At 65.2% G+C, this 54712-nt stretch carries 56 protein-coding genes (2 of these 56 cut by a window edge); 30 read left to right on the plus strand and 26 right to left on the minus strand.

Annotation, left to right across the window (positions count from 1 at the left end):
• Positions 1-462 carry the 3' portion of a translation initiation factor IF-3 gene (gene infC, locus BRA1417_RS0104320; RefSeq protein ID WP_085349942.1) on the plus strand. The gene continues 78 nt to the left of window position 1, outside the view, so the window shows 462 of its 540 coding nt (coding positions 79-540); the start codon falls outside the window, past its left edge; the stop codon is at positions 460-462.
• Between the two features lie 228 nt (positions 463-690).
• On the opposite strand, the gene BRA1417_RS0104325 is transcribed toward infC, so the two are convergent.
• Complete coding sequence (locus tag BRA1417_RS0104325; RefSeq protein ID WP_027514762.1) at positions 691-1095, minus strand: hypothetical protein; 405 nt, start codon at positions 1093-1095, stop codon at positions 691-693.
• A 270-nt stretch (positions 1096-1365) separates the two neighbouring features.
• Between BRA1417_RS0104325 and rpmI the strand changes: the two genes are divergently transcribed.
• Complete coding sequence (gene rpmI / locus BRA1417_RS0104330; RefSeq protein ID WP_007598540.1) at positions 1366-1566, plus strand: 50S ribosomal protein L35; 201 nt, start codon at positions 1366-1368, stop codon at positions 1564-1566.
• Between the two features lie 89 nt (positions 1567-1655).
• Entirely contained in the window at positions 1656-2015 is a 360-nt protein-coding gene (gene rplT, locus BRA1417_RS0104335) for a 50S ribosomal protein L20 (protein ID WP_027514763.1), read from the plus strand.
• A gap of 1 nt (position 2016) precedes the next feature.
• Here the strand turns inward: rplT and BRA1417_RS0104340 are convergent, their stop codons facing one another.
• Positions 2017-2337: a hypothetical protein gene (locus BRA1417_RS0104340; RefSeq protein WP_371259973.1), complete on the minus strand. Its 321-nt coding sequence runs from the start codon at positions 2335-2337 to the stop codon at positions 2017-2019.
• Positions 2338-2576: 239 nt separating this feature from the next.
• Between BRA1417_RS0104340 and pheS the strand changes: the two genes are divergently transcribed.
• The 4 genes from pheS (at position 2577) to BRA1417_RS0104360 (ending at position 7532) form a co-directional block, all read left to right on the plus strand.
• Entirely contained in the window at positions 2577-3659 is a 1083-nt protein-coding gene (gene pheS, locus BRA1417_RS0104345) for a phenylalanine--tRNA ligase subunit alpha (protein WP_027514765.1), read from the plus strand.
• A gap of 227 nt (positions 3660-3886) precedes the next feature.
• Complete coding sequence (locus BRA1417_RS0104350; protein ID WP_027514766.1) at positions 3887-4333, plus strand: endonuclease domain-containing protein; 447 nt, start codon at positions 3887-3889, stop codon at positions 4331-4333.
• On the plus strand, positions 4330-6738 hold the full coding sequence (gene pheT, locus BRA1417_RS0104355; protein ID WP_027514767.1) for a phenylalanine--tRNA ligase subunit beta: 2409 nt from the start codon (positions 4330-4332) through the stop codon (positions 6736-6738). Before BRA1417_RS0104350 ends, pheT begins: the two co-directional genes overlap by 4 nt.
• Positions 6739-6761: 23 nt before the next feature.
• Positions 6762-7532, plus strand: coding sequence for a sulfite exporter TauE/SafE family protein (locus BRA1417_RS0104360; protein ID WP_027514768.1), 771 nt, complete (start codon positions 6762-6764; stop codon positions 7530-7532).
• 156 nt (positions 7533-7688) lie between these two features.
• Here BRA1417_RS0104360 and BRA1417_RS0104365 read toward each other — a convergent pair whose 3' ends face one another.
• Positions 7689-9077 carry an FAD-dependent oxidoreductase gene (locus BRA1417_RS0104365; protein ID WP_027514769.1) on the minus strand — a complete coding sequence of 463 codons (1389 nt, stop codon included), beginning with the start codon at positions 9075-9077 and terminating at the stop codon, positions 7689-7691.
• 192 nt (positions 9078-9269) lie between these two features.
• On the opposite strand from BRA1417_RS0104365, the gene BRA1417_RS0104370 reads away from it, so the two are divergent.
• Positions 9270-10247 carry a YiiX/YebB-like N1pC/P60 family cysteine hydrolase gene (locus BRA1417_RS0104370; protein ID WP_027514770.1) on the plus strand — a complete coding sequence of 326 codons (978 nt, stop codon included), beginning with the start codon at positions 9270-9272 and terminating at the stop codon, positions 10245-10247.
• A 42-nt stretch (positions 10248-10289) separates the two neighbouring features.
• Here BRA1417_RS0104370 and BRA1417_RS0104375 read toward each other — a convergent pair whose 3' ends face one another.
• Positions 10290-10565 carry a metal-sensitive transcriptional regulator gene (locus BRA1417_RS0104375; protein ID WP_007598521.1) on the minus strand — a complete coding sequence of 92 codons (276 nt, stop codon included), beginning with the start codon at positions 10563-10565 and terminating at the stop codon, positions 10290-10292.
• 50 nt (positions 10566-10615) lie between these two features.
• Here BRA1417_RS0104375 and BRA1417_RS0104380 point away from each other — a divergent pair, with 50 nt between their 5' ends.
• The gene (locus BRA1417_RS0104380; RefSeq protein WP_027514771.1) at positions 10616-13051 is read left to right on the plus strand and encodes a heavy metal translocating P-type ATPase; all 2436 of its coding nucleotides are present in this window, start codon (positions 10616-10618) and stop codon (positions 13049-13051) included.
• A gap of 51 nt (positions 13052-13102) precedes the next feature.
• Entirely contained in the window at positions 13103-13549 is a 447-nt protein-coding gene (nikR, locus tag BRA1417_RS0104385; protein WP_027514772.1) for a nickel-responsive transcriptional regulator NikR, read from the plus strand.
• Between the two features lie 194 nt (positions 13550-13743).
• Here nikR and BRA1417_RS0104390 read toward each other — a convergent pair whose 3' ends face one another.
• Together BRA1417_RS0104390 and BRA1417_RS0104395 are read right to left on the minus strand one after the other, a co-directional pair.
• Positions 13744-14688: a hydroxymethylglutaryl-CoA lyase gene (locus BRA1417_RS0104390; RefSeq protein ID WP_027514773.1), complete on the minus strand. Its 945-nt coding sequence runs from the start codon at positions 14686-14688 to the stop codon at positions 13744-13746.
• Positions 14685-15878: a CaiB/BaiF CoA-transferase family protein gene (locus BRA1417_RS0104395; RefSeq protein ID WP_027514774.1), complete on the minus strand. Its 1194-nt coding sequence runs from the start codon at positions 15876-15878 to the stop codon at positions 14685-14687. The genes BRA1417_RS0104390 and BRA1417_RS0104395 overlap by 4 nt, the downstream gene beginning before the upstream one ends.
• Positions 15879-16070: 192 nt before the next feature.
• On the opposite strand from BRA1417_RS0104395, the gene BRA1417_RS0104400 reads away from it, so the two are divergent.
• A complete protein-coding gene (locus BRA1417_RS0104400; RefSeq protein WP_027514775.1) occupies positions 16071-16811 on the plus strand; it encodes a sulfate transporter family protein in 741 nt (246 codons plus the stop codon).
• A 6-nt stretch (positions 16812-16817) separates the two neighbouring features.
• Here the strand turns inward: BRA1417_RS0104400 and BRA1417_RS0104405 are convergent, their stop codons facing one another.
• From BRA1417_RS0104405 to nth, 3 genes are read right to left on the minus strand one after another with little or no spacing between them, the layout of a single operon-like run.
• Positions 16818-18446 (minus strand): MFS transporter, encoded by a 1629-nt coding sequence (locus BRA1417_RS0104405; RefSeq protein ID WP_027514776.1) that lies wholly within the window; start codon positions 18444-18446, stop codon positions 16818-16820.
• Positions 18433-19569: an HlyD family secretion protein gene (locus tag BRA1417_RS0104410; RefSeq protein ID WP_027514777.1), complete on the minus strand. Its 1137-nt coding sequence runs from the start codon at positions 19567-19569 to the stop codon at positions 18433-18435. The genes BRA1417_RS0104405 and BRA1417_RS0104410 overlap by 14 nt, the downstream gene beginning before the upstream one ends.
• A 36-nt stretch (positions 19570-19605) precedes the next feature.
• Positions 19606-20358, minus strand: coding sequence for an endonuclease III (gene nth / locus BRA1417_RS0104415; protein WP_027514778.1), 753 nt, complete (start codon positions 20356-20358; stop codon positions 19606-19608).
• Between the two features lie 22 nt (positions 20359-20380).
• Here nth and BRA1417_RS0104420 point away from each other — a divergent pair, with 22 nt between their 5' ends.
• Both BRA1417_RS0104420 and BRA1417_RS0104425 read left to right on the plus strand, forming a co-directional pair.
• Positions 20381-20914, plus strand: coding sequence for a DUF2244 domain-containing protein (locus BRA1417_RS0104420; RefSeq protein ID WP_027514779.1), 534 nt, complete (start codon positions 20381-20383; stop codon positions 20912-20914).
• A gap of 56 nt (positions 20915-20970) precedes the next feature.
• Complete coding sequence (locus tag BRA1417_RS0104425; RefSeq protein WP_027514780.1) at positions 20971-21867, plus strand: bifunctional helix-turn-helix domain-containing protein/methylated-DNA--[protein]-cysteine S-methyltransferase; 897 nt, start codon at positions 20971-20973, stop codon at positions 21865-21867.
• Between the two features lie 188 nt (positions 21868-22055).
• Here the strand turns inward: BRA1417_RS0104425 and BRA1417_RS0104430 are convergent, their stop codons facing one another.
• The 8 genes from BRA1417_RS0104430 to dnaK all read right to left on the minus strand — a co-directional run bounded on the left by BRA1417_RS0104430 (position 22056) and on the right by dnaK (position 29516).
• Positions 22056-22679 carry a 2,3-bisphosphoglycerate-dependent phosphoglycerate mutase gene (locus tag BRA1417_RS0104430; RefSeq protein ID WP_027514781.1) on the minus strand — a complete coding sequence of 208 codons (624 nt, stop codon included), beginning with the start codon at positions 22677-22679 and terminating at the stop codon, positions 22056-22058.
• A 19-nt stretch (positions 22680-22698) separates the two neighbouring features.
• Complete coding sequence (gene dapB / locus BRA1417_RS0104435; RefSeq protein ID WP_027514782.1) at positions 22699-23514, minus strand: 4-hydroxy-tetrahydrodipicolinate reductase; 816 nt, start codon at positions 23512-23514, stop codon at positions 22699-22701.
• Positions 23515-23775: 261 nt separating this feature from the next.
• Positions 23776-24087, minus strand: coding sequence for a DUF1330 domain-containing protein (locus BRA1417_RS0104440; protein WP_027514783.1), 312 nt, complete (start codon positions 24085-24087; stop codon positions 23776-23778).
• Positions 24088-24161: 74 nt separating this feature from the next.
• Complete coding sequence (gene pyrF / locus BRA1417_RS0104445) at positions 24162-24875, minus strand: orotidine-5'-phosphate decarboxylase (RefSeq protein ID WP_027514784.1); 714 nt, start codon at positions 24873-24875, stop codon at positions 24162-24164.
• A 6-nt stretch (positions 24876-24881) separates the two neighbouring features.
• The gene (locus tag BRA1417_RS0104450; protein ID WP_007604013.1) at positions 24882-25460 is read right to left on the minus strand and encodes an NADPH-dependent FMN reductase; all 579 of its coding nucleotides are present in this window, start codon (positions 25458-25460) and stop codon (positions 24882-24884) included.
• Between the two features lie 57 nt (positions 25461-25517).
• The gene (locus BRA1417_RS0104455; protein WP_007598495.1) at positions 25518-26117 is read right to left on the minus strand and encodes a class I SAM-dependent methyltransferase; all 600 of its coding nucleotides are present in this window, start codon (positions 26115-26117) and stop codon (positions 25518-25520) included.
• Positions 26118-26205: 88 nt separating this feature from the next.
• Entirely contained in the window at positions 26206-27339 is a 1134-nt protein-coding gene (dnaJ, locus tag BRA1417_RS0104460) for a molecular chaperone DnaJ (protein WP_027514785.1), read from the minus strand.
• A gap of 275 nt (positions 27340-27614) precedes the next feature.
• Entirely contained in the window at positions 27615-29516 is a 1902-nt protein-coding gene (dnaK, locus tag BRA1417_RS0104465; protein WP_027514786.1) for a molecular chaperone DnaK, read from the minus strand.
• Between the two features lie 396 nt (positions 29517-29912).
• Between dnaK and BRA1417_RS0104470 the strand changes: the two genes are divergently transcribed.
• Both BRA1417_RS0104470 and pncA read left to right on the plus strand, forming a co-directional pair.
• Positions 29913-30854 carry a hypothetical protein gene (locus tag BRA1417_RS0104470; RefSeq protein WP_027514787.1) on the plus strand — a complete coding sequence of 314 codons (942 nt, stop codon included), beginning with the start codon at positions 29913-29915 and terminating at the stop codon, positions 30852-30854.
• A gap of 145 nt (positions 30855-30999) precedes the next feature.
• Positions 31000-31722 (plus strand): bifunctional nicotinamidase/pyrazinamidase, encoded by a 723-nt coding sequence (gene pncA / locus BRA1417_RS0104475; RefSeq protein WP_027514788.1) that lies wholly within the window; start codon positions 31000-31002, stop codon positions 31720-31722.
• Between the two features lie 141 nt (positions 31723-31863).
• On the opposite strand, the gene grpE is transcribed toward pncA, so the two are convergent.
• Together grpE and hrcA are read right to left on the minus strand one after the other, a co-directional pair.
• Positions 31864-32478, minus strand: coding sequence for a nucleotide exchange factor GrpE (gene grpE, locus BRA1417_RS0104480; protein ID WP_007598484.1), 615 nt, complete (start codon positions 32476-32478; stop codon positions 31864-31866).
• Positions 32479-32574: 96 nt separating this feature from the next.
• On the minus strand, positions 32575-33663 hold the full coding sequence (gene hrcA, locus BRA1417_RS0104485) for a heat-inducible transcriptional repressor HrcA (RefSeq protein ID WP_007598483.1): 1089 nt from the start codon (positions 33661-33663) through the stop codon (positions 32575-32577).
• Positions 33664-33844: 181 nt separating this feature from the next.
• Between hrcA and rph the strand changes: the two genes are divergently transcribed.
• Genes rph through hemW form a run of 3 tightly spaced genes read left to right on the plus strand, consistent with a single transcriptional unit; the run spans position 33845 to position 36406 of the window.
• Positions 33845-34558, plus strand: a complete 714-nt coding sequence (gene rph, locus BRA1417_RS0104490; RefSeq protein ID WP_027514789.1) for a ribonuclease PH — start codon at positions 33845-33847, stop codon at positions 34556-34558.
• Between the two features lie 11 nt (positions 34559-34569).
• Positions 34570-35205 carry an RdgB/HAM1 family non-canonical purine NTP pyrophosphatase gene (rdgB, locus tag BRA1417_RS0104495; protein WP_027514790.1) on the plus strand — a complete coding sequence of 212 codons (636 nt, stop codon included), beginning with the start codon at positions 34570-34572 and terminating at the stop codon, positions 35203-35205.
• Between the two features lie 16 nt (positions 35206-35221).
• Positions 35222-36406 (plus strand): radical SAM family heme chaperone HemW, encoded by a 1185-nt coding sequence (hemW, locus tag BRA1417_RS0104500; protein WP_051448269.1) that lies wholly within the window; start codon positions 35222-35224, stop codon positions 36404-36406.
• 15 nt (positions 36407-36421) lie between these two features.
• On the opposite strand, the gene BRA1417_RS0104505 is transcribed toward hemW, so the two are convergent.
• Positions 36422-37675: a penicillin-binding protein activator gene (locus tag BRA1417_RS0104505; RefSeq protein ID WP_027514792.1), complete on the minus strand. Its 1254-nt coding sequence runs from the start codon at positions 37673-37675 to the stop codon at positions 36422-36424.
• A gap of 345 nt (positions 37676-38020) precedes the next feature.
• Here BRA1417_RS0104505 and rsmI point away from each other — a divergent pair, with 345 nt between their 5' ends.
• The 7 genes from rsmI (at position 38021) to BRA1417_RS0104540 (ending at position 45185) form a co-directional block, all read left to right on the plus strand.
• Positions 38021-38971, plus strand: coding sequence for a 16S rRNA (cytidine(1402)-2'-O)-methyltransferase (gene rsmI, locus BRA1417_RS0104510; RefSeq protein ID WP_027514793.1), 951 nt, complete (start codon positions 38021-38023; stop codon positions 38969-38971).
• Entirely contained in the window at positions 38958-39359 is a 402-nt protein-coding gene (locus BRA1417_RS0104515; RefSeq protein ID WP_027514794.1) for a YraN family protein, read from the plus strand. The genes rsmI and BRA1417_RS0104515 overlap by 14 nt, the downstream gene beginning before the upstream one ends.
• A 10-nt stretch (positions 39360-39369) precedes the next feature.
• A complete protein-coding gene (gene gshB / locus BRA1417_RS0104520) occupies positions 39370-40314 on the plus strand; it encodes a glutathione synthase (RefSeq protein WP_027514795.1) in 945 nt (314 codons plus the stop codon).
• A 450-nt stretch (positions 40315-40764) separates the two neighbouring features.
• Complete coding sequence (cpaB, locus tag BRA1417_RS0104525) at positions 40765-41568, plus strand: Flp pilus assembly protein CpaB (RefSeq protein ID WP_027514796.1); 804 nt, start codon at positions 40765-40767, stop codon at positions 41566-41568.
• A gap of 10 nt (positions 41569-41578) precedes the next feature.
• The gene (locus BRA1417_RS0104530; protein WP_027514797.1) at positions 41579-43096 is read left to right on the plus strand and encodes a type II and III secretion system protein family protein; all 1518 of its coding nucleotides are present in this window, start codon (positions 41579-41581) and stop codon (positions 43094-43096) included.
• A 68-nt stretch (positions 43097-43164) separates the two neighbouring features.
• Positions 43165-43899 carry a CpaD family pilus assembly protein gene (locus BRA1417_RS0104535; protein WP_027514798.1) on the plus strand — a complete coding sequence of 245 codons (735 nt, stop codon included), beginning with the start codon at positions 43165-43167 and terminating at the stop codon, positions 43897-43899.
• Positions 43896-45185 carry an AAA family ATPase gene (locus BRA1417_RS0104540; RefSeq protein ID WP_027514799.1) on the plus strand — a complete coding sequence of 430 codons (1290 nt, stop codon included), beginning with the start codon at positions 43896-43898 and terminating at the stop codon, positions 45183-45185. The genes BRA1417_RS0104535 and BRA1417_RS0104540 overlap by 4 nt, the downstream gene beginning before the upstream one ends.
• 23 nt (positions 45186-45208) lie before the next feature.
• Here BRA1417_RS0104540 and BRA1417_RS0104545 read toward each other — a convergent pair whose 3' ends face one another.
• Positions 45209-46006 (minus strand): tetratricopeptide repeat protein, encoded by a 798-nt coding sequence (locus BRA1417_RS0104545; protein ID WP_027514800.1) that lies wholly within the window; start codon positions 46004-46006, stop codon positions 45209-45211.
• Positions 46007-46085: 79 nt separating this feature from the next.
• On the minus strand, positions 46086-46331 hold the full coding sequence (locus BRA1417_RS0104550; protein WP_007598461.1) for a PilZ domain-containing protein: 246 nt from the start codon (positions 46329-46331) through the stop codon (positions 46086-46088).
• 225 nt (positions 46332-46556) lie between these two features.
• Between BRA1417_RS0104550 and BRA1417_RS0104555 the strand changes: the two genes are divergently transcribed.
• The 5 genes from BRA1417_RS0104555 (at position 46557) to BRA1417_RS0104575 (ending at position 52878) form a co-directional block, all read left to right on the plus strand.
• Positions 46557-48095, plus strand: a complete 1539-nt coding sequence (locus BRA1417_RS0104555) for a YifB family Mg chelatase-like AAA ATPase (RefSeq protein WP_027514801.1) — start codon at positions 46557-46559, stop codon at positions 48093-48095.
• 98 nt (positions 48096-48193) lie between these two features.
• Entirely contained in the window at positions 48194-48661 is a 468-nt protein-coding gene (locus BRA1417_RS0104560) for a hypothetical protein (protein ID WP_027514802.1), read from the plus strand.
• Positions 48662-48801: 140 nt separating this feature from the next.
• Positions 48802-51027, plus strand: a complete 2226-nt coding sequence (locus BRA1417_RS0104565; RefSeq protein WP_027514803.1) for an ATP-binding protein — start codon at positions 48802-48804, stop codon at positions 51025-51027.
• 101 nt (positions 51028-51128) lie between these two features.
• Entirely contained in the window at positions 51129-51764 is a 636-nt protein-coding gene (locus BRA1417_RS0104570; protein WP_027514804.1) for a histidine phosphatase family protein, read from the plus strand.
• A gap of 55 nt (positions 51765-51819) precedes the next feature.
• Complete coding sequence (locus BRA1417_RS0104575) at positions 51820-52878, plus strand: AI-2E family transporter (RefSeq protein ID WP_027514805.1); 1059 nt, start codon at positions 51820-51822, stop codon at positions 52876-52878.
• A gap of 61 nt (positions 52879-52939) precedes the next feature.
• On the opposite strand, the gene BRA1417_RS0104580 is transcribed toward BRA1417_RS0104575, so the two are convergent.
• The 4 genes from BRA1417_RS0104580 to hisF all read right to left on the minus strand — a co-directional run.
• Positions 52940-53179: a hypothetical protein gene (locus tag BRA1417_RS0104580; RefSeq protein WP_027514806.1), complete on the minus strand. Its 240-nt coding sequence runs from the start codon at positions 53177-53179 to the stop codon at positions 52940-52942.
• A gap of 105 nt (positions 53180-53284) precedes the next feature.
• On the minus strand, positions 53285-54241 hold the full coding sequence (gene coaA / locus BRA1417_RS0104585) for a type I pantothenate kinase (RefSeq protein ID WP_027514807.1): 957 nt from the start codon (positions 54239-54241) through the stop codon (positions 53285-53287).
• Positions 54242-54261: 20 nt separating this feature from the next.
• On the minus strand, positions 54262-54588 hold the full coding sequence (locus BRA1417_RS0104590) for a phosphoribosyl-ATP diphosphatase (protein ID WP_007598445.1): 327 nt from the start codon (positions 54586-54588) through the stop codon (positions 54262-54264).
• A 100-nt stretch (positions 54589-54688) separates the two neighbouring features.
• Positions 54689-54712 carry the final stretch of an imidazole glycerol phosphate synthase subunit HisF gene (gene hisF / locus BRA1417_RS0104595; protein WP_007604055.1) on the minus strand. The gene runs 753 nt beyond the window's last position, so the window shows 24 of its 777 coding nt (coding positions 754-777); its start codon lies beyond the right edge, outside the window — the gene reads right to left on this strand; the stop codon is at positions 54689-54691.

Below are 54712 nucleotides of genomic sequence, written 5' to 3' on the forward strand. Positions count from 1 at the left end.
ATCCAGTTGATCGATCAGACCGGTGACAACAAGGGCACCATCGAGACCGTCGCGGCTATCCGCCTGGCCCAGGAAGCCGGCATGGATTTGGTCGAGATCTCGCCGAACGTCAGCCCTCCCGTCTGCAAGATCATGGACTACGGGAAGTATAAGTATTCCGCGCAGAAAAAAGCCGCCGAAGCCCGCAAGCGGCAGAAGATCGTCGAGATCAAGGAGATCAAGCTCCGCCCGATGATCGACGACCACGATTACGAAGTGAAGATGCGCGCCATGCAGCGGTTCTTCGAAGAAGGCGACAAGGTCAAGATCACCCTGCGCTATCGCGGCCGCGAAATGGCGCACCAGGAGATCGGCACCAAGCTGCTCGACAAGATCAAGACCGACGTCGCCGAGCTCGCCAAGGTGGAGCAGGACGCGCGGTTCGAGGGCCGTCAGGTCGTCATGGTGTTGGCGCCGCGCTGACGCCGATCCTTTGAATTCGCAAATTCAACGGCCCGTCCGGATGTCCGGCGGGCCGTTTTGTTTTGGCCGAGGTGCAAGCTGCGAGCTCGGTTGTAACCTCTCCCGCTTGCGGAGAGGTCGGCGCGTCGGGTGAGGGCTCTCTCCTCTTGGGGGTCCTCGCCTGCGGAGATACCCTCTCCCCAACCCCCCCCCGCAGGCGGGGGAGGGAGCGCATCGCGTGCTTGGCGACTAGCTCCTCGTCGCTTGCCAGGTGCCGCTGCACTGATCGCCGGAGATGATACCCTTCCACGAACCGGCGCCGTTCACGCCAGCGAGCCGGCCGCCGCCGCGGGCATGGGACGCCCCGACCGAGACCTGGACCGCGACGGTACCGCTGCGCTTGACCGTGCCGGAGACCCGGCCACCGCCCGCGGACGACACCCGACTGCCCGCGACGGTGAAGGGAACGCTGTAGCCGGAGCTGCAATTGCCGCGGGTGGTGGCGAAGGTGACGTTCCAGACGCCGTCATAGCCGCGGATGCGGGCATCGGCAGTCGACGGAAATGCAGCGATGGCGAGCACGGCTAACAGCGCCAGGCGGCGCGGACGGGCGACATCGGTCAAAGACGACAGCAACTGAGAAAAATGGGGCATTTTAATCCTGCTCCGGGCGCCACGGCCCGGACATGAGGTTAGCAATTCCGGATAGTCGGCGGCTAGGTTCCACCGGTTCATCGTTGCCAATTCGCCCGTCCTCTGTCATAAGCCCAGCCTTCATTGCCCGGCTGATTAAGGGCTGCCGTGGCGGTGTCCGTGCGGGTTTCGCGCTTGTTCGTAAAACCTGAGCACAATCAACGCTCTAACGAGCATTTTGACGGCCAGCCGCCTTCGCGGGCGGATTTCTATGGCCATTAGGAGAGCCAAATGCCCAAGCTGAAGACCAAATCGGGCGCTAAAAAGCGCTTCAAGGTGACTGCCACCGGCAAAGTGATGTTCGCTCATCGCAGCAAGCGTCACGGCATGATCAAGCGGACGAAGAAGCAGATCCGGCAGCTGCGCGGCACCGCCGTGCTGTTCAAGACCGACGGCGACAACGTCAAGAAGTACTTCTTGCCGAACGCCTGATCGCGTCCAAGATCGTTCAAGATCATTGCCACCCGCGCCGCAGCTTCGCGGCGATCCGAACATCAAGTCGCTTCTGAAGGATATTTGTCATGGCTCGCGTCAAACGCGGTGTGACCGCCCACGCCAAGCACAAGAAAGTCTACAAGGCCGCCAAGGGTTTCCGTGGCCGCCGCAAGAACACGATCCGCACCGCCAAGCCGGCGGTCGAGAAGGCTCTCGTGTATGCCTTCCGTGATCGCAAGCGCAAGAAGCGGACGTTCCGCGCGCTCTGGATCCAGCGCATCAACGCTGCTGTGCGTCCGTTCGGCCTGACCTACAGCCGCTTTATCGACGGCATGGCCAAGTCCGGGATCACCGTGGACCGCAAGGTGCTGTCGGATCTCGCGATCAACGAGCCCGCGTCGTTCCAGGTGATCGCCGAGAAGGCCAAGGCCGCTCTGGCGGCTTGAGCTAACGGCCGGCTCCGCCGGCCTTCAGCGCGCGTTGCGAGTAGCGCTGGGCGATCTCCGCCCGGCAGAATGCCGTGAATGACAGGTACATGGTGCCGGATTTATTCCGGTACTTCCGGTCGCACACGCGCATCTCGCGTTGGTAAGCCTGTTTCCGCGCAATGTTGAGGCCGGGCATGAAGTCCGCCTCGCATTTCTTCTCGACGGCGGCGCCGAGCTGGACATCACCGCTCGCGGTCAATTGGCAATCCTGAAACATTTTCATCGCGCTTTCGCAGCCCTTCTGGGCAGCGATGGTGTCAACCACCTCGTCCAGCGTCATGGATTTCTCCATGCAGACCATGGCGCGCGCCGGGGTGCTCGCGACCAAGAGAACGACGGCGAGAGCAGCCAGACCGGATCTTGAGAGCATCGCGAAAGCCTCCTTGCATCCCCTTGGTGCCAGGCCCCCGCGCGAGGTTCAACCCAGCCGCTCGTCAGCCCGAATGACCGGCTTTTCGCTTGACGTTACGGCCTTCGGGCGGCGACAACCCAGCCGAATTTGGCAGCAGGGATTTGACCGTGTCCGACCTCGCAATGCTCGAAACATCCATCCTCGACCAGATCGCCGCCGCCGGCGACGAGGCCGCCCTCGAAGCGGTGCGCGTCGCTGCCCTCGGCAAGAAAGGCTCGATCTCGGCGCTGCTTGCCACGCTCGGAAAGATGTCGCCGGACGAGCGCAAGACGCAAGGTGCTGCGATCAACCAGGCCAAGGACAAGGTCACCGAGGCGCTCGCCGCGCGGCGCGACGTCTTGAAATCGGCGGCGCTCGACGCGCGGCTTGCGTCGGAAACCATCGACGTCACCCTGCCGCTGCGCGATGCGCCGGCTGAGGCCGGCCGCATCCATCCGCTGAGCCAGGTCTGGGACGAGCTGACCACGATCTTTGCCGACATGGGATTCTCGGTCGCCGAAGGCCCCGATATCGAAACCGACGACTACAACTTCACCAAGCTGAATTTTCCGGAAGGCCATCCCGCGCGCGAGATGCACGACACCTTCTTCTTCCATCCGAAGGAGGACGGCTCCCGCATGCTGTTGCGAACCCACACCTCACCTGTGCAGGTGCGCACCATGCTGAGCCAAAAGCCGCCGATCCGCGTGATCTGCCCGGGCCGCACCTATCGCATCGATTCGGATGCGACCCACACGCCGCAATTCCATCAGGTCGAAGGCCTCGTCATCGACAAGCACTCCCACCTCGGGCACCTCAAATGGATCCTGCACGAGTTCTGCAAGGCGTTCTTCGAGGTCGATCACATCAACATGCGCTTCCGGCCCTCGTTCTTCCCGTTCACCGAACCGTCGCTGGAAGTCGACATCCAGTGCCGCCGCGACAAGGGCGAGATCCGCTTCGGCGAGGGCGAGGACTGGCTCGAGATTCTCGGCTGCGGCATGGTGCATCCGAACGTGCTGCGCGCCTGCGGCATCGATCCCGACGAGTACCAGGGCTTCGCCTGGGGCATGGGCATCGACCGCATCGCCATGCTGAAATACGGCATCGCCGATCTGCGCCAGCTGTTCGACAGTGACGTCCGCTGGCTCTCCCATTACGGCTTCAAGCCGCTGGAAGTACCGACCCTCGCGGGAGGGCTGAGCTCGTGATGGCGATGCTCGGACATGAGCTTGCGAAGACTCTCTCCGTTCCCTTCGCTGAGAGAAGCCTCTCCCTCTCCCTACCCGTCCCCCGCAAGCGGGGGAGGGAATGGATGGAGCGCGTGCGGGGCGTCCGCCTCATGGAAACGTATTCTCGCTCCCCGCGAGTGGTCGGACTCCCTCCCCCGCGTGCGGGGGAGGGTTGGGGTGAGGGTTTCTCCGCAATGGGGCTGCCGATGGTCGATCCCAAGCATCCGGACTGGAAAGTACCGGCCAAGCTACGAGCCAATGCGCGCGCGCTCAGACGCAATTCGACCGACGCGGAGCGCATTCTTTGGTCGGAGCTACGCGGCGGCCGGCTAAACGGTGCGAGTTTCCGGCGTCAGGTACCAATTGAGAATTACGTCGCCGATTTCATCTGCCACGCGGCTAAGCTCGTCATCGAGCTCGATGGCGGCCAACACTTCTCGGATGAAGGCGAGCGCGCCGACGCGCGGCGATCTGCTGTGATCGAAGCGAAGGGCTTCAAGGTGCTCCGCTTCAGCAATCTCGACGTCATGATCAATCGTGCCGGCGTTCTCGAAACAATTGCCACCACCATTGCGGAGAGAGCCCCCACCCCAACCCTCCCCCGCAAGCGGGAGAGGGAGCAGACCGTTCCCGTGGAGAAAAAGCAGCCATGAAATTCACTCTCTCCTGGCTGAAGGAACATCTCGAGACCGACGAGCCGCTGGACAAGCTCGCCGAGAAGCTCACCATGATCGGGCTCGAGGTCGAGAACATCGAGGACAAGGCGAAGGCGCTGAAGCCGTTCACCATCGCGAAGGTGATATCCGCCGAGCAGCATCCGAATGCGGATCGGCTGCGCGTCTGCATGGTCGACACCGGCGACGGTGGCGCACCGGTGCAGGTGGTGTGCGGCGCGCCGAATGCGCGCACGGGTCTCGTCAGCGTGTTTTCGCCGCCCGGCACCTACATTCCCGGCAAGGACATCACGCTCGGTGTCGGCACCATCCGTGGCGTCGAGAGCCGCGGCATGCTGTGCTCGGCGGCTGAATTGCAGATTTCCAACGACCATGACGGCATCATGGAATTGCCCGCGGATGCGCCGATCGGCGCTGCTTACGCCGCATGGGCCGGCCTCGGCGATCCCGTGGTCGAGATCAATCTGACCCCGAACCGGCAGGACTGCACCGGCGTGCACGGCATCGCGCGCGACCTTGCCGCCGCCGACATGGGCAAGTTCAAAGACCCGGCCATCAAGCCGATCAAGGGCGAATTCCCGTGCCCGGTGAAGGTCACGGTCGAAGACGCCGCGCTGTGCCCCGGCTTCGCGCTGCGCCTCGTGCGCGGCGTGAAGAACGGGCCATCGCCGGAATGGCTGCAGAAGCGGCTGACCGCGATCGGGCTGCGCCCGATCAACGCGCTGGTCGACATCACCAACTTCATGACTTACGACCGCGCACGGCCGCTGCACGTGTTCGACGCGAAGAAAGTGAAGGGCAATCTCGTGGTGCGCCGCGCGCGTGACGGCGAGACGCTGCTCGCGCTCGACGGCCGCAGCTACAATCTCGATCCCGCGATTTGCGTGATCGCGGACGAGCACGGCGTCGAATCGCTCGCCGGCATCATGGGCGGCGAGGCCTCGGGCTGCGACGAGACCACCACGGACGTGCTGATCGAATCGGCGCTGTGGAACGAGATCAACATCGCCCAGACCGGCCGCAAGCTCGGCATCAATTCGGACGCGCGTTACCGATTCGAGCGCGGCATCGATCCGGCCTTCATGGTGCCGGGGCTGGAGCTTGCGACGAAACTCGTGATGGAGATGTGCGGCGGCACGCCGTCCGAGAACGTCGTGGTCGGCAAGACCTTCGGCGACGACCGCGTGATCGATTTTCCGGTCACCGAGGTCAAGCGGCTCTCGGGCATCGAAGTGCCGATGCCGGAGATGAAACGCATCCTGACCCATCTCGGTTTCATGATGGCGGGCCCGGGCCCCGTCGTGAAGGTCGCGGTGCCGTCGTGGCGGACCGACGTGCACGGCAAGGCCGACATCGTCGAGGAAGTCGTCCGCATCCACGGCGTCGACAAGGTGCCGATGACGCCGTTCGAGCGCGGCGAGGACGCACGCAAACCCGTGCTGACCCCGCTCCAGCTCCGCACCCGCCGCGCCAGACGCGCGCTGGCGAGCCGCGGCATCATCGAAGCGGTGACTTGGTCCTTCATCACGAAATCCGCGGCCGAGTTGTTCGGCGGCGGCCAGCGCGAACTCGAGGTCGCCAACCCGATCGCGTCGGATCTCTCCGACATGCGCCCGACCCTGTTGGCGGGCCTGATCGCGGCGGCGCAGGCCAATGCCGATCGCGGCTTTGGCGATGTCGCGCTGTTCGAGGTCGGGCAGGTGTTCAAGGGCGACCGACCGCAGGATCAGTTCATGGCGGCAAGCGGCGTCCGCCGCGGCTTTGCGTCGTCGCAAGGCCTCGGACGGCACTGGTCGGGTTCGGCGCAGGCTGACTTGTTCGACGCCAAGGCCGATGCGCTCGCGGTGCTCGCTGCCGCCGGCGCACCGATGCAAGCGCTTCAGATCGTCGCGGGCGGCCCGTCCTGGCTGCATCCCGGGCGCTCCGGCACGATCCAGATCGGGCCGCAGAACGTGCTCGGCTATTTCGGCGAGGTGCATCCGCGCGCGCTCGAGGCGCTCGGTGCCGGCGGCCCGCTGATGGTATTCGAGGTGATCCTCGACCGCATCCCCGAGGCGAAGAAGAAGCCGACCCGTGCCAAGCCCGTGATCGAGCTGTCGGCATTCCAGCCGGTCTCACGCGATTTCGCCTTCATTGTCGACCGCACCGTGAAGGGCGGCGATATCGTGCGCGCGGCCCAGAGCGTCGACAAAAAGCTGATCACCGCCGTGAACGTGTTCGACGTCTACGAAGGCAAGGGCATCGACGACGGCAAGAAATCGATCGCAATCGCGGTGACGATCCAGCCGCGCGAAAAAACCCTGACCGACCAGGAGATCGAGGCCGTCGCCGCGAAGATCGTGGCGGAGGTGACGAAGAAGACCGGCGGCACTTTGAGAGCATGATCATGCTCGAGAAATCATAGAGCATGAGTCTCACTGACTTTCTTCCAAAGGACGTCAGCCTCACTGTTGCGATGGCGCTCTGCGCCGTCGCTTTCGTTTCGGGCACCGCGCGCGGCTTCTCCGGCTTCGGCTCGGCGCTGATCTTCATGCCGCTGGCGAGCAGCATCGCGGCGCCGCGTCTGGTTGCCGCGCTGCTCCTCGTGATCGACTTCGTCGCGGCCGCGCCGCTGCTGCCCGACGCCTGGCGCAAGGCCGACCGCAAAGCCACCGCCGTGATCGTGCTGGGCGCGCTGGTCGGCGTCCCCGTCGGCACCTATTTCCTCAGCGTGCTCGAACCCGTCACGACGCGATGGATCATCTCCTGCTTCGTTGCCGCGCTGTTGCTTCTGTTGCTTTCGGGCTGGCGCTATCGCGGCAAGGACCACGCCTGGCTCTCGGTCGGCATCGGCAGCCTCTCCGGCTTCTGCAGCGGCCTCGCCCAGACCGGCGGCCCGCCGATCGTCGGCTATTGGCTCGGCCGCCCCATCGCCCCGATCATTGCGCGCGCCAACATCCTGCTGTTCTTCGGCGCGTCGGACTTGTTCTCGATGATCAGTTACGCGACCACTGGCCTGATCTCGCGCGAATCACTGGCGCTCTCGCTGATCGTCGGACCGGTCTACGCAATCGGCGTCGCCTTCGGTGCGTCGCTGTTCGGCCGTGCCAGCGAGCAAGTGTTTCGCGCCATTTGCTACGGGCTGATCGCGGTGGCCGTGATTGCCGGACTGCCGGCGCTCGATGGAATTTTGCGCTGAATTGTCCTTAGTCGTCCTGGCGAAAGCCAGGACCCATTACCCGGTCAGCGCTATAGCGCGAAGCTGATAACCCCAAATCTTCGCCAAACCACTTCCTGGAGTCATGGGTCCTGGATCTGCGCTGCGCTTGTCCAGGACGACGATGACTCAATTGCCCTATTGCCGCGGCGCCCTGCGCTTCTTCGTCGATTGCGTCGGGACATCGGCCGGCTCGTCCTTGAGCGCGCCGATCTTGCGCAAGGCCGCGTCCGCGGCGCGCTCGCCGCTTTCCCAGGCGCCGTCGACGGTGCCCCACAGCGTCTCGTGCGTGGCTTCGCCGGCGAGGAACATGTTGCCGATCGGCTCGGCGAGGATCCTTCGCGAGAGCTGACCGCCGGGCGAGGCTGCCGACATCGCACCCATCACGAACGGCGAGGCGTTCCAGCGCGTCACGCTGGCTTTCTGCACGGCGACGGCAACCTCGCTGCCGAACAGCTTCGTGATCCATTCTCTGGCGAAGGCCGTCATCGCCTTCTCGCCTTGCTGGGTGAGATCACGGCCGAACGAGCCGCCGACATCGATCGAACACAGCGAGGATCCGCCGATATTGGCGAACATCAGCGCCGTGCGCGTCGAGTTGCTCTGCTCGATCAGGATGTCGTCGCGCGACAGGCCGAGCGGATTGCCCGGCAGCTGCAGCACAATGTGATCGTAGCTTCCGAGCGTGAGCTTCGAGGCGGCATCGAGCGTGCGCTTGGGAATGTCAGGCCCAAACTTGATCGCGCCCGAAATCAGCACATTGGTCGAGACCGTGATGATGGCGGCGCGCGCGGCGATCCTGCCTGCCTGTGTCTCCACGCTGACGTCACGATTGCTCCAGACGATCCGGCTCGCCGGTGTCGACAGCGCGACCGGCGCCTGCTCACCGAGTTTGGTGATCAGGGTCCCCAGGCCCTGACGGCAGGCGATTGCAGCGTTGCGATCCTGTGCCCGCGCCTTGTCGATCGCAGACAACTCCTTCAGGTCCTTCCCGGCGAAGCCCGCGCCCAGCATGAACTCGGCCGCGCCGGCCCAGTCGCCGAGATCCTTCGGCAGCACCGAGGCGCAGGCGGTATCGAGCTTGCCGCGCGCGGCCTCGTCGATGGCGCGGTTGGCGCGCACCAGCGCCGCCAGGAACTCCTCGGTCTCGCCGGCGCGTGCGTTGCGGCGACCTATGCGCATCTTCTGGCCTGACGGCGCCGGCAGAACGTCGAGCCCGGCGCTGCGCGCCAGCCGGATCATCGGATTGGTGTCGGGATTGTGCATCCAGCGCGCGCCGCGATCGAACGGCGTGTCGAAGGTGGTCGTATCCGTGATGCAGCGGCCGCCGATCTGCGACGCAGCTTCCACCACCACGACCTTGCGATTGGCCGCCATGATGCGCCGCGCCGCGGCAATTCCGGCCGCGCCCGCACCGATCACGACGATGTCAGCCTCCCGCGGCAGGGTCGCGGCGGTTGCGCGCAGGACCGGCATCGCGGCAAGGCCCGCCGATGCCGATAGGAAGCTGCGGCGCGTGATTGTCATGGCATGGTTTCCGGAGACTTGCAGCAAACGGGAACAGCTAGCGAACCTTGCCGTATCTGATCTTGCGCGGCAACCATCATGGTGAATCAATCGTGCTTGATCTCACAGAGCGATGAACCGAATTGCAACACGTTCAGACCATGGTAGAGAAGAGAAAAAGACGGCCGGAAAAGGCCGTGGGGGAGTTTTGAAATGGGGACGGTCCTGGACTCAGTCGGCAAGCTGATTGCCGCGTACCTCTCGAAGGAGGTGCCGGGCTATGAGCCGTTCACACCGAGCGACCCCGAGCACCTGCGCGGCGTCATCGAGCCGGGCGACGTGCTGCTGGTCGAGGGCAACAACCGCATCTCGGGCATCATCAAATATCTGACGCAGTCGACCTGGTCCCACGGCGCACTCTATGTCGGCCCGATCGAGGGCGCGGAAGAGCCCGACGGCGAGCCGCACGTGCTGATCGAAGCCAATATCGGCGAAGGCGTCACCTCCGCGCCGCTGTCGAAATATTTCCCCTATCACACCCGCGTCTGCCGCCCGGTCGGGCTGTCCTATGAGGACCGCACCACGGTCTGCCGCTATGCGATCAACCGCATCGGCTTCGGCTACGATACCAAGAACATCGTCGACCTCATGCGCTTTCTGTTTCCGCTGCCGATCCCGCAGCGCTGGCGGCGACGCATGATCTCGATCGGCTCGGGCGATCCCACCAAGATCATCTGCTCGGCCCTGATCGCGCAGGCGTTCGACGCCGTGCGTTACCCGATCCTGCCCAAGATCACCAAGGCCGGCAGCCGTGCTGCCCGCCGCGAGATCCTGCACATCCGCGATTCCTCGCTTTACATGCCCCGCGACTTCGACATCTCGCCCTATTTCGAAGTCGTCAAACCCACCATCGTGCACGGCTTCGACTACACCGCCTTGCACTGGGCCGACAAGCAGAAGCCGCTCGAGGAGGTAGCCGGCACCTTCGGTGTGTTTCCAGAAACGTTCCGTGCGCCGCCGCTCGTTCCTGAAGCGATTGACGAAGAGGCGCCGCTTCCGGCTGAAGAAGTGAGCGCGCGGCCAGCGGAGACGGTCGAGCGCGTGATCGCCTCGGAGCACTTCCGGCTGCTGAAGAAGATCGCGATGTACCGCCCGAGGCGGCGCGGTCGAGTGCGCGAGAGGGCGGCGTAGCCGTCCCTCCACCATCGTCATTGCGAAGCAATGACGACGACCCTACCGCTCCGCCCGCCCGATCACCGCCATCAGCTCCGCGATCTTCTCGCGCTGGTCGGCCTTGTCGCCGCTCGCGATCGCATGCTCGACGCAATGGGCGACGTGATCTTTCAGAACCTCTTCCTCGACCCGGCGCAGCGCGGCGCGCACCGCCGAGATCTGCGTGACGATGTCGATGCAATAGCGGTCTTCCTCGACCATTTTCGAGAGGCCGCGAACCTGCCCCTCGATCCGGCCGAGACGTTTTCCGACGGATGCCTTGATGTCCTTGCGCATGCGGACTATATACCCCCCTAGGGTATAACTTGCAAGGCCGGAGCGTGGCAATGAACGACGCCGAACACGAGCACCATCACAAGCCGGAAACACATTCCGGATGCGGCTGTTCCAGTAAAGCTGCCCCGGTCGACAAGCCCGCCGCTGCCTCCTGCTGCGGCGCGCACGGCGATCACGCGCATGACCACGGCGCCGCGGCAAAAGTCCGCGATCCCGTCTGCGGCATGACGGTCGATCCCGCGACCTCAAAGCACCGGTTCGACCATCACGGCGAGACCTTCCATTTCTGCTCGGCTGGCTGCCGCACCAAATTCGCCGCCGATCCCGCAAAGTACCTCGCCAAGGACAAGGCACCCGAGCCCGAGATGCCGGCAGGCACGATCTACACCTGCCCGATGCATCCGCAGATCCGCCAAGTCGGGCCCGGAAGCTGTCCGATCTGCGGCATGGCGCTGGAGCCGGAGGTCGCAAGCCTGGAGACCGGCCCCAATCCCGAGCTTGCTGACATGACGCGGCGGTTCTGGATTGGCGGCGTGCTGGCTTTGCCGGCCGTGGTGCTGGAGATGGGCGGCCATCTCGCGGGCCCGCACAACTGGATCGATGCGACGCTGTCGAACTGGATCCAGCTCGTCTTCGCCACGCCTGTGGTGCTGTGGGCCGGCTGGCCGTTCTTCGTCCGCGGCTGGCAGTCGCTGCTGACGCGCAACCTCAACATGTTCACGTTGATCGCGATGGGCACCGGCGTTGCCTATGTCTACAGCCTGATCGGCACCATCGCGCCGCAGATTTTCCCGGCCACCTTCCGCAGCCATGAAGGCGCGGTCGCGGTCTATTTCGAGGCAGCGGCGGTCATCACCGTGCTGGTGCTGCTCGGTCAGGTGCTGGAGCTGCGCGCCCGCGACGCGACGTCGGGAGCGATCAAGGCGCTGCTGCAGCTCGCCCCCAAGACCGCACGCCGCATCGATGGCGATGGCGGCGAGCACGAGGTCGAGATCGAAGCACTTCATGCCGGTGACAGCTTGCGCGTGCGTCCGGGCGAGAAAGTGCCGGTCGACGGCGTCATTCTGGAAGGCCGTTCCTCGCTCGACGAGTCGCTCGTCACAGGCGAATCCATGCCGGTCACCAAGGAGACCGGCGCGAAGGTGATCGCCGGCACGCTCAATCAGTCCGGCAGCTTCATCATGCGCGCCGACAAGGTCGGGCGCGAGACGCTGCTGTCGCAGATCGTGCAGATGGTCGCGGACGCGCAGCGCTCGCGGGCGCCGATCCAGCGCCTCGCCGACCAGGTCGCGGGCTGGTTCGTGCCGATGGTGATCGCCGTCGCGCTCGCTGCCTTCGCGGCCTGGGCCTGGTTCGGGCCGGAGCCGCGGCTGGCCTTCGGTCTCGTCGCCGCCGTCAGCGTGCTGATCATCGCTTGCCCCTGCGCGCTTGGCCTGGCGACTCCGATGTCGATCATGGTCGGCGTCGGCCGCGGCGCGCAGGCAGGCGTGCTGATCAAGAACGCCGAAGCGCTGGAGCGGATGGAGAAGATCGACACGCTGGTCGTCGACAAGACCGGCACGCTGACCGAGGGCAAGCCGAAGGTGGTCGCGATCGTGCCGGCCGCCGGTTTTGCGGAAGACGACATCCTCCGCATGGCCGCCAGCGTCGAGCGCGCCAGCGAGCATCCTCTGGCCGACGCAATCATGCGCGCCGCAAAGGAGAAGCAGCTCGCGCTCGGCCAGGTCGAGCAATTCGATTCGCCGACCGGCAAGGGCGCGACCGGCAAGGTCGACGGCAAAACCATCGTGCTCGGCAATGCCAGATATCTGACGTCGATCGGCATCGACACCAAAGCGCTCGATGGCGAGGCCGAACGGCTGCGCGGCGATGGCGCGACCGTGATCAACATGGCTGTCGACAGTCGGCTTGCCGGCCTGTTCGCGATCGCCGATCCGGTCAAGGCCTCAACCCCGGCGGCCCTGAAGGCACTCGCGGCCGAAGGCATCAAGGTCATCATGCTGACCGGCGACAACCGCACCACGGCGGAGGCCGTGGCGCGCAGGCTCGGCATCGCCGACGTCGAGGCCGAGGTGCTGCCGGATCAGAAGAGCGCGGTGGTGACAAAGCTGCAGAAGGCCGGCCGCAGCGTCGCAATGGCCGGTGACGGCGTCAACGACGCGCCGGCGCTGGCCGCAGCCGAAGTCGGCATCGCCATGGGCACCGGCACCGACGTGGCAATGGAGAGCGCAGGCGTCACGCTGCTGAAGGGCGATCTCACCGGCATCGTGCGGGCGCGAAAGCTGTCGCAGGCGACCATGAGCAACATCCGGCAAAACCTGTTCTTCGCCTTCATCTACAACGCCGCAGGCATTCCAATCGCGGCCGGCATCCTCTATCCGACCTTCGGCGTGCTGCTGTCGCCGATCATCGCCGCGGCCGCGATGGCGCTGTCCTCGGTGAGCGTGGTCGGGAATGCGCTGCGGCTGCGGGCAACGCGGCTGTGAGCGCCGCGGAATCCGTGTAAAACGGCATCGAGCGGGCGAGGGAGCACTCCGATGCAGCGGATTACGATTACGATCGAGGACGATCTCCTGGCGGAGATCGACGCTGCGGCGGAAGCGCGCGGCTACCAGAACCGCTCCGAGATCATCCGCGACCTCGCGCGCGCCGGGTTGCAACAGAGCAGCGAGGACACCGCACAGACGGGTTCTTGCGTCGCCGGCCTCGTCTATGTCTACGACCACGCCGCCCGCGATCTCTCAAAACGCCTGGTGCAGGAATTCCATGGTCACCACGACCTCGCGCTGGCGACGCTGCATGTCCATCTCGACGACAATAATTGCATGGAGATGACGGCACTGCGCGGCGACGCCTCCGAGGTCAGACATTTCGCCGACCACATCATCGCCGAACGCGGCGTGCGTTATGGACGTGTGGTGATGATCCCGACGGGGGACAGCAAGCAGGCGAAGGCGCGGAAGCACGGGCACCGGCATGAGTAGATTGGACTAGCACCGCGGCACTTTTCCCCTCTCCCCCTGTGGGAGAGGGTGGCTCGCCGCGAAGCGGCGAGACGGGTGAGGGGTATGTCTCCGCGACCACTCCTCTTCGAGCTCGCGGAGAGAAACCCCTCATCCGGCGCTTCGCGCCACCTTCTCCCACAAGGGGAGAAGGGAAGAGCATTCCGCTTGCGGATTTAAGCCGCCTTCGCATTCCCGCCCGGCAACCCGGCCCGCGCGACACCGCCGTAGAGCTGCTCGTTCGGCATCTCCTCGCGCAGGATCCTGCGCACCGTGATCAGCTTCTTCAAATCGATGCCGGTCGCGAAGCCCTTGCTCTCGCACAGGAAGACGAGATCCTCGAACACGACATTGCCGGTCGCGCCGGGGGCGAAGGGGCAGCCACCGAGGCCGCCGAGCGAGCCGTCGAGGATACGCGCGCCTTCGTCGAGCGCGGCGGCCGCGTTCGCGATGCCCATGCCGCGGGTGTCGTGGAGATGGATGCAGATCGGCTTTGATCCTGCGAGCTTCACCGCGGCGCGCGTCAGCTCCGCCACCTGCTTCGGCCCGGCATAGCCGACGGTATCGGCGATGCCGACGAAATCGACACCAGCCTCCAGGCATTTGTCGACCAGCCGCAGCACTTCTGCAGGATCAACCGCCCCGGTGATCGAGCAGCCCAGCGCCATCGAGATCGCCGCGTTGACGAGCGGCTTGTGGCTGGTGGCGTCGCGCAGCTCGCACAGGCGTTTCAGATTGGCGATGGCGGACTCGCGCGAGCGGTGCGCATTGGCCTGGCTGTGCTCTTCCGTTGCCGAGACCACCGAGGCGATCTCGCCAACGCCGGATTCAAGCGCCTCGTTGACGCCGCGCTCGTTGAGCGCAAGCGCGATGCCATGCGCGCCGGGCAATGAAGCGACGGTCGCGACAACGTCACGGACATCGACGAATTGCGGAAACGTCTTTGCCGGCAGGAACGAGCCGACCTCGAAATGCCGCACGCCGGCGGCATATTCCTCGCGCACCCAGCGCTGCTTGGCGTCGGTTGACGGAATTTTCTTCACGAGCTGGAGCCCGTCGCGCAGGCCGACTTCGCGCAGGCTGACGCGCTCTGCAGGGTAAATCTCCTGAATCCGGCTCATCCGCGCCTCCCTGTCGTTTTTGACGTGACGTCTTCATTTTCATTGTCGATCTCGGCGCGAACGGCCGCCGTGTCGGCGCCGAGCGGGGCGACCTTCAGGCCTTCGCCGATATGGCTGCCGTTCCATTCGATCGGCAGCGCCGGCACCCGGAACGGCTTGCCGTCGGCGGTGACATTGTTGACGAGGCCGCCCGGCCGCAGCACATGCGGATCGGTGAAGAGATCCTCGGGCCGGTTGATCGGCGAGAAGCAGATGTTGAGCGCATCGAGCCTCTGCGACAGTCTTGCCACGTCCCATTGCCTGATGATCCCGGCGGCGCGCGGAATGATCCGCCCGCGCGCCAGGATGCGATCGGTCGTGGTGCGCAAGGCGGGATCATCGAGGAATTCAGTCAGGCCGAACTCGCGGCAAAAGCTCTGCCAATGGCCTTCGGTGACGACGCCGATGAAGATGGGCTCGCCGCCAGCGGTCTCGAAGATGTCGTAGATCGGCCACGCATGCTCGCGCTCCGGCATCGAGCGCGGCTTGTTGCCGGTCATCTCGTATTCGACCATGTGCTGGGCAACCAGAAACAGGCAGTTCTCGAACAGGCCGATGCGGATGTCGGCGCCGCCGCGTTTTCCTCCGCGCTTCTGATAGAGCGCCGCGAGGATCGCGATCACGCCGAACATGCCGCCCATGATGTCGTTGGCGGACGAGCCGACGCGCTGGGGCTTTTCGCTGGTGCCGGTCATGGCGGCAAGGCCCGCCATCATCTGCACCACCTCGTCCAGCGCGGGGCGGTGCTCGTAGGGACCGGAGAGGAATCCCTTGTGGCCGGCAATGATCAGACCCGGATGCCGGCGGCGCAGTTCGTCCGCGCCAAGCCCCTGCTTACCGAGCTGGCCGTCGCGAAAATTCTCAAGGAACACGTCGGCGGTCGCCAGCAGCCGGTGCATGGTGTCGCGATCCTCAGTCTTCTCGAAATCCAGTACCACGCTGCGCTTGCCGCGGTTGAACAATGGGAAAAAGGCGGTCCCCATGCCTCCCAGGCTCCGGGTCTTGTCGCCCGCAGGCGGCTCGACCTTGATCACGTCGGCTCCGAGCTGCGCCAGGATCATGCCGCAGGTCGGGCCCATGACCATGTGGGTCATCTCGACCACGCGCACGCCTGCGAGCGGCAATCCGTCCGCCGATTCTTCCATCGCCATATGCGCCTGTTCCTTTGCCGCGCTGGTTCCGCTTGTTGTCAAGCGGGTTGGTGGAGCAACGGTCCTGCCGAATTCATCGTGGCTTCGTTGATGCGAGCGGTCAATCCGGCCATAAGCGGCGCCGCCGATCTCCCTTGCCGAAGTGGCCCGGGGTGTCTACCTCTCGCGGGTGATTTCGTGAGAGGAACTCCCATGCTGGATGCCGCCGTCAAGGCGCTGTCGCAAATGATCTCGCCGCCGATGCGCTCGATCCTGTGGCGGTCGATCGGCGTTGCACTGGTGCTGATCATCGTGCTGGCGATCGGCTTGCAGCGGCTCCTGAGCTGGTTTGCGACCTATGGCGAGGCCTGGCTGGAAGGCCTACTCGGTCCGGGCTGGCACTCATCGCTCGAGGTGTTGTCCTGGATCATCTCGATCGCCGCGGGCCTCGGCGTCGTGTTCGGGGCTGTGTTCCTGATGCCCGCGATCACGTCGCTGGTGGCGAGCCTGTTCGTGGACGACGTCGCCGACATCGTCGAGCGCGAGCACTATCCGGCCGAGCGGCCGGGCGTCGCGCTGCCGGTCAGCCAGGCGATCTACGAGGGCGTCAAGACCGCGCTGCTGACGATCCTGGTCTATCTGATCGCGCTGCCGCTGGTGCTTTTCGCCGGCGCCGGATTCCTGGTCTTCTTTCTCGCCACGGCATGGCTGCTCGGCCGCGAATATTTCGAGCTCGCGGCGATGCGGTTTCGCTCGCCGGAGGACGCCAAGGCGATGCGGCGCGACAATGCCGCGACCATCTTCACCGCGGGCCTGTTCATCGCAGCCTTCGTCTCGATCCCGATCGTGAACCTAGCGACGCCGATCTTCGCCATGGCCTTCATGGTGCACATGCACAAGCGGCTCTCAGGCCGGCGCCCCGAGCTGATCGAGCCGGCGCGGCAAATGCGGTGAGGGTGTCTACGTCACCGACATCCCGCATTTGCGCAACAGCATCCTGGCGAAGCCGAACGGCGCCGGCGTGAACGGGCCGGGCGGCGCCCGGGTGACCAGCGCGACGACGCCGAGCGCGGCCATCGCCACCCAGAAGCACAGCCAGAAGCCGTCGATATAGGCGAGCACATTGGCCTCGCGCTGGACCAAGCCCGCGAGCGTACCGACCGCGCGGGCCTGGGCCGAGCCCGCACCATGGGCCGCAAAATGGTCGGCGAGCTGTTTCAGCATGCGGACCACGTCGATGTCGCCGACGCCGAGATTCTGGCCGAGATAGAAGGAATGGATCTGCTCACGGACGCGCAGCCATGTCCCCATCAACGCCACGCCGATCTCGGCGCCGCCGAGCCGCATGATCTGGATATAGGCGGCAAACGAGGTGGCACGGCTCGGATCGGAATTGGACAGCAGCGTGATGATCAGCGGCAGCAAGGTCAGCGACTGCCCGATGGCCTGGAGCAGCACGATGCCGGCGAAATCCTCGCGCGCCCAATCATGACTGAGCTGCGTGCCCCAGAGATTGGCGGCGGCGAAGCAGGCAAATCCCACGACCATCACCGTCCGCGTATCAAAATGCCGCAGCAGCCAGATCGAAAGCGGCACCAGCGCGAACATCGGCAACGCGCCATAGGTGAGCAGCAGCAAGCCACTCTGCTCCGGCCTGAGCAGAGCGATGGTGGCGAGGAAATTCGGCACCAGCGACGCGTTAGAGAGGCTGGTCAGCGTATAGAGCAGGATCAGGACTAGCCCGAGACCGATATTGCGCGAGAACAGCACGTTGATATGCGCCCATGGCTGTCGCACCAGGGCCTCGTTGACGAGGAAGCCCGCGACCAGCACCGCGCCGGCAATGATCAACGCCATCACCGTCCCCGACCCCAGCCAGTCCAGCCGGTTGCCCTGGTCGAGCCCGGCATAGATCATGGAGACACCGGCGCCGAGCAGCAGCATGCCGCCCCAATCGGCCTCGCGCAGCAAAGCGCGATTCACCGGCTCGTTCGGCGTGCCCCAATAAACCATCAGGCCCATCAGGGGCGCGATCACGACGCTCTGCCAGTACAGCCATTGCCAGCCGAGATGGTCGACATAGAAGCCGACCAGCGAGCTCGAGGTATCAAGCGCGAAGCCGACGCGAATCGAATAGATCGAGATCGCCGGGAGCCACCAGCGGATCGGCAAATTGCGGAACACGATCATCAGCGTCGCCGGCACGAAGGTGCCCAGCAAGAGGCCATGCACGACGCTGAGCGCGAGCAATGTCGGATAATCGTGCACGAACGGGATGATCAGCGAGACCGCGGCATAGACGAGGCTGGGGATACCCAGCACGCGGCGCAGGCCGAACACGGTGGCAAGCCAGGCCACCGCAGGCGCGATGAAGATCTGCGAGCCGATGCCTGCGGTGGAGAGCCAAGCGCCCTCGTCGAACGAGAGCGAGAACGCGCCGCGCAGGTCCGGCAGGCCAATCGTGGTCAGGCGGCTGTCGAAATTGGCGAGGAACGAGCCGAGCAGCACCGCTGCCACCGCAAACAGCGGCTGCGGCGCGACGCCGCCGCGCGAGAGCGGCCCACGACTGGAATCGTCATTTTCCGCCATTGCCGGCCTTGGTGTCGATGCTGGTGACGACCGACATGCCCGGCACCAGCCGCGTCAGCAGCGGCTGGTTGTCGTCGAACTGGATGCGCACGGGAATGCGCTGCACGACCTTGGTGAAGTTGCCGGTTGCGTTATCCGGCGGCAGCAGCGCGACCTGCGCGCCGGTCGCGGGCGCAATGCGCTCGACCCGGCCGCGCAGCTTCTCACGCGGGAAACTGTCGACGGTGATCTCGACCGGCTGACCCGGTGCGACGTGGGTAAGCTGGGTCTCCTTGTAGTTCGCGATCACATAGACCTTCGGCAACGGCACGACATTGACGAGGTTGGTGCCGATGTTGACGTAGTCGCCGGGCTGGACCTGCCGCTCGCCGACGACGCCGTCGAACGGCGCCGATATCTTGGTGTAGCCGAGCTTGAGCTTCGCACTCGCCAGCGTCGCCTTGGTCGCTTCGAGATCGGCGGCGCGCTGCTTCCTGGTGCCTTGCAGCACCTCGAGCTGGTGCTGCTGGGCCGCGATCACGGCGCGGCTCGCGCGAACATCGGCCTGCGCCTTGGCATAGCCTGCGACCGCCTGCTCGAACCGCTGCCGCGTACCGGATTCGGTCTGCGACAGCGATTGCTGACGCTCCTGCTCCTGCCGTGCCTCGACCTCCACGGCTTCGGCCGAGAGCCGCGCGGCTTGCGCCTGCGCGATCGTCGCATATTGCAGCTCGATCTGATTGGCCAGATTGTCGAGCACGGCCTGCGCGGCGGCGACCGCCGCTTCGGACTGCGCGACTTGCGCCTGATAGTCGGCAGGATCGATCTGGATCAGGAGATCGCCGGCCTTGACGCGCTGGAAGTCGGTGACCCCGACGGTCAGCACTTCGCCGGAGACGCGACTGGCAAGCCGCGTCAGCTCGGCGCGCACATAGGCGTCGTTGGTGGTCTGGACCACGGCGTTTCCGACCCATTCGTCGAAGCGCTGCGTTGCCAGCGCGACGAAGCCGAGCGCGACGATCACCGCGAACAGCGGAATCGCGAGCCGGCTCCACAGCGAACTCGCCGGTCGCTGCGTTGGCTTCGGTGGCGGCGCCGGCGTGGCAACAGGTGGCGGCGACGGGATTTGTTCCGGCTGACTCACGCTAGACTCCAAAAACCAGTTTCCCGAACGCTATTTTCAGACCGTCTTTTCCGGCCACCTGCAGAGATCGTTGATCAGGCAAACCTCGCAGCGCGGCTTGCGCGCGAGACAAGTATAGCGGCCATGCAGGATCAACCAATGATGGGCATGCAGCATGAACTCGGCCGGGATCACCTTTTCGAGACCGAGCTCGACCTCCAGCGGCGTCTTGCCGGGCGCAAGTCCGGTCCGGTTGCCGACGCGGAAGACATGGGTGTCCACCGCCATGGTGTGCTCGCCGAAGGCCATGTTGAGCACGACATTGGCGGTCTTGCGCCCGGCACCCGGCAACGACTCGATGCCGGCGCGCGTGCGCGGCACCTCGCCGCCGAACTCGCTGAGCAGCTTCGCCGACAGCCCGATCACGTTCTTCGCCTTGGTGCGATAGAGGCCGATGGTTTTGATGTATTCGCGCAGGCGTTCCTCGCCGAGGTCCAGCATCTTCTGCGGCGTGTCGGCGATCGCAAACAACGCACGCGTCGCTTTGTTGACCCCAGCATCGGTCGCCTGCGCCGACAGCACCACCGCAACCAGCAGCGTGAACGGATTGACGTGCTCGAGCTCGCCCTTCGGCTCCGGGTTGGCCTTGCGGAAACGGCTGAAGGCCTCGTGGACCTCGGGCGGCGTCCAGGGCTTCATGGCCTTGAGGGATTTCTTCGCGGGCGCCTTTGGTTTTGCCGCGACCGGCTTTGCCTGTTTCTTCGGCACGGAGGTTTTGCGCGGGGCCGGCTTGCGGGTGATTTTCGCCATGATCGGGATATACTGAGGGACGATGAGCACAGGCAACGAAATTGAGCGCGAACGATCGGGAAGCGAGGCTGAGCCTCAGATCTTTTCCGCGCGCCTGACGCCGCACCGCTCGCTGAACCGCACCGGCTTCCTCGCCGTGATGCTGTTCCTGAGCGCCGTCAGCTTCGTCACCGGCCTCGTCTTCCTGATGATGGGCGCCTGGCCAGTGTTCGGCTTCTTCGGCCTCGATGTGCTGGTGATCTGGTGGGCCTTCAAAGCCAATTTCCGCGCGGCGCGGGCCAGCGAGGAGATCGTGGTCACACCATCTGAATTGCGCGTGCGGCGCGTCAGCCAGCACGGCCAAATCGTCGAATGGACCTTCAATCCGCTCTGGGTTCGACTCGACATGGAAATCGACGAGGATTTTGGCATCGAGCATCTGTATCTGATCTCGCGAGGTCACCAGATCCAGATCGCCCGCTTCCTGGGACCGGACGAAAAGGCAAGTTTTTACAAAGGTTTGGTTGAGGCATTAAATGCCGCCCGGCGCGGCCCGACCTACAATCCGGTCACCTGATTTGCGGATCGGAAATCGGGTGGTTTCGCACCCCGCCCTCTCCTACATTTGTGGTCATGATGACACTCGCGATACATGACCAGCGCCTGGCCGGGCCAGGCTCCCAGAACGCCGCGTTGCGCGACTATGATTCCGTGCGCCGGGCGATCGCCTTCATTTCGGAAAACTGGCGCGCACAGCCGACCATCGAGGCGATGGCGGATGCGGCCGGCGTCACCCCGGACGAGCTGCACCATCTGTTCCGCCGCTGGGCCTCGATCACGCCGAAGGCTTTTATGCAGGCGCTCACGCTCGATCACGCCAAGGGCTTGCTCAGGGACTCCGCGAGCATCCTCGACGCGGCGCTCGACTCGGGCCTGTCGGGTCCGGGGCGCTTGCACGATCTCTTCGTCACGCATGAGGCGATGTCACCGGGCGAATGGAAGAACGGCGGCGCGGGGCTCATCCTGCGCTACGGCTTCCATCACTCGCCGTTCGGCACCGCGATCGTGATCGCGACCGATCGCGGATTGTCGGGCCTCGCCTTCGCCGATCCCGGTGAGGAACAGGTGGCACTTGCCGACATGACGCGGCGATGGCGGAACGCAACTTACGTCGAGGATCACGAAGGTACCGCACCATTGGCGCAGCGCATCTTCGACACAAAACTCTGGCGGCCGGACCAGCCGCTGCGCGTGGTGATGATCGGCACCGATTTCGAGGTGCGAGTGTGGGAGACCTTGCTGAAGATCCCCATGGGCCGCGCGGTGTCCTATTCGGACATCGCCTGCAACATCAACAGCCCGAAAGCCTCACGCGCAGTCGGCGCCGCGGTCGGCAAGAACCCGGTGTCCTTCGTCGTGCCCTGCCACCGCGCGCTCGGCAAAAGCGGTACGCTCACCGGCTATCACTGGGGCATCACCCGCAAGCAGGCGATGCTGGGCTGGGAGGCCGGGCAGCTGGGGATGCAGTAAGAGTTGCTACGCGTAAACTGCCCCACATCGTCGTCCTGGCGAAGGCCAGGACCCATTATCCCAGGGAGATGTTTTGGCGCCGACTGCCAACCACCAGTCATGGCAAAACCAACGACGGTGGTTATGGGTCCTGGCTTTCGCCAGGACGACACCGAGTGCTTGGCCGGCTCAGTCCCGCGCGAACGTCTTTAGCCCGCCAGATCCAGCTTCGAGGCCACCGTCGAATCCGCATTGAGGCGGTAGATGATCGGCACGCCGGTGGCGAGCTCGCGCTTCAAGATGCCTTCCGGCGAGAGCTTTTCCAGCACCATGATCAGCGCGCGCAGCGAGTTGCCGTGGGCGGCAACCAAAGTGCGCTTGCCGTTGAGCACGCCGGGCAGGATCTCCTGCACGTAATACGGCAATGCACGCGCCAGCGTGTCCTTCAGGCTTTCACCGCCGGGCGGCGGCACGTCGTAGGAGCGGCGCCAGATCAACACCTGGTCCTCGCCCCATTTCTTGCGGGCGTCGTCCTTGTTGAGGCCGGAGAGATCGCCATAGTCGCGCTCGTTCAGCGCGAGGTTCTTCGTTGTCGGCAGGCCCTTCTGGTCGAGCTCGCCGAGAATGAGGTCGAGCGTGTGCTGGGCGCGCGTCAACACCGAGGTGTAGGCGACGTCGAACACGAGGCCCTGCGCCTTCAGCTTGCGGCCGGCTTCGGTTGCTTCCTTCACGCCGAGTTCGGTGAGGTCAGGATCCTTCCAGCCCGTGAACAGGTTCTTCAGATTCCATTCGCTCTGGCCGTGCCGCACCAGCACGAGAAGACGTTCGCTCATTGACTGCTTTCCGTTTCGTTTAAATGTCAGACAGGCCGAGCACGTCGGCCATGGAGTAGTGCCCCGGCTTCTTGCCATGCGCCCAGAGCGCGGCCTTCAGCGCGCCGTGGGCGAACAGCATGCGATCCTCCGCGTGATGCGACAGCGTCAGCCGCTCGAACGCGCCGAGGAAGCTCACGCTGTGATCGCCGGCCGCGGTGCCGCCGCGCAGCGACGCAAAGCCGATGTCGCCGGGCTTGCGCGCGCCGGTGATGCCGTCGCGGCCACGATCTGCATGCTCGTCGAGCGCGATGCCGCGGCCGGCCGCGGCGGCCTGACCCAGCATCAGCGCCGTGCCCGAGGGCGCGTCGATCTTCATGCGGTGATGGGTTTCGACGATCTCGATGTCGAAGCTCTCGTCGAGCGCCTTGGCGACACGCTTGACCAACGCGGCGAGCAGATTGACACCCAGGCTCATATTGCCGGACTGCACCACGACGGCGCGGTTGGTGACGCTCTTGATCACGGCGTTGTCGGAGCCCGACAGGCCGGTCGTTCCGACCACGTGCACGAGGCCGCGTTCGGCGGCGATCGCGACATTGGCGAGGGTCGCCGCGGGCACGGTGAAATCCAGAATGCCGTCGGCGTCCTTCGACAACGCCCAGAGATCGCCGGAGAGCTTGATGCCATTGGCCGGCAGGCCCGCGAGCACGCCGGCATCCTTGCCGAGCAGCTCCGAGCCCGGCGCCTCCAGCGCGCCGGCCAGCACCGCGCCTTTGCTCTCGGCAATCGCTCGCGTCAGCGCCCGGCCCATCCGGCCGCCGGCTCCAGCAACAATCAAGCGCATGTCGGACATGGTGCGATCCCTCTCACGGTCGTTGTAGCGGGGGGAGGCAGTTCCGGCAACCGAGGGGGATCGGGCAGGCGGGCTTCCACCTTCCCCTGGAGCGCCGGTCGCTTGTGACCATCCTTCGAGACGCCCGCCTACGGCGGGCCCTCAGGATGAGGTCAGAATCCGTGGCAACAAATTCGACGGGCGCCGATACTGCTTAACCTCATCCTGAGGAGACCGCGGAGCGGTCGTCTCGAAGGACGAGGCGTGCGCGCAGACCCAGCCTCAGCCGTCTGATGGTTGTGGGCCGTCATAGCCCTCGATGATGATGAGGTCGGCGACGGAGTGCGGCTGGCGCACCTTGATGTTGACTTGGTATTCCGGCGAGTTGTAGCAGGCGATCGCGGTCTCGTAGTCCGGGAATTCGATCACGACGTTGCGGGTGCGGCTGGCACCTTCGACGGTGGTGAACTTGCCGGCGCGGACGACGAAGCGGCCGCCCCATTTCTTGAAGATCGGACCATTGGCGACGGCATAGGGCTTGTAGCCCTCGTCGCTGCTCACGTCGACGCGTCCGATCCAGTAGCCTTTTGCCATTGTTCTTCTCCCTGTGTTGTTGGGTTTCTATTTGAGCATGATCTGATCGGAAAACCGCTGCACACTTTTCCGGATCATGCTCCGAGCGCTTGCGCGATCTCGGCCTGGATGGCCTCGGCAATCGCCTTGGGGTCCGTGGCTTCCACCACCGGCCGACCGACGACGAGGTGGTCCGCGCCGGCCGCAATCGCGCGGCCCGGCGTCATGATGCGCTTCTGGTCGCCGCTCGCCGCACCGGCCGGCCGGATGCCGGGGGTGACGAGGCTCATCTGATGGCCGACGATCTTGCGCAAGGCTCCGACTTCCTCGGGCGACGATACCAGCCCGTCGATGCCGAGCACCTGCGCCTGCTGCGCGCGCGCTTCGACGAGCTCGGAGACGCCAAGCCGGAAGCCTGCCGCGTGCAGATCGTCCTCGTTGTAGGACGTCAGAACAGTGACGGCGAGGATCTTCAGGTTCGAGCTGCCGCGGCCTTCGACGGCACCCTTCATGGTCTGCGGATAAGCGTGGACCGTGAGGAAGGTCGCGCCGAGCCTGGTGATGCTGTCGACGCCCTGCGCCACGGTGTTGCCGATGTCGTGCAGCTTGAGATCGAGAAAGACCTTCTTGCCCTTGTCGGCAAGCTTGCCGACCAGCGGCAAGCCGCCGGCATAAGCCAGCCGATAGCCGATCTTGTAGAAGGTGACGCTGTCGCCGAGCCGGTTGACCATCGCTTCCGCGGCATCAACGCTGGGAAGATCGAGCGCGACGATCAGGCGGTCTTTCGGGGCAATCTCGGCTGGCGTCATGTCACCTCACATCATGCGTTGGGAAATGTCGATCAACTGCCGCACCAGTTCCTTCAACGCGGCGATATCGCCCTCGTGCTTCAGCCTGTCCATATCGTCATAGGCCTGGTCGGCAAAGGCGAGCGTGAGCTGGCTGGCAATCACATTGGCGTGGCAGGAGGTCAGGATCAGGCGAAGCGCCTGCAGCGCGCGAGCTGCGCCCAGCCGGCTCTGCGAGGCGCCGGCAAGCGCGAAGACGCGGTTGCGGAACACCTCGCCGCGCGGCTCGTGCAGCTCATGCACGCGACTGACCCAGTCGATCGCGTTCTTCAGCAGCGGCGGCACCGAAGCGTTGTATTCGGGCGAGACGATCAGCACGCCATGATGCGCGCCGATCATGCGCTTGAGATTGATCGCGTGCTTGGGCACACCGGATTTGGCCTGCAGGTCACCGTCATAGATCGGCAGCGGAAAATCGGCGAGCGAGATGCGGGTGACGTCGACACCGGCCTGGTCGAATGCATAGGCGGCGACCGCTGCCAGCTTCGCATTATGCGAGCCGGTGCGAAGAGAGCCGGGAATGATCAGGATTTTCGGTGCGGACATCCGCTTCCATGCGTTCGGCGAAACGAGCCCGCCACGCAAACAGGAATGCCGGCGGAATTAGTCCTTGCGATACACCCAGACGCGGGCCGGCGGAAGGTTCATCCAGATCCGTTCCGAGGCCTCTGTGGACACGCCGGGCAGCGATTTCGGAATCGGCGGCACCACCGCATAGGTGAACTGGACGAAGGGCGCACCGGGCGCCAGCGCCGTGAAGGCGTCGCGGATGAGCCGCAGCCGCGTCAGCATCGGTTTTGTGACCAGCGGCAGGCCGGAGACGACCGCGGAGGCCGGCGCGCTCAGCACGTTCCAGAGCGTGTCGCGCAGGCGATACGCATCGCCCTGCACCACCTTGGCCTGCGGATAGCGGTCGCGCAGCAGCGCGCAGAAGCCTGGATTGTATTCGACGAGGACGAGACGCTTCTGGTCGACGCCGCGCTCGACCAGGGCCGAGGTGATGGCGCCGGTGCCGGGCCCGAGCTCGACCACCGGTGCGTCCGAATTGACGTCGACGTAATGGGCCATGGTCCGGGCCAGCAGCTTGCCCGACGGCATCACCGCGCCCATGTGGAGGGGCTTTTCGATCCATGACCGGAGAAAACGCACCTCGTCATCGAGACGGGGCTTCTTCAACGCACGCGCGGACGATGGCAATGGCATATCGGGACCGGCCGGGACCGCGTGACCGCGGCGTGTCAGAAAATGGTCATAAAGACGTATAGGCCGAAGGCGGTACGGTCAAGACGCGTCAACTCGCGCGATTACCGAAGAAATCCTTGACCTTGGTGAAGAAACCCTCGGATTCCGGCTGGGTGTTGCCGGAGGAGAGTTTTTCGAACTCGGCCAGCAATTCCTGCTGCTTCTTGGTGAGGTTTTGCGGGGTTTCGACCACGACCTGAACATACATGTCGCCCATCTGGCGCGAGCGCAGCACCGGCATGCCTTTTGATGCGATGCGGAATCGGCGGCTGGACTGGGTTCCTGCGGGGACCTTCACCTTGGTCTTGCCCTTCTCAATGGTCGGCACCTCGAATTCGCCGCCAAGCGCCGCCGTCACCATCGAGATCGGCACACGACAATGCAGATCGGCGCCGTCGCGCTGGAAGAACTGGTGCTGGGCCAGCGACAGGAAGATGTAGAGGTCGCCGGGCGGGCCGCCGCGGACCCCGGCCTCGCCCTCACCGGCGAGCCTGATCCTGGTGCCGTCCTCGACTCCAGGGGGAATGTTGACCGACAGATTCCGCTCGCGGGTGACACGGCCCTGACCCGAGCAGGACGGGCAGGCGTCCTCGATCATCTGGCCGCGCCCCTGGCAGCCCGGGCAGGTGCGCTCCAGCGTGAAGAAGCCCTGCGACTGCCGTACGCGTCCGGCGCCGCCGCAGGTCGAGCAGGTCTTCGGCTTGGTGCCGGCCTTGGCCCCAATGCCCGAACAGGCTTCGCAGGTGACCGAGACCGGGATCTCGATCTGCGCAGTCTTGCCGCCAAAAGCTTCCTCGAGCGTGATTTCCATGTTGTAGCGCAGGTCGGCGCCGCGCTCGCGGCCGCCACGGCCGCCGCGCTGTCCGGCCATGCCGAACAAATCTTCGAAAATGTCGGAAAAGGAGGAGGCGAAGCCCGCGCCAAAACCGGCGCCGCCACCGCCGCCCTGCTCGAAGGCGGCATGGCCGTAACGGTCATAGGCGGCGCGCTTGTCCTTGTCTTTCAGGACCTCGTAGGCCTCGTTGATTTCCTTGAACTTGACTTCGCTGGTGTTGTCCCCGGGATTACGGTCGGGGTGAAACTTCATCGCCAGCTTGCGGAACGACGATTTCAGCGCGGAATCGTCGGCATCGCGTTCGACTTCGAGGGTCTCGTAGTAGCAGCGCTTGGTGGACGTGGACATGATGAGCTCAGTCTATCCGATCGCGATTCAAGTCGGAGCGAAGCAACGTCGCCATGCGACGATATAGGCAGCCTTCCGCCTCGCGGCAGAGGATTGCACGGCAGCATTCAGAATAACGGCTGGGAATTGATCGATCGTAACGGGCCCGGCTTTAACAGAGCCGATTTTCAAAGGGTCTTGGCCCGTCGAGCCCGACACGATGGCCTCCCCCGCGAGGGAGGAGGCCGTTGGCGCGTGTGGGGTCCAAGCCGTCCGCATCATCACCCTCGCGGGGTTCAGGCGGACTTCTTGTTGTTCTTGTCGTCGTCGACTTCGGTGAATTCCGCGTCGACGACGTCGTCCTGGGCCGCATCCTTCTTGGCGTCGGCCTCGGCCTGCTGCTTGTACATGGCCTCGCCGAGCTTCATCGAAGCCTGGGCCAGCGTTTGGGTCTTGGCCTTGATCGCTTCGGCATCGTCGCCCTTCAGCGCTTCCTTCAGATCGCTGACGGCATCCTCGATGGCGCGGCGCTCGGTCTCGGCGACCTTCGAACCGTGCTCGGCCAGCGCCTTCTCGGTCGAATGCACCAGGCCGTCCGCTTCGTTCTTGGCAGTCACGGCCTCGCGGCGCTTCTTGTCCGCCTCGGCATTGGCCTCGGCGTCCTTGACCATCTTCTCGATGTCGGCTTCCGACAGACCGCCGGAGGCCTGGATGCGGATCTGCTGCTCCTTGGACGTGGCCTTGTCCTTGGCCGAGACGTTGACGATGCCGTTGGCGTCGATGTCGAAGGTCACCTCGATCTGCGGCATGCCGCGCGGAGCCGGCGGAATGCCCATCAGGTCGAACTGTCCGAGCATCTTGTTGTCGGCCGCCATTTCACGCTCGCCCTGGAAGACGCGGATGGTGACCGCGTTCTGGCTGTCCTCGGCGGTCGAGAACACCTGGCTCTTCTTGGTCGGGATCGTGGTGTTGCGGTCGATGATGCGGGTGAACACGCCGCCCAGCGTCTCGATGCCCAGCGACAGCGGGGTCACGTCGAGCAGCAGCACGTCCTTGACGTCGCCCTGAAGCACGCCGGCCTGGATCGCGGCGCCGATCGCCACGACTTCGTCCGGGTTGACGCCCTTGTGCGGCTCCTTGCCGAACAGCTGCTTCACGACTTCCTGGACCTTCGGCATGCGCGACATGCCGCCAACCAGCACCACTTCGCCGATCTCGGCGGCGGTAAGGCCGGCATCCTTCAGCGCCTTGCGGCAGGGCTCGACGGTCTTCTGGACGAGATCATCGACCAGCGCTTCGAACTTGGCGCGGGTGAGTTTCATCGTCAGATGCTTCGGGCCGGTCTGGTCCGCGGTGATGAAGGGCAGGTTGATCTCGGTCTGCGTCGTCGACGACAGCTCAATCTTGGCCTTTTCAGCGGCTTCCTTCAGGCGCTGCAACGCGAGCTTGTCGTTGCGCAGGTTGATGCCCTGCTCCTTCTGGAATTCGTCGGCCAGATAGCCGACCAGGCGCATGTCGAAGTCTTCGCCGCCGAGGAAGGTGTCGCCGTTGGTCGACTTCACCTCGAACACGCCGTCGCCGATTTCGAGAATCGAGATATCGAACGTGCCGCCGCCGAGATCGTACACGGCGATCGTGCCGGCCTTGGTCTTGTCGAGGCCGTAGGCGAGCGCGGCCGCGGTCGGCTCGTTGATGATGCGCAGCACTTCAAGGCCAGCGATCTTGCCGGCGTCCTTGGTCGCCTGGCGCTGGGCGTCGTTGAAGTAGGCGGGCACGGTGATGACGGCCTGGTCGACCTTCTGGCCCAGATGGGCTTCCGCGGTCTCCTTCATCTTCTGCAAGATGAACGCCGAGACCTGCGAGGGCGAGTAGGTCTGGCCGTCGGCCTCGACCCAGGCGTCGCCGTTGGAAGCCTTCACGATCTTGTACGGAACGAGCTTCTTGTCCTTCTCGACCATCGGGTCGTCGTAGCGGCGGCCGATCAGGCGCTTCACTGCGAAGAACGTGCGCTCGGGATTGGTGACGGCCTGGCGCTTGGCCGGCTGGCCGACGAGGCGCTCACCGTCGTCCGTCACGGCGACGATCGAAGGCGTCGTGCGCATGCCTTCGGAATTCTCGATGACTTTGGCGTTCTTGCCATCCATTACGGCGACGCACGAATTCGTGGTGCCGAGGTCGATCCCGATGACCTTTCCCATGGTCCTGTATCCTTGTTTTTGCGGCAGGCTGGCTGGGCCCAGAAGGCACCCGAACCGAAACCCCCTAAGATCAAACATTCGCGATATTGCGATGGTTGGGGGTCATATAGGAGGGGGGGAGGTGCCTGCAAGGACCGAACGCAAGTTTCGGCCGTGAAAACATTGGGTTTTGGAAGAACATATCCGGGCTGCACCGCCCTTGCGGGTGAGGAATTATTAACAGGTGCCGCGATCGGCCGGCATCCGCTACCGCATTCCGTCCCGCCCTGTTGCGGCCAGACCAAAACCGCTAAAAGGCGGGCAGCCGGCCGGGCTCGTCATCGAGCTGCCTCGCGCGACAAAAGGGGCCGGCTGGCCACCATCGAACGGCCTCAATGTGAACCAATCAGAGTGCCCATGAAGCTGATCCGCCCCCTTGCTGCGCTCGCCCTCCTCGTTGCCTCTGCGCTTCCGGCTCTGGCTGCCGACGCCGTTTTCCCACCCGGCCTGCGCCTCGGCATGGTGCCATTGGTCGGTCTCAACACGGCAAAGACCTTTCCCGGCTTCGAGAGCGAGGACGGCAACGTCAAGGTGCTGATCACAGAACTGCCGCCGGCGGCCTATGGCGAGGTCGTGAGCGCCTTCAACTCCAATCCGGCCGGAACCAACGGCATCAAGCAGGACAAGATCGAGACACCCGCGGGTCTTGCCTATTTCACCACCGAGAGCGGCAAGGCCGGCGAGACCCCGGTGCGGCGCTATTCGATGATCGTGCCGGGGGCCGGCTTCTCCGGCTATGTCGCGGTGCAGATTCCGGAGAATGCGGTCAAGATCTACACCGACGAGGCGGTGCGGCAGATGTTCGCGAGCGTCGTCACCCGCAAGCAGGTCTCGGCCGACGAGCAGATCGCGCTGATGCCGTTCAAGATCACCGATCTCGCCGACTTCAAGGACGTTCGCACGCTGGCGCCGGGCTCGAGCATCATCCTGGCCGACGGCGACGAGAGCTCCGGCTATGAATCGAAGCCGTTCATCATCCTCGGCGTGATTGGCGCCACCCCGCAAGCCGCCGACGACCGTGCCCGCTTCGCCCAGGAGGCGGCGCTCCAGATTCCCGGCGTGCGCGAGTCGCGCGTCACCATGTCCGAGCCGATCCGCATCAGCGGCCAGCAGGGTTTCGAGACCCGGATCGACGGCGTCAGCGGCAAGGACAAGACGCCGGTGACCGTGGTGCAGTGGATCCGCTTCAGCAGCGGCGGCGCCTCGCTGCGCATCATCGCCAGCGCCCCGCGCGAGCAATGGCCGGCCGCCTTCACCCGCTTCCGCGCGGTCCGCGACGGCATCCAGCCGAAGGGCTAGCCTGACACTCATCGTCGTCCCGGCGAAGATACCCGGTCAGCAGCCCAACCACTCGCCAAAGCCCGCTGCATTTTCGGGCTTCTGTTCGTACACGAACGGAACTAGGCTCCCCTTCCGTTGAGTTCATCCTGGAGGGAGGCGAATGATGCTGGATCGGCGACAAGTCTTGGCGGCGCTCGGGACGAGCGCGCTCGTGGCGCTCGCGCCAACCGCGATTCTGGCGGCCACATCGATCAAGCCGGACGATGCATCCGCGCTGCTCGTGATCGACGTGCAGAACTGCTTCCTGCCCGGCGGCAGCCTTGCCGTGAAGGAAGGCGAGCAGGTGGTGCCCGTCATCAACAAGATCTCGAAAGCGTTTTCGAACGTGGTGATGACACAGGACTGGCACACGCAAGGCCATGTTTCCTTCGCATCAGTCCACGCCGGCAAGAAGCCGTTCGAGACCGTCGATCTTCCCTACGGCAAGCAGGTGCTGTGGCCCGACCATTGCGTGCAGGGCACCGACGGCGCCGCGCTGTCGAAGGACCTTGCGATCCCGCACGCCGAGCTCATCATCCGCAAGGGTTTTCACAAGGACGTCGACAGCTATTCGGCCTTCCTCGAAGCTGACGGCAAGACCTCGACCGGCCTTGCCGGCTATCTGAAGGCGCGCAAGATCAAGCGCGTCTTCGTAGTCGGGCTGGCGACGGATTTTTGCGTTGCGTGGACCGCGCTCGACGCGCGCAAGGCGGGCTTCGAAGTCTATGTGGTGGAAGACGCCTGCCGCGGCATCGACAATCAGGGCTCGCTCGCAAAAGCCTGGGCCGACATGGCCAAGGCTGGCGTGAAGCGGATCCAGTCCGCGGATATCGCGGCGAGCGCGTAAGAGGCGCGATCGAACTGCAAGACCCTCGTCCTGAGGAGCGCGCTTCCTCGCGCGCGTCTCGAAGGATGAAGGCCTCGCTGCAGCAGCTCGGCCTACATGGTTCGAGACGGCGCTGATGCGCCTCCTCACCATGAGGATCGATCAGTTGGCCGCGCCGTTCGGCTCGTTGCTGTTGGCGGGCGCGGCCTTGGCGCCGCCCTTGGCGACACCGACCAAGGCAGGACGCAGCACGCGCTCGCCGATGGTGTAGCCGGCCTGCATGACCTGCACGACGGTGCCCGCGGGCACCGATGCATCAGGCACCTCGAACATCGCCTGCTGGAAGTTCGGGTCGAACTTCTGGCCCAAGGGGTCGAATTTCTTCACGCCGTGTTTTTCCAGCGCGCTGAGCAGCGAGCGCTCGGTCAGCTCGACGCCCTCGATCAGCGAGGCGAGGCCTGCATCGGCCGCCGCACGGGCCTCGGCCGGAACGGCATCGAGCGCGCGCTGGAGGTTGTCGGCGATGTCGAGCACGTCGCGGGCAAAGCCCGTGACGCCGTAGAGCTTGGAGTCCGCGACCTCCTTGGCGGTGCGCTTGCGCAGATTCTCCATCTCGGCCAGCGTCCGCAGCATGCGGTCGCGCGCCTCGGCGACTTCCTTCTGCAGAAGCTCGACCGAGCCGGGCTCGGGATCGTCGGGCATGATGTAGGGTTTTGACACCACGGGCTCGCCGGCCGCAGCACTCGTGTCTTCGGGTTGCCGGTCTCGATCGGTCATCGGCTCTCTTTTCGCATTCGTCTCAGGGGGTTTCTGGCCCGGATATCGTGCTTCGGGCGCCGAAAATCAAGCGCCCGTGATCGGGGGAGACGCCGGTCAGCCCCCCAGCAGCCGGCTGACGATGCGGGCAGCGTAGTCCACGGTCGGGATCACGCGGGCATAATTCAGCCGCGTCGGCCCGATCACGCCCAAAACACCGACGATATGGCCGGCGGCATCCCGATAGGGCGAGATGATGGTGGACGAACCCGACAATGAGAACAGCTTGTTCTCACTGCCGATGAAGATCCGCACGCCTTCCGCGGTCTCGGCCCGGCCGAGCAGGTCGATGACGCCGCGCTTGGTCTCGAGATCGTCGAACAGCAGGCGAACGCGCTCGAGGTCCTCCAGCGCATGCAAATCCTCGAGCAGATTGGCGTGGCCGCGGACGATGAGCTGGCGGTCCTCGTTCTCGCCGCCCGACCAGCTGGCAATCCCGGCCGAGATCACCTTATGCGTCAGCTGATCGAGCTCGGTGCGCGCCTCTCCGAGCGCGGTCTCGAGCTCCAGCCGCGCCTCGGCCAGGGTCCGTCCCCGGATCCGCGCATTGAGGAAGTTGCCGGCTTCGGTCAACGCCGACGATGGAACTCCCGGCGGCAGCGTCAAGACGCGGTTTTCGACCTGCCCGTCCTCGCCGACCAGGATCACCAATGCCTTTTCCGGTTCCAAGCGGACGAATTCGATATGTTTCAGCCGCGCATTGGATTTCGGCGTCAGCACGACGGCAGCGGCGCGGGTCAGGCCGGAAAGCCGCGTCAATGCTTCCTCGAGCGCAGCCTCGACCGATTGCGCGTGGCCCACGGAGGTCAACTGGCTCTGGATCGCCTGCCGTTCACTGTCATTGAGGTCGCCGACCTGCATCAGGGCATCGACGAAGAAGCGCAGGCCGAGTTCCGTCGGCAGCCGGCCGGCGGAGGTGTGCGGGGCGTAGATCAGGCCGAGCTGTTCCAGGTCGGCCATGACGTTGCGGACCGAGGCGGGCGACAGCGGCATGGCGATCAGGCGAGAAATATTGCGCGAGCCCACCGGCTCCCCGGTCGCGAGATAGCTTTCGACGATTTGACGAAAGATGTCGCGGGAACGCTCGTTGAGCTGGGCGAGGCCCGCGCGCGGCGCGATCAGATGGATCGGATCGTGATGGGCCACAGACCGTAACTCCTCTCAGATGCAGGTAATTTGTCTATCCCGGACGCTTCTGACAAGCGTGGTGTTGGCGGATTGAAATTCGGCAGTGAAGAAGACCTCGATCTTCCCCCTTGCCGCCCACCCTCCCCCCACCTACAAGCACCGCCAACAGCCCTTTTCCGAGACTTTTGGAGGATTTCCCATGCGGCCAAGCCGCCGTGCGCCCGATGAATTGCGCCCCGTGACGCTGGAGCGCGGCGTGGTCAAATATGCGGAAGGCTCGTGCCTGGTGAAATTCGGCGATACCCACGTGCTGGTCACCGCCACGCTGGAAGACCGCCTGCCGCCATGGCTGAAGGGCCAGGGCCGCGGCTGGGTCACCGCCGAATACGGCATGCTGCCGCGCGCGACCTCGGAACGCACCCGCCGCGAGGCCTCCGCAGGAAAGCAGAGCGGCCGCACCGTCGAAATTCAGCGCCTGATCGGCCGCTCGCTTCGCACCATCATCAATCTCGAAGCGCTCGGCGAGCGCCAGATCACGGTCGATTGCGACGTGCTCCAAGCCGACGGCGGCACCCGCACGGCCTCGATCACCGGCGCCTGGGTCGCCCTCGCCGATTGCATCACCTGGATGAAGGCGCGCAACATGGTCAAGGCCAATGTGTTGCGCGACAACGTCGCCGCGATCTCCTGCGGCATTTACAAGGGCACGCCCGTGCTCGACCTCGACTATGCCGAGGACTCCGAAGCCGACACCGACGCCAATTTCGTCATGACGGGCGATGGCCGCATCATCGAGGTCCAGGGCACCGCGGAACGCGAGCCGTTCACGGAAGCCGAGTTCCTCGCGCTGATGGCGCTGGCGCGCAAGGGCGTCGCGCGTCTCGTGGACTTGCAGAAACTGGCGGTAGCGTAGTCAATAGCCCGATGCATCGCCGAATCACCGGAAAGCTGGTCATCGCCACCCATAATCCCGGCAAGCTCGCCGAGATGAAGGAGCTGCTCGCGCCTTACGGCATCGAGGCGGTGTCGGCCGGCGAATTAGGCCTTCCGGAGCCGGAAGAGACCGGAAACGATTTTCGCAGCAACGCCGCGATCAAGGCGATCGCGGCAGCGCAGGCGACGAAGCTGCCGTCTTTCGCCGATGATTCCGGCATCGTGGTCGACGCGCTCGACGGCGCGCCCGGCATCTACTCGGCGCGCTGGGCCGGCCCGAACAAGGATTTTGCCGCGGCAATGGCGCAGATCGAACGGCTGTTGCAGGAGCGTGGCGCAACGACGCCCGCCAAGCGCAAGGCGCACTTCGTTTCCGCGCTCTGCGTTGCATGGCCCGACGATCATCTCGAAGAGGTCGAGGCGCGCGTCGACGGCACGCTGGTGTGGCCGCCGCGCGGCACCGCCGGCTTCGGCTACGACCCGATGTTTTTGCCCGACGGCCATAGCCGCACCTTCGGCGAGATGGAGAGCATCGAGAAGCACGGCCTGCCGCCGCTCGGTCTCGGCCTGTCGCACCGTGCCCGCGCCTTCGTGAAACTGGCGGAGATCTGCCTTGAGCCGCGCTAGAGCGTTTTCGAGCGAAGTGGATACCGGTTCGCGCCAGGAAAACGCGTCAAAACAAGAATCCGAAGCCTTCGGCGTCTACGTGCACTGGCCGTTCTGCCTGTCGAAGTGCCCCTATTGCGACTTCAACAGCCATGTCCGCCACGCCGCGATCGACGAGGCGCGCTTTGCGTCGGCTTTCGCGCGCGAGATCGCTGCGACCGCTGAGCGCGCGCCCGGCCGCGAAGTCACCTCGATCTTTCTCGGCGGCGGCACGCCATCCCTGATGCAGCCTGCGACCGTCGGCGCTGTGCTCGATGCCATCGGCAAGCACTGGAGTGTGGCGAAAGACGTTGAAGTCACGCTGGAGGCAAACCCGACCAGTGTCGAAGCCACGCGCTTTGCCGGTTATCGCGCCGCCGGCGTCAACCGCGTCTCGCTCGGCGTGCAGGCGCTCGACGATGCCTCGCTGAAGGCGCTCGGCCGCATGCACAGCGCGCGCGAGGCCCTCGACGCGGTCGCCATCGCGCGCCGCTCGTTCGATCGTTATTCGTTCGACCTGATCTATGCCCGTCCCGACCAGACGCCGGCGATGTGGGCCGATGAATTGCGTCTCGCGATCGGCGAGGCGGCCGAGCATCTGTCGCTCTATCAACTAACCATCGAAGAAGGCACGCCGTTCTTCGGCCTGCATCAGGCCGGCAAGCTGAAAACGCCGGATGAAGCGATCGCACGCGCGCTCTACGACGTCACGCAGGAGACCTGCGACAAGCTCGGCCTGCCCGCCTACGAGATTTCAAATCACGCGCGGCGCGGCGCCGAGTGCCGGCACAATCTGGTCTACTGGCGCGGCGAGGAATATGCCGGCATCGGCCCCGGCGCCCATGGCCGGCTCGACATCGACGGAATCAGGCACGCGACCGCCACCGAGAAGCGTCCCGAAGCCTGGCTGATGCGGGTCGAGACCAACGGGCACGGCGTCGTCACCGACGATCTCCTCAACAGCGAAGAACGCGCCGACGAATTTTTGCTGATGGGCTTGCGCCTTGCCGAGGGCATCGACCCCGAGCGCTACCGCGCGCTGTCAGGCCGCTCGCTCGATCCCAAGCGCATCACGCTCCTGCGCGAAGAAGGCGCGATCACGGTGGATGCAACCGGACGCCTGCGCGTGACCAGCAGCGGTTTTCCGGTGCTGGACGCAGTGGTTGCGGATCTCGCGGCGTAGCGAGTTCTACGAAAATTACGCCCCGAAACTCTTCGGCGAGCCCGCGACTGCCACACCACCGCCTGTCGTCACCTTCATCACCGCAAGGCCGCGCTCGTTGGTGCCGTCGGCGCGGAAGCGGAACAGCCCGTCGATGCCGGCGAATCCGGAAGGATTGGTGAGCACGTCGGACGAGAAGCGCGTCGTGCCTTGCGTGCGCGCCAGCGCGGCGACCAGGGCGACGGCGTCATAGGCGAGCGTGGCCGTGCGGATCGGCTCGGCGCCGTATTTGGTGCGATAGCGGCCGGAGAAGGCGCGGAAGCCGGCCGGGTCGGGCGCGGCGTAGAGGCCGCCTTGCAAGCTTGAGCTGGCATAGACGCGCGGACTGTCCCAAAGGCCGGTGCCGAGCAGCTGGATATTGCGCAGGTTCGCACCCGCCGCGCTCATCGCATCGGCGACCGAGACGACGGCGTCGCCGTCATCGGCGATGAACAATGCATCGGCGCTGCCGAGCTGCTGCGCCACGGTCCGGGCCGGCGTGGTGCGATCGGCGCCGTATTTCTCGAACGCGACGATGCGCCCGCCGCGGCGCGGCACCGCCGCCTTCACCGCGGCCTCGACCACGTTGCCATAGGCATTGTCGGGCACGAGCACGGCGACGGAGCGCTTTCCGATGCTGGCGGAATATTCGACGATGCGGTTGACGTCGGACTCCGGCAGGAAGCTCAGCAGATAGACACCGCGCCCGGCGATGCTGGAATCGGTCGAGAACGCCATCACCGGGATGCCGCGCGTGCGCGCGATCTGCGCCACCGCAGGCACCGACTGCGCGAACAGGGGCCCCAGGATGATCTCGGCGCCCTCATCCACCGCCTGCTGCGCGCTCGCCTGCGCACCCTGCGGGCTGCCATTGTCGTCCTTGATCAGGAGCTGGATGTTGGGATTCTGGAACTCGGCCAGCGCCATCTCGGCGGCGTTGCGCATCGACTGCGCGGCGAGGCCCGCATTGCCGGAGGCCGAGAGCGGCAGGATCACGGCAACCTTCACCCCGCCGGTGCCGGCGGTCGTGGCCTGCTGCGGCGGGCCGGCCGGCTGGGCCGGAGGCGGAGAGGAACTGCTGAAGGGATTCGAGAACTGGCTCAGGCTCTGCTGCACGCCGGCGCAGGCCGACAGCAGCGGCGTGCCGAGCAACAGGCCGAGCGCGCTCCGCCGGGTCGCCCCCGATATCAGGGACCCCTGAACGGGAGACTCCTCCGAAGAGGAAGATCTGGGATCACGTGGGCCCGTCATGACAGTTTCTCTTCTGATCGACCGTCGCCAGCCGCTCACGATATTCTTTCCACGACACCGGCCATGGATTCAGGCATATTGTCGGCAAATAGTTAACTCAAACAAAAGGATAATGCCCGCTTAACGCGGCTTCCTCTCAAGTTCTGGCTAGCTGTCCGCCGTCCGTCACCCAGCATCAAGGCGGCGTTTCCGCCGCGAATATGGCGCTGACGCTTCATTCCCTGGGGAATGTGATGCCGAATGGATCACATTCCAGTCCTTCCTCGCCCCTTGCCTTGCCCAGGCACGATCTTTTTCCGGGGACCGGTTCCCAGTCCCGGGGATCATGCCTAAGTTCGTCTGATTATGCGCGCAAAGCCGTCCCCGATAAATACACCCGAGACGACGGAGCCCGCCTCGCGCGGTTTCTCCATCGACGTCCATCGGCTTGTCGCGCCGAAGGCCGCGCCTGGCCTGCACCTGGTCGCGACCCCCATCGGCAATCTCGGTGACATCACGCTGCGGGCGCTGCAGACCCTCGCCGGGGTCGATGTCATCGCCTGCGAGGACACCCGCATCACGCGGCGTCTGACCGAGCGCTACGACATCTCCGCGCAGCTCAAGCAGTATCACGAGCACAATGCGGAAGCGGCCCGTCCAAAAATCCTGGAGCGGCTTTCGCAGGGCGGCTCGATCGCGCTGGTGTCGGACGCCGGCACGCCGCTGATCTCGGACCCCGGCTACAAGCTGGTACGCGAGGTCTGCGCCGCCGGCCACGCGGTCTACGCGCTGCCCGGCCCGTCCTCGGTGCTGGCGGCGCTGTCGGTCGCAGCGCTGCCGACCGACCGCTTCTTCTTTGAAGGCTTTCTGCCGGCGAAATCGGCCGCGCGGAAGTCGCGCCTGGCCGAGCTTGCGCGCATCGATGCGACGCTGGTGATGTTCGATTCCGGCAATCGCGTGCAGGACACGCTCGCCGAGCTCGCCGAGATCATGGGGACCCGCGAAGCCGCGATCTGCCGCGAGCTGACGAAACTGCACGAGCAGATTTCGCGCGCTACGCTGCATGAACTGGCGCGCGACGCCGACACGCTAGAGACGCGCGGCGAATTCGTGCTGGTGATCGCTCCGCCTGCGGCGGATGCCGAGATGCTGACATCGGACGCGCTCGACGACCTCCTGCGCGAGCAGCTCGCCGCGAACAGCGTCAAGGACGCGGTGGCGCATGCGGTCGCGCTCTCGGGCCGGCCGCGCCGCGAAGTCTATGCCCGCGCGCTCGAGCTTGCCAAAGATCTGCGGGGCGGCGATGGCGAAGACTGAGACCCCGGCGGAACCGAAAATCGCCTCGCCCGAGCGCATCGCCGCCTTTCGCACCGGCATCTCCGCGGAAAGCCGCGCCGCGGCCTATCTCATGGCCAAGGGCTACCGCATCCTCGCCAAGCGCTTCCGCACGCCGCATGGCGAGATCGACATCGTGGCGCGCCGCCGCAATCTGATCGCCTTCGTCGAGGTCAAGGCGCGCGCGACCCTGGACGACGCCGCCTTCGCGGTGACGCCGCGCCAGCAGCAGCGCATCATCGATGCCGCGCAAGGCTGGCTCGTTGCGCATCCCGAGCATGCGGAATTCGAAATGCGATTCGATGCCATGCTGATTGCGCCGCGGTCACTTCCACGCCATGTGTTGGCGGCATTCGACGCCTCGACCTGAAAGGCAGACCATGAAACTGAACGTCGCCGTCCAGATGGACCCCATCGCCCGCATCAACATCAAGGGCGATTCCACTTTTGCGCTGCTCCTGGAGGCGCAGAAGCGCGGCCACGGCCTGTCCTATTACACGCCCGACAAGCTCTCGATGGTCGGCGAGGAGATCGTCGCTCCCGTCCAGCTGCTCACCGTGCGCGACGAACCCGGCAACCATTTCACCCTGGGCGAACCCAGGCGCGAGGCGCTCAACGGCTTCGACGTGGTGCTGCTGCGCCAGGATCCGCCGTTCGACCTCGCCTATATCACCTCGACGCACCTTCTCGAACGCATCCATCCGAAGGCGCTCGTCGTCAACGATCCCGCCTCCGTGCGCAACGCGCCGGAGAAGCTGTTCGTGATGAACTTCCCGCAGCTGATGCCGCCGACGCTGATCTCGCGCGACCTCGACGAGATCAACGCGTTTCGCGACAGGCACGGCGCCGTCGTCATGAAGCCGCTGCACGGCCATGGCGGCGCGGCGGTGTTCCGCGTGATGCCGCAGGACATGAATTTCGGCTCGCTGTTCGACATGTTCTCGGTGACATTCAAGGAAGCCTGGGTGATCCAGCAGTTCATCCCCGAGGTAAAGCACGGCGACAAGCGCATCATCCTGATCAACGGCGAGTTCGCCGGCGCGGTGAATCGCGTCCCGGCCGCCGACGACCTCCGCTCCAACATGGTGCGCGGCGGCGCAGCGCAGGAGACCGAGCTCACCCCGCGCGAGCGCGAGATCTGCGCCACCGTCGGCCCGGCGCTGCGCGAGCGCGGGCTGTTGTTCGTCGGCATCGACGTCATCAACGGCAATCTCACCGAGATCAACGTAACCTCGCCAACCGGCATCCGCGCCATCGCGCGGCTCGGCGGACCGGACGTTGCCGCAAAGCTCTGGGACGTGATCGAGCAGAAGCGGGCGAAGTAGGCATCGGTCCGTAGCCTCCTCAATGTCGTCCTGGCGAAAGCCAGGACCCATTACCCCGGCTGCCGGTTTGACGAACATCGAAACGATCACCTCCTTAACAATTCATCGCGGTGGTAATGGGTCCCCTGGCTTTCGCCAGGACGACAGCGGTGATGTGGCGCGTTGTTTCCATCTCACTGCATGCCGGCACCAAGCATCACCTCACACATCACTAACCACCCCTTCACCATGACGCGGCGCGCATCATTCGAACGCACGGGCCGCGACTGCGTGAAACTACGGGGCCAGTGGCCGACCGGCTAACGCGACGTTCACCATCTGCCGAAAGAGCACAGCGCGGCTGTCGATCGCATTCGGCCTCGCAACACCGCTTATACTTTTACTGCCTACTCATCGACACGGGGAACCCGCCAGGTGCGGTTCGAGTGCCCCGCGTAAGAGTAGAAGCGTATGAACACCGCACGCATTGTCGTTCTCGTCATCGCGCTGGGCGCCGGCGGCGTCGCTGCGTATCTGGCGAGCGGCTATGACAACAAGCCCGCGCCCGTTCTCCCCGTCGCCGAAAAGCTGCCGACGGTCGAGGTCCTGGTCGCCAAGAACGACATCCAGCTCGGTCAAGCCGTGAAGCCCGAGGACCTGCAATGGCAGGTCTGGCCGGCGGCGACCGCGAGCAGCGCCTTCATCCGCCGCGACAACAGGCCCGAGGCGCAGATCCAGATCGCAGGCTCGATCGCACGCGTGCCGTTGATGCAGGGCGAGCCGATCCGCGAGCAGAAGCTGGTCAAGGCCGACGGCTCCGGCTTCATGGCCGCGATCCTGCCGTCTGGCATGCGCGCCGTCTCCACGGAGATTTCAGCCGAGACTGCCGCCGGCGGCTTCATCCTGCCGAATGACCGCGTCGACATCGTGCTGACCCGCCGCCTGAAGAATCCTGACGGGGCCGCCGGTAACGACCTCATCCTGTCCGAGGCGATCCTGACCAATATCCGCGTGCTCGCGATCGACCAGGCGCCGAAGGAAAAGGACGGCCAGAACGCCGTCGTCGGCAGGACCGTCACGCTCGAGCTCAAGCCCGACCAGGTCGCCACGCTATCGGCAGCGCGCCAGGGCGGCACGCTGACACTCGCGCTGCGCAGCATCGTCGATGCCAACTCGATCGACAGCACGCCCGAGGACCAGGCGAGCAAGCGGTCCGGCGGGGTCAACGTGATCCGCTACGGCGTGCAGGCGCGGCAACTGACGTCACAGAAGTGATGGGGATATGATGAACTTTGGGGATGATCGGACGGGCATGCGCATTCGGGGGAATCGCGCGCGCTCGGTCTGGACGGGGACGATGCTGATCCTGGGGCTGCTCGCAGCCCCCGATGTCGTTAGCGCCGCAGATGCGCCGGTCGGCGACCAGGCGCCGATGCAGGCAGCGGATCTCGATGTGTCGCCGGTCGGGACGATCGCACCGGCGAAGACGCGCTTCCTGTCGCTCGGCGTCGGCAAGTCCGCTGTGATCGACCTGCCGCGGGACGTCAAGGACGTGCTGGTCGCCGATCCCAAGATTGCCAATGCGGTGATCCGCTCGGCCCAACGCGCCTATATCATCGGCGGACAGGTCGGCCAGACCAACGTCGTGTTCTTCGCCGCCGACGGCCAGCAGGTCGCCGCCTACGACATCGCGGTGAAGCGCGATCTCAACGGCATGCGCACGGCGCTGCGTCAGTCGCTGCCGGGCGTGCAGATCGAGGGCGTCGGCGACAGCGTGATGCTCACCGGCTCGGTGTCGAGCCCGGTCGAGGCCCAGCAGGCCGGCGACGTCGCCGCCAAACTAGTCGGCGGCTCCGAGAAGGTGGTCAACAACATCGTCGTGCGCGGCCGCGACCAGGTGATGCTCAAGGTCGTCGTCGGCGAAGTGCGCCGCGATATCGTCAAGCAGTTGGGCGTCGATCTCAGCGCCAGCCTGAATGCCGGCACCGCGGTGGTGAACTTCAACAATTCCAACCCGTTCTCAGTCAGCGGCGGACCGATCGTCAGCAACAACGGATTAGGTGTCGCCGGGCTCACCAAGGGCTTCGCGACCGTCAGCGCCACGATGCGCGCGATGGAAAGTGCCGGTGTCATGCGCACGCTCGCCGAGCCGAGCCTGACCGCGATCTCCGGCGAATCCGCCACCTTCATCGCCGGCGGCGAATTCCCCATTCCGTCGGGCTATGCCTGCGATCCCGTCACCCACGTTTGCACCACCCAGATCACCTACAAGAAGTTCGGCATCTCCCTGAACTTTACCCCGGTCGTATTGAGCGAGGGCCGGATCAGCCTGCGCGTGATGACCGAGGTATCCGAGCTGTCGAACCAGAGCGCCATCACAGTCACCCAGGCGCTGTCCTCGAACTCGACCAACTCGATCACCATCCCCTCGATCCAGACCCGCCGCGCCGAAACGACGCTGGAAATTCCCTCGGGCGGCTCGATGGCGATGGCCGGCCTGATCCAGCAGCAGACCAAACAGGCGATCAACGGCCTTCCCGGCGTCGACCAGGTGCCGATCATCGGCGCACTGTTTCGCAGCCAGGACTTCGTCAACAACGAGACCGAGCTGATGGTGATCGTGACGCCCTATGTGGTGCGCGCGGTGGCCCAGAAGGAGCTGTCCCGGCCCGACGACGGCTTCGCGCCGGCCTCTGACGCCCAGACCGCGCTGCTCGGCCGCATGAACCGCCTCTATGGCATCGCGCGCCGCGTCGATCCGATCGCGGGTGCGCCCGGTGATTTCGGCTTCATCATCGACTGATGACGAACGGACGGCTTGGGGAATGGGGCAAGAGACGGGCAAGAGACGGGGCACGAGGGGATGAAGCGATGACGAAGACCATGGCCGATCGACGTCGCAAGTTGGGCGTCGCGCTGGCACTGACGGGGCTCTCCGTCATGCTGGGCGCCTGCAACACCACCGGCGAGGTCGTCACCCAGACGGTGCCGACCGACTATCGCCAGCGTCACCCGATCGCGGTCGAGGAAGCCAAGAAGTCGATCGTCATCTTCGTCGGCAAGGCTCGCGGCGGCCTCTCGGCCGCGCAGCACGCGGACGTCGCCGGCATCGCCCGGGACTGGGTGCGCGAAGGCACCGGCTCGATCGTTGTTGACGTCCCTGTCAACGCCGCGAATTCGCGCGCGGCGGCAGCGACCTATCACGAGATCCGTTCCGTGCTCGCCTCCGGCGGCGTACCCGCGCGTGCCATCGTCCAGCATCCCTATCGGCCCGAGGATCCCGGGCTGCTGCCCACCATCCGTCTGAGCTATTCCCGGATCGCCGCGGTCGCGGGCCCCTGCGGGCTGTGGCCGGAAGATCTCGGCCCCTCCATCCTCGACCCCGGCTACAACGAGAACCGGCCCTATTTCAATCTGGGCTGCGCCAGCCAGCGCAACCTCGCGGCCATGATCGACAATCCCGCCGACCTCGAGCAGCCGCGATCCGAGACGCCGGCCTATAACGCACGGCGTGACGTGGCCTTCGAGCGCTATCGCAAGGGCACGCCGGTCGCGACCACGAATCCAGACGCCGACAAGGCCAAACTCAGCGACACAGGCAGATGACACGCGTCCAGGACGAAGAAGCGGACGATCCGCAGCACCCCGAGGAACATATTGCGCCGGTTCCTCGCATCTCCGTGCAGGCCTTTTGCGAGACCGAGCAGACGCTCGCCGCGGTGACCGCGGCCGGGCAGGATCGCCGCCTCGCCAAGGCGCATCTTACCGCCAAGGACGGTGGCTTAGCTGCGGCAATCGAAGTCTATGAAACGATGCCGACGCCGAACGTCATCGTGATCGAATCCGACGGCACGCGCGACATCCTCGAGGGCCTCGACGACCTCGCCGGCGTCTGCGATCCCGGCACCCGTGTGGTCGTGATCGGCAACCCCAACGACACCGCGCCCTATCGCGAGCTGGTCCGCCGCGGCGTCAACGACTATGTGGTGGGACCGGTCGAAACGCTCGACGTCGTCCGCTCGATCTGCAGCCTGTTCTCGGCGTCCGAAACCATCATCACTGGCCGCGTCATCGCGGTGGTCGGCGCCAAGGGCGGTGTCGGCGCGTCCACCGTCGCGCACAATGTGGCCTGGACCATCGCCCGCGACCTCGCGCTCGATTCCGTCGTGATCGATCTCGACCTCGCCTTCGGCACCGCGGGTCTCGACTACAATCAGGACCCGGTGCAGGGCATCGCCAATGCGGTGCTGTCGCAGGATCGGCCGGACACGGCCCTGATGGAGCGTCTGCTCTCCAAATGCACCGAGCGTCTCAGCCTCCTTGCCGCGCCTGCCAGCCTTGACCGCGTCTACGATTTCGGCGCGGAGGCCTTCGACGCAGTGTTCGACACGCTGCGCATGACCACGCCCTGCATCGTGCTCGACGTTCCCCACCAATGGTCGGGCTGGACGCGACGCGCGCTGGTCAACGCGGACGACATCGTGATCGTGGCCGAGCCCGATCTTGCGAACCTGCGCAACACCAAGAACATGCTGAACGTATTGAAGGCGGCGCGGCCGAACGACCGGCCACCGCTCTACTGCATCAACCAGGTCGGCATGCCCAAGCGTGCGGAGATCGAGGTCAAGGCCTTTGCCAAGACCATGGAGAGCCAGCCGATCGCGGTGATCCCGTTCGATTCGAAGCTGTTCTCGACTGCGGCCAACAACGGCCAGATGATCGCGGAGGTCTCCAAGAGCCACCGCACCACCGAGCTGTTCCAGAACATGGCGAACCGCCTCGCCGGGCGCGGCGAGGTGAAGAAGCCGAAGCGCTCGCTGCTCGGACCGCTGCTGAAGAAGCTGAAGGGCAGGTCGGGGCGCGGATCAGCCCCGCATCGCAAGGCCTCGTAACCAAGGCATCCTGACGCGCGCGGTTACTTCTCCGCCCGCTGCTGCTTTTTCACCAGCAATTGCCGCAGCGCCGTGACCTTTGCCGCCGCCTGATCCGGCGGCAGGTCGGCCTTCACGATGGTCTCGGCCTCGGCCTGCTTTCCTTCCAGTCCCAGCACGAGCGCGAGATTGGCGCGCACGCGGAGATCGGCGGGATTGCGCGCGTGCGCCCGGCGCATCGTTTCCTCTGCCCGCGGCAGATTGTTCTGCAGCATGTAGGACAGTCCGAGATTGGACAGGACCGACGGCTCGTCCGGCACGATCTTGAGCGCGGCGGCGTAATATTGCTGCGCTTCCTCGTTTCGGCCGAGTTGATCGAGCGCGGCGCCCTGCGCCGACAGGATATGCCAGTCGGGATCCTCGGGCGAATGCGCGCGACCGAGGACGTCGAACGCCTGCTGGAAACTTCCGCTGTCGGCGAGCGCACGGCCGTAGCCTGCGAGCAGCGCCTTGTTGCTGGAATGGGCGAGCACGGCCTGCTCCAGCACCGCGAGCGCCTGCGCGCGCTGGCCGGTCTGGCGCAACGCCTTGCCGTATTCGAGCGCGATGTTGGGATCGCCAGGCCTGGCGCGATAGCGCTCGCGCAGCGCGTCCATGTCCGGCCTCATGTCCGGCCTCACGTCCGGCTTGGTGTCGGCCCTGCCAGCCGTTTCCGACTTTCCGCCGAGCGCACCGGTGATGTCCTCGATGCCAGTGGTCTGACAGCCGCCAAGAGCCAGGATCAGAAGCGCGGAAAACAGATATCTCGCCGGAGGAGAGGCGACGGACAAACGCTTGGACATACTCTGATCACTCGGCGACTGATCAGAGATGCTTACCGATTAACGCTAAAGTCCCGTTAAGGCGGGGCGCTTGCGCAGCTCAGTCGGTGAATTCAGCGCCGAACTCGCAGCCGATGCGCCAGCGCAGGCGGCACTGCCGGGAATAGTCGGGCGCGAAGATGATGGTGAATTGCGGCGGCACTTCCAGGAACTCCGCCACCACTTTCACGCCGCCATCCGAAATATCCGTGATCGTGCAATCCCGCGGCAGCGAGCCCGCGCCAAAGTGAATCTTGGCGAGCCGCGTGCACATCCGTCGTTCGCTTCTCCGGCGATTTGCAAGCATTTGAATTGTTCACCCGTTAGACCACGGCCCATCCCGCACCCTAGGAGTAGCGGACATTCGTTGGGATGTGCTGAGCAGAGCAGCTTGCATTCGAGGCGTAGTGTCTTCGTCGTGTTTAGGATCAGTTAAGGCCTCCCGGCCCCTGAGTATGTTCCTGTATTGTTCTTGCAAGAGCCGGCCCGCTCTGCTACCCCTAATTGTGCAAAAGGGCAGGCTGGTTCGGGCATGGTTCAGCGGGTTTCTACCGTCGCCTTTGAGGGGATCGAGGCCCGTGCGGTCGACGTGCAGGTGCAGGTCGCGCCGGGTCTGCCGGCCTTCGCGATCGTCGGTCTCCCGGACAAGGCGGTGTCGGAGGCGCGCGAGCGGGTCCGCTCGGCGCTGATCGCCTCGGGGCTGGCGCTGCCGGCGCGGCGGATCACCGTCAATCTCGCGCCCGCCGATCTGCCCAAGGAGGGCAGCCATTATGACCTGCCGATCGCGCTTGGGCTGATGGGGGCGATCGGCGCGATCCCGCCGGATGCGCTGACCGGCTTCACTGTTCTGGGCGAGCTTGGCCTCGACGGATCGATCGCACCGGTCGCCGGTGTTCTTCCCGCCGCGATCGGCGCCAATGTGCGCGAAGAGGGGCTGATCTGTCCGGCAGCTTGCGGCTCGGAAGCGGCGTGGGCAAGTCCGGACATCCAGATCATCGCCGCGAGTTCGCTGATCCAGATCGCCAACCATTTCAAGGGAACGCAGGTGCTGTCGCGGCCCGTGCCGAAGGTGCATGAAGCAGCAAGCTCGCCGCTCGACCTGCGCGACATCAAGGGCCAGGAGAGCGCCAAGCGGGCGCTGGAGATCGCGGCCGCCGGCGGCCATCACCTGCTCATGATCGGCGCGCCCGGCGCCGGCAAATCGATGCTGGCGGCACGCCTGCCCTCGATCCTGCCACCGCTGTCACCGGGCGAGTTGCTCGAGGTCTCGATGATCGCCTCTGTTGCCGGCGAGATCGAGGGCGGCGCGCTGACGGCGCGGCGGCCGTTCCGATCGCCGCATCATTCCGCCAGCATGGCCGCGCTCACCGGCGGCGGCATGCGCGCACGGCCCGGCGAGATCTCGCTCGCGCATCAGGGCGTGCTGTTCCTCGACGAGCTCCCCGAATTCGATCCGCGCGTGCTGGATTCGCTGCGCCAGCCGCTGGAGAACGGCGAGGTCTCGGTGCCGCGCGCCAATCACCGCGTCACCTATCCCGCGCGCTTCATGCTGGTCGCGGCGATGAATCCCTGCCGCTGCGGCAATGCGTTCGAGGCCGGCTATGCCTGCAAGCGCGGCCGCATCGATCGCTGCACCGGCGACTACCAGGCCCGCATCTCGGGGCCGCTGATGGACCGCATCGATTTGCGCATCGAGGTCCCCGCGGTGACCGCCGCCGACCTGATCCTGCCGCCGCCGGCAGAGGGCTCGGCCGAAGTCGCCGCGCGCGTGGCCGCCGCCCGCGACATCCAGCTCGCGCGCTACGCGGATGCCGGCCTGCCGAAGGTTCGCACCAACGCCGAAGCCCCGGCCTCGGTGCTGGAGGAGATCGCCAAGCCGGATGCGCAAGGCCAGAAGCTGCTGCGCGACGCCGCCGAGACCATGCGGCTGTCGGCGCGCGGCTATCACCGCGTGCTCCGGGTGGCGCGCACGCTGGCCGATCTCGACGGCGCCGACAGGATCGGCCGGCTGCATCTCGCCGAGGCGCTGTCCTACCGCGCACTCGCGGAGGATGTGCGCCAGTTGGCGTGATCATTCCGCGCATCAACCCGGCGGTAACGAGTTTCCTTTACGCTCTGCAAACCATAAGGCCCATCAGTTCCCGTACAGGGCCTGGCGAGTAGCGTGTCATGTTGCGTTTCAAGATCCTGGCCTCGGTTGTTCCCCTGTTGGCGGCCGCGGTGTTTGCCCGCAGTGAGATCGGATCGGTCTCGCATCCCTGCATCGCCCTCGGCGACACCTCGGTCGAGCTGACGTCGCTGTTCTGGACCGCCGGCGTGCATGTCGCCTTCACCGATGATCCCGCGCGCGCCACGGTGCGGGTTCAGATCACCGAGGATGCGGACGCGGCCGACTTCGCGGTCGTCGACGACGGCCTCGGGTCGGAATCGGAGTCCTGCCAGGCCAATCCCTCGACTCGCCTGATCTCGATTGCCGCGCAGCCCGTCGACGGCGGTCAGGTGATCTATCTCTCCAGCGAGGGGCCGGCGGATTACCGCGTCTATGTGCGCTCGAAGACCTTCTCCCAGCGCGAGGCGGCGGCGCTGATCGTCGGCGCCCACGGCGGCCACCGCCATCTCCAGGCCGCTTCGCTTTGAACCGCCTCGCTCTGCGCCGTTAACACCTCGTCAACCCTGTTCGGAAGCGGTCGCGACACCTCAAACTGTTCGCAAGGTCGGCGGCACATCGTCGTTTACAGCGAGTACAGCGTTTTAAGAAAAGAGTCGGGTCGGTGGCGATGGATCGGACATTCCGGATCAAGGTGCGCGTGCGCCGCTTCAGACGACAGTACCCCAGAAGCGCTTTCGCGATCCGCTCCTTCATGATCTTCTCGGCGACCTTCGGCGGCGCCTATGGCTTTGTCTCCGGCAGCCGGTCCGAGACTTCCGGCTACGATCCCAATGCGTTTGCGATCGGCGTCAGCTTCCTGTTCGCGCTCGCCTGCCTCGGCCTCGCCACACTCAGCATGCGCCTGCGCTTCGTCAACAAGCGGATGCGTGCGCTGGCTGCCCACAACGAAACGCTGATCGATCGCAATTGGGAGCTGAAGGAGGCCGAGGAACGCGCGCGCAGCCTGTTCGAACAGCAGGGCGATCTGATCGTGCTGCGCGACACAAGCGGCCGCATCACCTTCGCCAACGAGGCCTATTGCGCGCTTGCCGGACAGGCGCGCGGCGCGCTGGTCGGCACGCGCTTTGATTTCGATGTGCTGGAGCAGGGCGACAGCGCGCGCGAGAGCAACGGCACGCGCATTCACGACCAGAAGATCGCAACCCCCCTCGGCGCGCGCTGGATCGCCTGGCGCGAAGGCTATGTCCGCCTCGACGCCGGCCAGCCCGCCGAATTGCAGAGCGTCGGACGCGACGTCACCGACCGCACCGAGACCGAGCGTGCGCTGTCCGACGCCCGCGACCAGGCCGACGCCGCCAACCGGGCCAAATCGCGCTTCCTGGCGATGGCCTCGCACGAGATCCGCACGCCGCTCAACGGCATCATCGGCATGGGCGGGCTGCTGCTCGACACCACGCTGACGCCGGAGCAGTCGACCTACGCAAGGGCCGTGAAGACCTCGGGTGAAGCGCTGATGGCGCTGATCGAGGAGTTGCTCGACTATTCCAAGATCGAAGCCGGCAAGCTCGATCTCGAGCAGCGTCCCTTCGCGCTCTCGGCCCTGATCGAGGACATCACCGAGCTGCTCGCGCCGCGCGCGCAGGCAAAGAAGCTCGAGATCGCCGCCTATGTCGACGAGCGGCTGCCGCTCGAGGTGGTCGGCGACGCCGCGCGGCTGCGCCAGGTGCTGCTCAACCTCGCCGGCAACGCCATCAAGTTCACTGCGAGCGGCGGCGTGGCGCTGATCGTGGAGCCCGGTATCTGGCCGAACGAGATCAGTTTTCTGGTGCGCGACACCGGCATCGGCATCGCAGCCGACGCGCAACAGCGCATCTTCCGCGAATTCGAGCAGGCCGACGAACGCGTCGCCCGCACCTATGGCGGCACCGGCCTCGGTCTCGCCATCAGCGAGCGCATCGTCAAGCGCATGGGCGGCCGCATCACACTTACGAGCGAGCCGGGCAGGGGTTCGACCTTCGAGGTCGCAGTCCCGCTCGCGTCATCCGCTGTCGGCGCGGAACAGACGGCATTCCCGAGTCCCGACCTCGCAGGCAAGTCGATCCTGCTGATCGCCGACGGCATCGAGGCCTCGCTGATCGCGCGGCGGCTGGAGCGCTGGGGCGGCCAGACCTGCATGGTGACGGACGCGGCGGTGGCGGAAGCGCTGCTGCCGGAACGCTCATGGCATTCGGTGCTGATCGATCGCGCGCTCGGCGCTGCCATTGCCGACCGCCTCGGCGAAGCCGCACGCAGCCATGCGACGCAACGCCTCGTGCTGCTGACGTCGGGCTCGCGCCACGAGAAGCTCTCGCCGGCCTTCACCGGCTTCCTGGTGAAGCCGCTGCGCGCGGCCTCACTCGCCGCACGCCTCGCGCTGCCCCCGGAGGTCGCCTCGCCCGATCTCGCGCCGGAGCCGTCGGCCCCATCCACCGGCACGGCACCGGCGAAAGGCCTGTCAATTCTCGTCGCCGAGGACAACGAGATCAACGCGCTGTTGATGCGCTCGCTGCTGACGAAACTCGGCCACCGTGTCGTCATCGCCGTCCATGGCGAGGCCGCGCTGGAATCCTGGCTCGGCGCGGCATCGGCCGGCACGCCCTATGATCTCGTGCTGATGGACATCCAGATGCCGCAGCTCGACGGCATCGAAACGACAAACCGCATCCGTGCGCATGAGGCGGCCAAAGGCGGCCAGCACACGCCGATCCTTGCGCTCACCGCCAATACGCTGGTGGAAGATCGCTATGCCTGCTTTGAAGCGGGCATGAACGGGTTTCTGATCAAGCCGCTCGATCGCGAGAAGCTGGAAGAGGCGCTGGCCGGACTGGCGGCGGCGCGGCAGCTGGCGGTTTGATCCGGACTTCTTGGGAACCCGATCTCGGACGGCGATCGACAATTGAAATCGACCGCGTCGCGCGTCACCATCCTCTGGGGCATTTAAGCAGAGGATTTCGCATGAACGTGCTGTACCGCCTCGCCTTCGTGATCCTTCTCTGTGGTTCCATTCAAGCCACCGCGGCCGCGGCCGATAGCTCGCAACTGATCGCCTCGCTCAAGCAAGGCGGTTACGTGCTGGTGTTTCGCCACACCGCCACTGACGACAGCCAAAAGGATGTCTACCCTTTCAAATTCGACGACATGAGTGCCCAGCGTCAGCTCAGCGAGAAGGGCCGCGACATGGCGCGCCAGATCGGGACGGCGATCAAGGAGTTCGCGATCCCGATCGGCGACGTCTACACCAGCCGGCTGAACCGCGCGATCGAGGCGGGCAGACTGATCTCCGGCCGCGAGGTCAAGCCAGTCGACGCATTGACGGACAGCAGCAACGCAAGTGCGTCGGGCATGGCAAATCCGACTGGTGCCAATGCAAAGGCGGGCCAGGCCGTCCGGCAGCTCGTCGATGCGCCGCCCAAGGCCGGCACCAACACCGTCCTGGTCACCCACAAGACCAACATCGCCGATGCTTTCGGCAAGGATGCCGGGGACGTTCAGGAAGGCGAAGCTTTCGTCTACAAGGCCGGCAGCTCGGGTCCCGCAACCTTTGCAGGGCGCATCAAGCTTGCCGACTGGACCGCGAAAGCAGACAAGTGACGGCCCGGACATCAGGTCCGGATCATGCTCGGGCAACAGAAGGGCTGGCGAACACGTGAGAACATCGGAAGACCGCTCATTCCTTATCTTGCTTGCCGCGATCTCCCTTGCGTTCGGGTGGGTGCTTTGGCCGTTCTCCGGCGCGTTGTTGTGGGCCACGCTTCTGGCGATCATCTTTGCACCGCTCTATCGACGCGCCCTGGAAAGCCTTCCGGGAAGGCGCAACCTTGCCGCATCGTTCACCGTCGTCGTCGTGATCGTCATGGTCCTCATCCCCGTGGCGGTCGTCATTGCCTCGCTCATCGATCAGGGTGGGGAGCTGTATCAGCGCGCTCAAAGCGGGGAGATCAGTTTCGCTCATCCCCTGCAGCAGCTGAAATCCGCGCTGCCCGCCTGGGCTGCGTCCCTGTCGGATCGCCTGGCCGGCATCGATTTTTCGGCCCTGAAGGAACGTCTGTCGAGTCTGGTCGTGCCTGCCGGCCAACAGCTGGCGGGGCACGCCATCAACATCGGTCAGTTGACGCTGGAGTTCGTCGCGAGCTTGCTCGTGATGCTGTACCTGCTGTTCTTCCTGCTCCGCGATGGTGACGAGCTCAACGCACGGATCCGCGACGCGCTCCCGCTGCGGCCGAGCCACACTACCGAGATTCTGAATGCGTTCACCCTCGCGGTTCGCGGGACGATCAAGGGGATCGTTCTCGTTGCCCTGATTCAGGGAGCGCTTGGCGGGCTGATTTTCTGGCTGCTCGGCTTGACTGCGCCGCTGCTGGCGGGCGCCCTGATGGCGCTGCTCTCGCTTCTGCCCGTGCTCGGCTCTGCGCTAGTTTGGGTTCCGGTCGCGCTCTACCTGCTTGTGGCAGGCTCAGTCACGAAAGGGATCATTCTGCTCGCCTTCGGGATCTTCGTGATCGGTCTTGCGGACAATTTTCTCCGCCCGATCCTGGTCGGCCAGTCCATCCAAATGCCGAGCTATGTCGTGCTGCTCGCCACCGTAGGCGGCCTTGCGGCTTTCGGAGCGAACGGGTTTGTCATCGGCCCACTCGTCGCCGCGATGTTTCTCACGGCGTGGCACATCTTCATCGGCTCGAAAGCGCCACAGGAGGTCCGGAAATGATCGTCATATCGAGTTACGATCCCGCGGTCAGCCGAGCGCCGAATCCGGCCACCCTCGAATGCTATGCGGCGTGAGCAGCAAACCGCGGCGCGGACAGCTTGGCCGGCGGCGCTGGCGTGCCCTTGAATTTGGTGTCTGCCTGGGCCGCGCGCTTGCAATGCGGGCACACGAAAAGGTGCGCGATGATCGGGGTCGGCTCGTCCGCGAGCAGCTCGGAACGGAACCACTTCATCTCGATATGGCAGTCCGGGCAGGTGGGTGCTTCCAGCTGCTCGGCAGCGCTTCTGAGACGATCAACCATGGGGCCCGTGTGCGTTTCCGAAAGCCATAACCAAATACCCCTCGCCGGTCTGCAACAAAAGATACTCATCCCGAAATTTAACAAGGGCTACGTTCATCAAGGCAGTTACAGCCGCCTGAGCGCCACGCTCGACACCGTGTGGTCGGCGCCCTTCTTCAGGATCAGGGTCGCGCGAGGGCGGGTCGGCAGGATATTGTCCTCGAGATTGGCGAGGTTGGTGCGCTCCCAGATCGCGATGGCGGTGGCGGTGGCTTCCTCGTCCGACAACAGCGCGTAGCGGTTGAAGTAGGATTTTGGGTTGGTGAACGCGGTGTCGCGCAGCGACAGGAAGCGCCTGATGTACCACTGCCGCAGCGCGGCCTCATCGGCGTCGATATAGACCGAGAAATCGAAGAAGTCGGACACGACAGGCACGGCCTTGCCGTCACGCGGCAGCTTGCCGGTCTGCAGCACGTTGACGCCCTCGACGATCAGGATGTCGGGCTGGTCGATCTCGGCCCATTGGTTCGGCACGATGTCGTAGGTCAAATGCGAATAGACCGGCGCGCGCACATGGCGGCGGCCGGCCTTGATGTCGGAGAGGAAGCTGAGCAGCAGCGGCAGGTCGTAGCTCTCCGGAAAGCCCTTCTTCTGCATGATGCCCTGCCGCTCCAGCACGGCGTTCGGGTACAGAAATCCGTCCGTGGTGATCAGCTCGACCTTGGGACGCGGCGACCAGCGCGCCAGCAGCGCCTGAAGCACGCGGGCCGTGGTGGATTTTCCAACCGCGACCGAACCGGCGACGCCGATGATGTAGGGCATCTTGCGGTCGCGGATGTTGAGGAACTGGCGCTCCGCGTAATAAAGCCGCTGCATCGCATCGACATAGATCGACAGCAGGCGCGACAGCGGCAGGTAAATGTCCTCGACCTCCTGCAAGTCGAGGCGGTCGTGCAGCGAGCGCAGCCGGTCGAACTCGCCGGGCTCCAGCGTCATCGGCGTGTCGTCGCGCAGACGCGACCACTCCTCGCGCGTGTAGACGCGGTACGGATTATACTGCTGCTCGGGTGCGCGGATATCCATGACGCGACTCTCCACCTCGGCTAGCTGCCGCCCTTGCGCGACGCCTTTTCTTCCAACCCTGACATATTGGTCCGCTTGTCCAATGCGGCCTCGACCTCTTCCAGCTTTACGCCGCGGGCCTTGAGCAGCACAAGGAAATGATAGAGCAGGTCGGCGCCTTCGGCGATCAGATGCGCGCGATCGTTTTCGACTGCTGCGATTACGGTTTCGACTGCCTCCTCACCGAACTTCTTGGCGCAATGTTCGGCGCCCTTGTCGAGGAGCTTGCGGGTATAGGACGCCTCGCCACCCGCTGCCGCGCGGGCGTCGATGGTCTCGGCCAGATCGTGGATCGTGAAACGCGGCATACAAATACTCGGAAAACGCGCCTCGGCCGGTATTGGCCGTCTATCCGGCGGGATAAGCCGGTCCCCGCCGATCATGTAGCATTTTTACGGACGGGAGTCGTCAGGCATCGAGGCGCATGGGCAG

It is taken from the genome of Bradyrhizobium sp. WSM1417, assembly GCF_000515415.1.
Classification (GTDB): Bacteria; Pseudomonadota; Alphaproteobacteria; order Rhizobiales; family Xanthobacteraceae; genus Bradyrhizobium.

Excerpts from the sequence above, each read along its gene's own strand:
- BRA1417_RS0104325 (WP_027514762.1), bottom strand. The coding sequence starts at position 1,095 with ATGCCCCATTTTTCTCAGTTGCTGTCGTCTTTGACCGATGTCGCCCGT.
- rpmI (WP_007598540.1), top strand. The coding sequence starts at position 1,366 with ATGCCCAAGCTGAAGACCAAATCGGGCGCTAAAAAGCGCTTCAAGGTG.
- rplT (WP_027514763.1), top strand. The coding sequence starts at position 1,656 with ATGGCTCGCGTCAAACGCGGTGTGACCGCCCACGCCAAGCACAAGAAA.
- BRA1417_RS0104340 (WP_371259973.1), bottom strand. The coding sequence starts at position 2,337 with ATGACGCTGGACGAGGTGGTTGACACCATCGCTGCCCAGAAGGGCTGC.
- BRA1417_RS0104350 (WP_027514766.1), top strand. The coding sequence starts at position 3,887 with ATGGTCGATCCCAAGCATCCGGACTGGAAAGTACCGGCCAAGCTACGA.
- pheT (WP_027514767.1), top strand. The coding sequence starts at position 4,330 with ATGAAATTCACTCTCTCCTGGCTGAAGGAACATCTCGAGACCGACGAG.
- BRA1417_RS0104360 (WP_027514768.1), top strand. The coding sequence starts at position 6,762 with ATGAGTCTCACTGACTTTCTTCCAAAGGACGTCAGCCTCACTGTTGCG.
- BRA1417_RS0104365 (WP_027514769.1), bottom strand. The coding sequence starts at position 9,077 with ATGACAATCACGCGCCGCAGCTTCCTATCGGCATCGGCGGGCCTTGCC.
- BRA1417_RS0104370 (WP_027514770.1), top strand. The coding sequence starts at position 9,270 with ATGGGGACGGTCCTGGACTCAGTCGGCAAGCTGATTGCCGCGTACCTC.
- BRA1417_RS0104375 (WP_007598521.1), bottom strand. The coding sequence starts at position 10,565 with ATGCGCAAGGACATCAAGGCATCCGTCGGAAAACGTCTCGGCCGGATC.
- BRA1417_RS0104380 (WP_027514771.1), top strand. The coding sequence starts at position 10,616 with ATGAACGACGCCGAACACGAGCACCATCACAAGCCGGAAACACATTCC.
- nikR (WP_027514772.1), top strand. The coding sequence starts at position 13,103 with ATGCAGCGGATTACGATTACGATCGAGGACGATCTCCTGGCGGAGATC.
- BRA1417_RS0104390 (WP_027514773.1), bottom strand. The coding sequence starts at position 14,688 with ATGAGCCGGATTCAGGAGATTTACCCTGCAGAGCGCGTCAGCCTGCGC.
- BRA1417_RS0104395 (WP_027514774.1), bottom strand. The coding sequence starts at position 15,878 with ATGGCGATGGAAGAATCGGCGGACGGATTGCCGCTCGCAGGCGTGCGC.
- BRA1417_RS0104400 (WP_027514775.1), top strand. The coding sequence starts at position 16,071 with ATGCTGGATGCCGCCGTCAAGGCGCTGTCGCAAATGATCTCGCCGCCG.
- BRA1417_RS0104405 (WP_027514776.1), bottom strand. The coding sequence starts at position 18,446 with ATGGCGGAAAATGACGATTCCAGTCGTGGGCCGCTCTCGCGCGGCGGC.
- nth (WP_027514778.1), bottom strand. The coding sequence starts at position 20,358 with ATGGCGAAAATCACCCGCAAGCCGGCCCCGCGCAAAACCTCCGTGCCG.
- BRA1417_RS0104420 (WP_027514779.1), top strand. The coding sequence starts at position 20,381 with ATGAGCACAGGCAACGAAATTGAGCGCGAACGATCGGGAAGCGAGGCT.
- BRA1417_RS0104425 (WP_027514780.1), top strand. The coding sequence starts at position 20,971 with ATGATGACACTCGCGATACATGACCAGCGCCTGGCCGGGCCAGGCTCC.
- BRA1417_RS0104430 (WP_027514781.1), bottom strand. The coding sequence starts at position 22,679 with ATGAGCGAACGTCTTCTCGTGCTGGTGCGGCACGGCCAGAGCGAATGG.
- dapB (WP_027514782.1), bottom strand. The coding sequence starts at position 23,514 with ATGTCCGACATGCGCTTGATTGTTGCTGGAGCCGGCGGCCGGATGGGC.
- BRA1417_RS0104440 (WP_027514783.1), bottom strand. The coding sequence starts at position 24,087 with ATGGCAAAAGGCTACTGGATCGGACGCGTCGACGTGAGCAGCGACGAG.
- pyrF (WP_027514784.1), bottom strand. The coding sequence starts at position 24,875 with ATGACGCCAGCCGAGATTGCCCCGAAAGACCGCCTGATCGTCGCGCTC.
- BRA1417_RS0104450 (WP_007604013.1), bottom strand. The coding sequence starts at position 25,460 with ATGTCCGCACCGAAAATCCTGATCATTCCCGGCTCTCTTCGCACCGGC.
- BRA1417_RS0104455 (WP_007598495.1), bottom strand. The coding sequence starts at position 26,117 with ATGCCATTGCCATCGTCCGCGCGTGCGTTGAAGAAGCCCCGTCTCGAT.
- dnaJ (WP_027514785.1), bottom strand. The coding sequence starts at position 27,339 with ATGTCCACGTCCACCAAGCGCTGCTACTACGAGACCCTCGAAGTCGAA.
- dnaK (WP_027514786.1), bottom strand. The coding sequence starts at position 29,516 with ATGGGAAAGGTCATCGGGATCGACCTCGGCACCACGAATTCGTGCGTC.
- BRA1417_RS0104470 (WP_027514787.1), top strand. The coding sequence starts at position 29,913 with ATGAAGCTGATCCGCCCCCTTGCTGCGCTCGCCCTCCTCGTTGCCTCT.
- pncA (WP_027514788.1), top strand. The coding sequence starts at position 31,000 with ATGCTGGATCGGCGACAAGTCTTGGCGGCGCTCGGGACGAGCGCGCTC.
- grpE (WP_007598484.1), bottom strand. The coding sequence starts at position 32,478 with ATGACCGATCGAGACCGGCAACCCGAAGACACGAGTGCTGCGGCCGGC.
- rph (WP_027514789.1), top strand. The coding sequence starts at position 33,845 with ATGCGGCCAAGCCGCCGTGCGCCCGATGAATTGCGCCCCGTGACGCTG.
- rdgB (WP_027514790.1), top strand. The coding sequence starts at position 34,570 with ATGCATCGCCGAATCACCGGAAAGCTGGTCATCGCCACCCATAATCCC.
- BRA1417_RS0104505 (WP_027514792.1), bottom strand. The coding sequence starts at position 37,675 with ATGACGGGCCCACGTGATCCCAGATCTTCCTCTTCGGAGGAGTCTCCC.
- rsmI (WP_027514793.1), top strand. The coding sequence starts at position 38,021 with ATGCGCGCAAAGCCGTCCCCGATAAATACACCCGAGACGACGGAGCCC.
- BRA1417_RS0104515 (WP_027514794.1), top strand. The coding sequence starts at position 38,958 with ATGGCGAAGACTGAGACCCCGGCGGAACCGAAAATCGCCTCGCCCGAG.
- gshB (WP_027514795.1), top strand. The coding sequence starts at position 39,370 with ATGAAACTGAACGTCGCCGTCCAGATGGACCCCATCGCCCGCATCAAC.
- cpaB (WP_027514796.1), top strand. The coding sequence starts at position 40,765 with ATGAACACCGCACGCATTGTCGTTCTCGTCATCGCGCTGGGCGCCGGC.
- BRA1417_RS0104530 (WP_027514797.1), top strand. The coding sequence starts at position 41,579 with ATGAACTTTGGGGATGATCGGACGGGCATGCGCATTCGGGGGAATCGC.
- BRA1417_RS0104535 (WP_027514798.1), top strand. The coding sequence starts at position 43,165 with ATGACGAAGACCATGGCCGATCGACGTCGCAAGTTGGGCGTCGCGCTG.
- BRA1417_RS0104540 (WP_027514799.1), top strand. The coding sequence starts at position 43,896 with ATGACACGCGTCCAGGACGAAGAAGCGGACGATCCGCAGCACCCCGAG.
- BRA1417_RS0104545 (WP_027514800.1), bottom strand. The coding sequence starts at position 46,006 with ATGTCCAAGCGTTTGTCCGTCGCCTCTCCTCCGGCGAGATATCTGTTT.
- BRA1417_RS0104550 (WP_007598461.1), bottom strand. The coding sequence starts at position 46,331 with ATGCTTGCAAATCGCCGGAGAAGCGAACGACGGATGTGCACGCGGCTC.
- BRA1417_RS0104555 (WP_027514801.1), top strand. The coding sequence starts at position 46,557 with ATGGTTCAGCGGGTTTCTACCGTCGCCTTTGAGGGGATCGAGGCCCGT.
- BRA1417_RS0104560 (WP_027514802.1), top strand. The coding sequence starts at position 48,194 with ATGTTGCGTTTCAAGATCCTGGCCTCGGTTGTTCCCCTGTTGGCGGCC.
- BRA1417_RS0104565 (WP_027514803.1), top strand. The coding sequence starts at position 48,802 with ATGGATCGGACATTCCGGATCAAGGTGCGCGTGCGCCGCTTCAGACGA.
- BRA1417_RS0104570 (WP_027514804.1), top strand. The coding sequence starts at position 51,129 with ATGAACGTGCTGTACCGCCTCGCCTTCGTGATCCTTCTCTGTGGTTCC.
- BRA1417_RS0104580 (WP_027514806.1), bottom strand. The coding sequence starts at position 53,179 with ATGGTTGATCGTCTCAGAAGCGCTGCCGAGCAGCTGGAAGCACCCACC.
- coaA (WP_027514807.1), bottom strand. The coding sequence starts at position 54,241 with ATGGATATCCGCGCACCCGAGCAGCAGTATAATCCGTACCGCGTCTAC.
- BRA1417_RS0104590 (WP_007598445.1), bottom strand. The coding sequence starts at position 54,588 with ATGCCGCGTTTCACGATCCACGATCTGGCCGAGACCATCGACGCCCGC.